We start from the raw sequence: 47,522 nt of genomic DNA, 5'->3' as shown, positions 1-47,522 counted from the left end.
GCTCCTGATGTCTTTGAAGCCGAGACTTCGGCTATACTGACCACAGCAGCATAGCTAGCCCCCGATGTGTCCACTTTTCGGGGGTCGGGCCCGGATGGTAAGCCCTGTCGATTTCGAGAACCACACCAGCCTAACCACCAGCAGAAAAGAAATCGCTGCCTAACCACTAGGTAGCTCTACTACGTGTCCACGATTTGCGGACAACCCCATGCGGGGCACGAGAGCGTGGCGCGATGGCGTTGGCGCCACCAGCATCAAAGACGTTGAGGATCTGATAGACGCGCTGGCGTGAGATACCAAAACGCTGAGCCACTCTAGAGGGGCGGCGACCTTGTTTGCGGACTGCGTTGACGATGGCCATGTTGCGGTTCGGGCTATTCATAGTGTCAAACATGTCGCGACTGATGAGTAAAACATCACTCAATACGGCCAGGTAGCCTAAGCGTCAACTATGTCGCGACTGACCTGTCAACCATCACGACCACTTACCCAGGAACAGACTGTCAAATAAGTTATGAATTCAGACAGCTGTTGCCTACGAGATTAAGCCGTAATAATATATATTTTTGAGCGTTCTGACAATGATTTTGGGAAAAGATATACGTTCGTTTACGTTTTCCCTCTTTCGCTTTCAAATTTGTCTACTGCATGCGATCTTAGAGGTGTCCGGATTTTCATCCATCTCCTCTCGAAAGGTTTAAGAGTATGTATCGTCCCAAGAAATCTGCGCTTTTAGCGATGCTGATTACCGCAGCAACAGTTTTTGTTCCGGCTAATGCTGGTGCCGAGACTGTGACTGGCCCCGATGCATCGTCTCAGAATAATGAGTCTCCGTCTTCTGTGTCCTCAGTATTGCTCGAAAATGCAGATTCCTATGTTTCCCTACGAGGAGATCAATTCTCGGTTGATAGCGAGGCGGAAAGCGCTTTCTCCCAAAAAGATCTGCAGGAAATTGAAAATGAGGTAAAGGCTCAGAACGAAAAAATCAATGAGGCCAAGGCTGATAGCAACCTCGAGATGAAGGTAGCGGGAGACTCGGTAACGTTCTGGGAAAAGGGACCGAAGATCTCGAGCTCTGATAACGATGACATTGATCCATACTTTCAAGAAGGCCGGAATGGAATTGAATTCCATGGCACTACTGTAAGGCTGCTGATGTCCAAAACGACGATCAACCGTATGGGTAACGGTATTGCAATCGGTGGAATTTGGGTTCCCGAACCAGTAGTTTCCAAAATCCTAGCTACTGCAGGGGTTCTTGGTGGCGTTGCACCTGGTGGTATCTATGCCGACTTTGGTATTGCTTCGATTGTGACTGGCGCTATTATGCAGACTGCAATTCCACAACGGGTTGGTTTCCAATAAATTATCCCTGAACTAAGCACTAAGGGATTGGCGGTAGCGTGATTGGAATGTTGCCATACGGATGTCGCTGTATTGTTTAGATAATACTCAAAGAGAATCTTCCGGCTAGGAAGATTCAAGATGGTTGGGAGAGGAAATTATGTGGAAAAAGCTGTTGGCCACTGTGGGTGTTCTTCTGATGGCGCTTTCCGTTTACGCTAAGTGGCCGTATGTCGTGACGATTGCTCTAGCAATTTTGGTCATTCTCCTCATATTTGTCCCCTATGGGAAGAAATAAAACCTGAGAAGAGGTAGGACTTTAGATGTACCTACCTCTTCTTTATTTTTATGAATTATTAATTATGAAAAACGAAATCACTCCAATAATGAGCCGTGTAGTCCTCTTCTCTTTGGCTAGTGTATTGACAGCAGCCCCGGCTTCATCAGCATCTATTGCGCAGCAGCAGAATTCTGATCCTCTTTCATACATAGAAAGTGGTGACGAGATACAGGTGGGCCCTCCTCAAGGGGCGGTGACATGTTCTGTAACTATCATTTCCCAACGACGGGCCTTAACTGCAGGTCACTGCGGCGAAAAAGCGGATGAGGTATATTCAAAAGGTAGGCGCATTGGAAGTGTTGGCGAAAATTACTTGTTGAGTAGCCAAGGATCGGATGTTTCAGAAATACTTCTTGATTCCCCTACCAATTACGCTCTCCGAGTCGATAAAGTCAGTGATAAAGAAGTCGAAATCCCTTCCACTATTTTTACCAAAACGTTTCTTGGAGGGAGAATTCAGGGGACTATCGACGACAAGAACCTATATTGTGAGGGTGTTTCCCTAGCGGGGAGGAATTTCCAGGCGCGCACTCTTAAAGCTCAAATAGCTTCAATACCTGGGGATTCGGGTGCTCCTGTCTATAATTCTGCGGGGGAATTGGTAGCCCTTATTGAAGGTGGTAATGGTAAAGGTGATACTACTATTACGCCAATTTCCTTTCTAGAGAAAAGCGTTGAAGACTATCCGACTAATGATTGTAAAACAAATAAATAAACTGTATCAATTTATTTTCTGGTCAAGTCCGATGGAGTGGTGTATCTGTCCTTTCTGAATCGGTGGTTCGGGGACAGTGTCAGGGTCGGTGTTGGGGTCCGGCTCGGGGTTGATGTTGGTTCAATTTGAAGCGTCCTGGGTTTGGTTCCGCTTCTTTTACGGCCCTGTGTTGATGGGCTGGGTGAGATAGTACTCGGTTTCTACTTCCAGTGGGGCGGCGTAGTCCAACGCCTCGTGAAGACGTTTGGTGTTCCACCAGTGTGTCCACCGCAGGGTTGCTAGCTCGACTTCTCCCACTGACGTCCACGGGCCTTGAAAATGGATAAGTTCAGCCTTGTAGAGACCGTTGACCGTCTCCGCGAGCGCGTTGTCATAGGAATCTCCGACTGTGCCAACACTCGGCCGGATCTCGGCTTCGGCCAAAGCAGTGGAGTACTTCAGTGACACTCACTGACTTCCCCGATCACTGTGGTGCACTAGCTGGTCTCCATGGATTCGACCGGCAGTCGTTAATGCATGTTCCAGTGCCTCCCATCGGCAGCGCATCGGTGCGCATCGTAGAGCGGGTGGCAACACCGACTATTTTGCTGCTGCAGACGTCAATGACAAATGCGGTGTACGCAAATCCTGAGAGGGTGCGAACATAGGTAATGTCGGCGACCCAAAGTCGCCCAGGTGCTGCTGCCCGGAAGTGTCGCTGCACAAGGTCCGGACGATGATCCGGAACTTTAGGGCTGATCGTGGTGACCGGGGTTTGTCCACGTCGTCGACCGGACACACCTGCAAGTTTCATCAGGCGTGCGGTCTTGTCGCGGCCGATATGAAAGCCTTCACGGTTCATGGCGTGCCACATCTTGCGAATACCGTAGTCCGAGAAGTTTTCCGCATGGACGCGCTGTATCTTTGGGATGATAAGGCTATCGCTTAAGGCCCTGGCGCTTGGGGCGCGGGTGGTGGCTTTACGGTAGCCGCGGGAGGTAATGAATCCACGATCTGCTTGTTTCAGAACACGGCAGATGGCCCCGGGCCCCAAATTGCTCCTTGTACTCGTCGATGTAGGAGATCATCTGGTCGTGGGTCGGTCGAGTTCCGCTGCGAAAAAGCCGAAGCAGTCTTAAGAATCCCGTTTGCTCGTTTCAACTCGCGGTTTTCCCGGCGCAGACGCTTGAGCTCTTCTTCCATGGTTTCGCCATCTGTTGGTGTCGTCTGCTCATGGGCGAGGCTGTCGCGGTACCAGGCGCGTAACGTGTAGTGGGACACGCCAAGGAGCTCAACGACTTCCTCGTACGCGCGTTGCCGTGAGCAGGACTCCAGACGGACCATCTCTAGGACTTGATGGACCGCCTTCTCCTTGAATTCGGCGGAATACTTTCTGGGCATAGTGCCAATCCTTCCTTAGCAGAGGTAGGAACTAAACCCAGGATGCTTCAAAGTGTCCCAGGTTTTGTTCCGTTTGAGTAGATGGGAAAATCTGGAACATGCCAAGAAAATTTGACCAAGATGCAAAGGACCGCGTGGTCCGTCTCGTGGAAGACCGCATCTTGGCGGAAAACATGTCGATGCAAGCCGCATGCCAGGCAGTAGCTCCAAAGTTGGGGGTTTCATGGCACACGGCTCGTCAATGGACTTAAGCCTGCCCGCCGCGTGGGAAACACCCCAGAACCTGTGCCTGAAGATTTGGCCGCCGAAAACGCGTGGCTACGCCGCGAAAATCAAGAGCTTCGAGATACCAACGAGTTGCTGAAGGCCGCGTCAGCTTTTTTCGCCTCACGACCAGGCCCCAAGCCCCGGTTATGATCCGGTTCATCGATAAATACCGGAATCATTTCTCTGTCGAGTTCATCTGCACTGGCGTTAAAAGAATAACCGGGCTGGTGGGTTCATCACCTCGCGTGGTTATCGCCAGTCCAAAGCCCGAGGGCTTAAGCGCTCGTCGCCTTCGTGACGGTTGTTCTAGTTGAACGCATTAGTGCTGTTCATCGGGATAATTACGGTGTCTACGGTGTGCAGACAATGTGGCATGTGCTTGACCGTGATGGAATAGATATCGGGCGTCAACACGCTACCCAGCTGATGCGCCTGGCTGGTGTTTCTGGCACAGGCAAAGGCAGATCACCAATCACAACGCGCACACCTCAACGTGTCGGATCTGCGCCCAGACTTGGTCGAGCGTGAATTTAAAGCCCAGGGCCTTAAACAAGCTGTGGGTGGCCGACATTACCTACGCGCGCACGAAGAAAGGCTTTGTGTACACCGCGTTTGTCACCGACGTTTACTCCCGACGGATCGCCGGATGGGCATTATCGGACTCGATGCGCACTTCAGGCATTACCGCTGCAAGCACTCAACCAAGCGATTGTAAGTGCGAGGGAAACAACAGGTCTTATTCACCATTCGGATCACGGCTTATAGTACGTCAGCGTTGTCTACAACCAGCGCCTTTCCCAACACGGGATCACTGCTTCTACTGGGACAGTTGGCGACTCCTATGACAATGCTCTAGCTGAAAACGTTAACGGCTCCTACAAGAGGCGAGCTGATCCATACTCGCAGGTGGAATGACGTTATCGAGGTAGAAATCGCCACATTTGAGTGGGTTTCATGGTGGAACGAGGTAAGGCTCCACCAAAGCCTGGGATACCGAACCCCAGCCGAGGTGGAAACCGAATTGTGGAAAAAGAACCCGCAACAGGGAATAATAGAAATCAAGGCAAATGCCTAGGAACAAAACTCGGGGCACTTCAGAACGCAGACAAACATAACCTGCCCCTGCACAGGGGCAGAGCTACGAATCCTGGGTGACCTCAAGCGGTACTGCTAACAACGTAATGGGCTCATTTAGCGCTGTGGCGAGCTAGAACTCCGGATCGATTGCTCCACCAGATCGAGGACACGCTCCAGGCCATCCGTATCCCCTAAGGCGAGCCTATTAATAAACCCATCCATGAAGGTTTCCAAATAGCACACCAGGGTATCTATATCCACGTCATCTCGAAGGCGGCCTTGCTCTGCGTTGGATGCGAGACGGGCGCGGATAGCCTCGTCACGAATGGACTGGTGTTCTTTCCACCGCGCGGCAAACGAGGGGTCAGTGCGCAGTAGAGAAGTGATCTCTAGACGCGTGGCAAGCCAATCGTGGCGTTCTGGGTGACGTAACATTTCACGCATGACCTCGACGAGGCCATTATTAGCCACTACTTCTGCCTGGCGTGCGGCATCTTCGCGGGCTAGGGAAAGAAATAGAGATTCCTTGTCCCCAAAGTGGTGAAAAATGGCGCCGCGTGATTTTCCGGTGGCTTGTTCTAAGAGGCGAACCGTCGCACCCTCATAGCCATGTTCGGCAAAGCAACGCCGCGCCCCAACGAGAATTTCGTGCCGCCGCCGATTTAACTCAGATTCACTCACGATTGGCATAGTGAGGTCGTCTCCTTTTAGGAATGATTAATACTTCAAGTTAAGTATGTTCTGAAACGAACATAGAACGACAATAAAGAAACGCGGGGCCGCAGAGCCCTCTACGGGAGAGAGCGGTGCGACCCCGCGTCTTCAAGCTCAGCGACGAGCACTAAGCCCAAAAAGCTTAGTACTTTTCCGTCGCATTAAGTGGCTTAGTTCTTCACCATCTGGCGCAGCACGTACTGCAGGATACCGCCGTGGCGGAAGTACTCTGCCTCACCCGGGGTGTCGATACGTACGTTAGCGTCGAACTCGACGGCGTCGTCAGAGTCCTGCTTGGTAGCGGTGACGTGAACGGTCTTCGGGATGGAACCGTCGTTGAACTCGGTGATGCCTTCGATGTCGAAGGTCTCCGTACCGTCCAGACCCAAGGACTCGTGAGACTCGCCATCAGGGAACTGCAGCGGGATAACGCCCATACCGATGAGGTTCGAGCGGTGGATGCGCTCGAAGGACTCGGTGATAACTGCCTTTACACCCAGAAGGTTGGTGCCCTTTGCAGCCCAGTCACGGGAAGAACCGGTGCCGTATTCCTTACCAGCGATAACGACCAGTGGGATGCCGGCTTCCTTGTAGTTCTCGCATGCATCGTAGATGTATGCCTGCGGTGCACCCTCTTGGGTGAAGTCGCGGGTGTATCCACCGGTCTCGTCCACCAGCTGGTTGGCCAGGCGGATGTTAGCGAAGGTACCGCGCATCATGACCTCGTGGTTACCGCGGCGGGAACCCAAGGAGTTGTAGTCAGAGCGGGAAACGCCGTTCTCGTCCAAGTACTGCGCGGCCGGGGTGCCCGGCTTGATGGCAGAAGCAGGGGAGATGTGGTCGGTGGTGACGGAATCGCCAAGCTTCGCAAGAACGCGAGCGCCCTTGATGTCCTCAACTGGGTCCGGCTCGGTCGGCATGCCCTCGAAGTATGGAGCCTTGCGGATGTAGGTGGAGTCCTCATCCCACTCGAAGGTCTCACCCTCTGGAACATCCAGGTTGCGCCATGCGTCGTCGCCCTTGAAGACGTCGGCGTAGTCAGCCTCGTACATCTCGCGAGAGATAGCGGACTGGATGGTGTCCTCAATCTCCTGCGGGGTAGGCCAGATGTCCTTCAAGAAGACATCGTTGCCGTCTTCGTCCTGGCCCAGCGGCTGGTTGTCGAAGTCGAAGTCCATGGTGCCGGCAATAGCGTAGGCGATGACCATGATTGGGGATGCCAAGTAGTTCATCTTGACGTCCGGGGAGATACGACCCTCGAAGTTGCGGTTACCGGACAGAACTGCGGTAGCTGCCAAGTCGTTCTCATTGATGGCTGCAGAGACTTCCTCTGGCAGTGGGCCGGAGTTACCAATACAGGTGGTGCAGCCGAAGCCGGACAGGTAGAAGCCCATAGCCTCGAGGTCCTTCCAGAGGTCTGCGCGCTGGAAGTAGCCATCGACAACCTGGGAACCAGGTGCACAAATGGTCTTAACCCATGGCTTGGAGCGCAGGCCCTTTTCGGCGGCCTTACGTGCAATCAAACCTGCACCCACCATGACGGATGGGTTGGAGGTGTTGGTGCAGGAGGTGATGGAGGCAATTGCCACCATGCCGTGGTCAAGGGTGTACTCGCCACCGTTATCAGGTTCAACGGTGATCGGGTTGGAGTGACGTCCCTTAGCACCAGCGGCGGCGGATTCGCCGTGGCCCTCGCGCGACTTGTTCAAACCACCGGTAACGTCCTCATCGCCAGGCGCGCCGCCCTCAGCGGACATGCGCTTTGCCTCTACGGAGGAGTCATCCACGCATACCTCGTCGGTGGTGTAGTTGGACAGGTCCTTACGGAACTGTTCCTTGGCCTCCGAAAGGAGGATACGGTCCTGCGGGCGCTTCGGACCAGCGATGGATGGCTCAACGGTGGACAGGTCGAGTTCGATGTACTCGGAGTACTCCGGCTCCGGAGTGTCCTCTGCCAGCCACATGCCCTGTGCCTTGGCGTACTGCTCGACGCGGTCGATCTGCTCCTGCGGGCGACCGGTGAGCTCGAGGTACTTGGTGGTCTCTTCGTCGATGGGGAAGATGGCCGCGGTGGAACCGAACTCTGGCGACATGTTGCCGATGGTGGCGCGGTTAGCCAGCGGGACGGACTTGACGCCATTGCCGTAGAACTCTACGAACTTCTGGACAACGCCGTGCTCACGCAGCATCTCCGTAATGGTCAAGACGACGTCAGTTGCGGTAACGCCGGTCGGGATTTCGCCGGTGAGCTTGAATCCGACGACCTTTGGGATGAGCATCGATACCGGCTGGCCAAGCATGGCAGCCTCTGCCTCGATGCCGCCAACGCCCCAGCCCAGGATGCCCAGGCCGTTTTCCATGGTGGTGTGGGAGTCGGTACCGATACAGGTATCCGGGTATGCAAGACCCTCGTTGTCAAAGACAACGCGAGACAGGTACTCGATGTTGACCTGGTGGACAATACCGGTTCCCGGAGGAACAACGCGGAAGTTGGAGAAGTTCTCAGCACCCCAACGCAGGAACTGGTAGCGCTCTTCATTGCGCTGGTACTCGATTTCAACGTTCTTCTCAAGAGCGTCGATGGAACCAAAGGCCTCAACGATGACGGAGTGGTCAATAACCATCTCGGCCGGGTTCAGCGGGTTAACCTGGTCTGGCGTACCGCCAAGAGCGGACACGGCTTCACGCATGGTTGCGAGGTCGACGACACAGGGAACACCGGTGAAGTCCTGCATGAGGACGCGGGCTGGGGTGAACTGGATTTCAGTATCCGGCTCGGACTTTGGATCCCAATTGGCGAGGGCCTTGATATGGTCCTCGTTTACATTCTTGCCGTCCTCATTGCGCAGCAGGTTTTCTGCCAGCACCTTGAGGGAGTACGGCAACTTCTCCATGCCAGGAACCGTGTTGATGTCAAAGTAGTCGTAAGACTTGCCGTTGACATCAAGGGTCTTCTTGGCATCGAAGGAGTTCAAGCTTTCAGTCACAGGGAGCTCCATTCCTTGTTGATAAACAGTCTGTTCTGTTTTGTACTCGCCGCCTGCTGGAGATGCGGGATAAGCAAAAGGTGCGCGACCACATAGTGGTCGAGACGAAGCCATGGGGCCCGCAGTGCCAAAGACGGCAAAGAACGCGATGGTTCACCTATTTATTGTAGAGGTAAAAACCTTCCGTTGCTCCAATTGTAACGGGACAAGCGTTCTGTTTAAAGCTTTTTGCCGTACTCGGCGCGTTTACTGTGTAGGCGGCGGCGGTAACCTTTATCTTTAATGAAGAAAGACCAAGGAATATGCGCAAGGCATAACCCCCGATCTCGGGTGCACGAGCCCCGGCTATAATTAAGAAGAGGGAAGAGGATTGAATGGTTCCGGGTGAAGTGGACGTCCCGCAGTTGGCTCAGCAGCTCAAGCAGGACGGCGTAGCTTATTCTGCACCCTCGCTGGAATCGGATGCTCAGCTAAATGCACACGTCGCCGAGCAACTGCGTGAGGGCGACGGGATTGCCGTGGTCGATGTTTCTGTTTTCAAGGCCGCCGACGCGCGCGACATTGCACAAGAGCTTTATGATGCTACCAATCTGCACACCGTCATCGTGCAGACCCCGCGCCATGTCTCCTCGGTTAGCGAGAACTATAGCCGCGCGGATATTGAATCTTCCCAAGCGCAATTAAGGCCAGGACTGAACCAAGTCGATCTTGTGCAGCAGTACTATGCAGGGCTTGAGCAAAGCAGCTTTCCGATGGTCGCCGTCGTCGCCGTCGTCGCCATACTCGCCCTCCTTTTCGGCGGCTTAAGTTATTGGCGTGCCTCCCATCATCGCGAAATTCGGGATAAGTAGCGGCCATTAAGGGGGCTCGATCTGGAGAGAGCGGACGCATCAAGGCGTCCAAGCGTATCCAACTTCTAACTATGTTTGTTCGAAAAAGTAGAAGAAAATTTTCCGTTTTCGGCGCTCGGCGCGCCCCAAAACCATCCGCCGAAGCGAGCTAAATTTTACGGCTGCAAGAGCGTCGTGGCGCACCGCACCGAAGGAACTCGCGGTGCCTACCCTGAGATTTATGGAAAATGATGTTCAGACATTGGCGTAATCCATCGGTTCTTTATGGGCGGCCCTCGGGCGACTCCGGGTCGTTGCGAATGAAGAAAACTCCCATTGCCTAAAAGTGTCAGGGGAGCGGGGGAGGGGCAAAAGTAAAGGCTTAGTGGTTGATTTTCACTGGGGGAGTGGTTCTACTGCGGTGAAATGGCCCCGATTTGGCTGCAGCTCATGACGCACGGCCCTCGGAATATAAAAACCAAAGTGGCGAACATCACAATAACGGGTTGGTAACAAAATTATTGCAGGTTAGGTACGAATGTTGCGTCATGTGGTTTAACTTGACTCCACGTAATTAAGTGGAATGTGTGCGAAAAGGGCGTGTCGTGACGTATGGTTCGAGTGTCGACTCAAGAGACGTGAATATCTTCTTGAGTTCATGGGCTTAGCCTTGACGGTCAATTGAAGATTCGCACGGGTATGTGGGGAAGCACGCCTCGCGGGAATCGAGGAATTGGCGGTTCTTGGAAGTCAATGAACCCCGAGGGAACTCTCGAACGGGAGAGTAGAAAAACTTTTCACTTGAGCGATGACAATGTTCGAAAAATAAACATCAACCCACCTTCCTTAAAAGTGGTGAGACGAGTTCGCTAGAGCTCCATCGTGTGGGTATGCGGGTGTGGTTCTTTGTCGAGCCCTTCGATAGTGGATTCTCGGTCAAGCGGAATCCAGATACGAGGTTCGCTGAGAAGCGCAGTCGGGTACGTGCAGAATGAGAGAATGAGGGAACCGGAATCACACTAGGGCCAGCATCGTGTGGCCTGTTCATGGTTTGTGGCCACTTGCCCTCGCACGAATGGGTACACGCATAAAGCTGTACCTCCACTGCGCCGCGGCGAGTCGTGCCAAGGATCATAGGGCAGTTCTCACTGTGCCAAGCGCAGCGTGCGAAAGGGTCTGGACTCTGCCAGCTACCTAAATTCACTGCACGTCACAAGTGGAGCTCGATGAAGATGCGCCAATCTGAGATTGGCACTGCGATGGGAGAGTTGTAAATGCTCCCAGTAGCGTTAGAGCGCTCACGTTCACAATGAACCGCGTAGGACACGTGGAGAAAATGCACCATCCTTGTCGCTGGTATGGGGAAATAGTAGCGATTGTTGGACAGCGTGACGTGAGGCTACTGAGCTCAAGCATCAGTTGCATAGAGCTTTAATTGACGTGCGCACTCCCTAGGTGAAGTCTCTACAATTTTCGGGCTCATGTGCCATGTACATCCTGGGGCCGCGGGCTGCCAGGGCGATAACGCATACCCATAAGCCCATACGCCTTTGGGTGTGAGCTATCGGATTCGGAATATCGCAAAGAAGACTCTGGGCTTGCTGCTGTGCGAAATGCGCAAGCTTCAGTGTCTCGGGCATTCCTATGCCCAAGTGCGGCACATTGCGTCCCATTCTTTAAAAGGGAGGTGGTCCAAACAAGGAGAATTCCAGTGGCCACCATTCGTCTACCGCGCATCCGACATGTTCGTGCAACTATCGCTGCAGTCATAGGTGTCGCAGCGCTATCGCCCCTGGCGTCCATCGCTCCTGCCGGAGCAGATGAGCTCCTCGATCCCGCCCAGGCCGGTGCGGTTGAAGAAGTTCCAAGCACCGATGCAGATGACTCCATTGCCCGCGCCGTATCCAACGTTGATGCTCAGCAGCGGGACGTAGATCAGCTGCGCCAGCTGCTCGACCAGGCGGAGGAGCAAGCGGCGGCCGCGACGGAGCGCATCGCCCAGCTTTCGGCTGATCCTGCGGTTGCGGACGACGCGGCAGAGCTTGACCAAGCTTATGCTGAAAAGCGTGCAGCCGAATCGGCAATGGTCGAGCACCGCCGCAACTTAGCCCAGCGGGAGGCTCAAATGAATGCCACCCGCAACTTCGCTGAGGCCTCTTTTGCCCACCAGCAGCAGGCGGTGGAAGTGACCCAGCAGGGCGACCTTCCAAAGGTACAAAATCAAGATAAAAACCTTGACTTTAGGGTAGGTGCGGATGCGCTTTCCGGCGATACCGTCAAGCCGCAAGGCTTGAATAAGGACAAGGCTCAAAACTTTACCGACGAGATTGTTCCGGATGAAACTGCGCTTCCTGAGGTGACGCACGATGACGCCGTCGTAGAGGGGCAGGCGGACGCGGCCACCCCGAAGGCGGAGTTCGGCACCGCACTTAATCAAGGAGCAACGCCGTCTTTTAACACGGTGGACTACGGTACCGGTTCCTCGGCATCGGATGTTATGGACATCGCAGGCGATCTCGCCGCAGCCGTTGATCAAGACGATATGCGGGCACTGATGGACGGATCTGCAGACCTGTTGGGCATTGGCAGCCCGAATACGGCGCCATCGGCAAGCACTGATCCTTCCGCCACCGGTCAAGGGCCTGGAGCGCCATCTAACCCTGCTCCGGGCAATAGCAGCCAGATTGAGGCGGTGATCGCTCGCGCAGAATCTGTCATCGGAACCCCATACGTGTGGGGCGGTGGCGACAACAATGGCCCAACTGGCGGCCTCCGGGACGGCGGCATCGCCGATAGCTTTGGTGACTACGGACGGAGCGGTTTTGATTGTTCTGGATTGACTAAGTACGCGTTCGCCGCGGCCGGCTTGGACCTTCCGCACTACTCCGGTGCGCAGTACCAAATGGGCAATAAGGTTTCGCGTGACAACTTGCAGCGCGGCGACCTCATCTTCTACGGCGCCGGCGGCAGCCAGCACGTTGCGATCTACTTGGGCAATGACCAAATGATTGAGGCCCCGCAGTCTGGCCAGAATGTACAGGTCTCCCCAGTGCGCTGGGCTGGTGCGACCCCGGAGGTCGTGCGCCTTCTCTAATTCTCAGCCTTGTGGTTGCTACTATTTAGGGCATGACTGACGCACAGCATCCTGCCCAAAATTTCGACGCCCTCCTCGTTCTTTCTTTCGGTGGCCCGGAAGGAAATGAGGAGGTCGTTCCGTTTTTAGAGAACGTGACGCGGGGCCGCGGAATTCCGCGCGAGCGCTTAGAAGTAGTGGGCGAGCATTATTACCACTTTGACGGGGTAAGCCCGATCAACGGCCTGAACCGGGAGATTATCAGTAACGTCGAAGGCGAGCTGAAAAAACGCGGACATAATCTGCCGGTTTATTTTGGCAATCGGAACTGGCACCCCTTTGCCACAGCTACCGCAGAGAAGATGGCGGAAGAAGGGATTCGCAGGGTGGCCGTCTTCGCCACCTCCGCTTGGGGTGGCTACTCGGCGTGCCGGCAATACGATGAAGACATTGCTGCGATGCGGCAACACCTTGCAGATAATGGTCTGCCAGAAATCGAGTTCACCAAGATTCGACAATTTTATGATCATCCCAAGTTCATCGCGGAGATGGCCGATGCCGTCGCCGAGGCCTGGCGGCGTATACCCGTCGAGAAAACGGGCAGCGCGCGCATGCTGTTTACGGCCCACTCGGTGCCGAATGCACACGATAATGTCGGTGGTGCAGACGGGGACAAGAACCTTTATTCCCGGCAAGTAGCCGAAGCCTCCCGCTTAGTGGCCGAGCGCGTCGGAATTTCGGATTACGACTTGGTGTGGCAATCGCGCTCCGGTAACCCGAAGACGCCGTGGCTGGAGCCGGACATCGTTGACCACACCACCGCACTTCATGAAAAAGACGGGGTAGGCGCCGTAGTGGTGTGCCCCATCGGTTTTATCTCCGATCACATGGAGGTCATCTGGGACTTGGACTCTGAACTGCAAGCTGCCGCCGATGAGATGGGAGTACAGGTCGAGCGCGCCCGTACCGCTGGCCCCTCCCAGCGGTTTGCGGACATGGTCGTGGATCTGGTGGAAGAACTCGAACAGGGGAAACCGTGGGAGACCAGCGGGAATGTCACCGTACAAGGGTGTACCACCAACGGCGCGCCCTGCGCTGCAGGCTGCTGCGATATTCGCGCCCACTAAAAGTACTCTGGGCGGGCCTGTTCTAGCGAGCGAATTCCGCTGCTGAATAAGCCACTGCCGTCATCCGCGCTTGCCGGATATGGCGCCATAAGCGGAGGAGCTGCGGATCGAGGCTGTGATCGTTGATCCTATCCGTGACGGTTTCGATGATCGCGGCAACGCGGTCCGCGCGAGCAAAGAGTTTCGCAGCCCGGGGCGGGGTGGCCGGTGGCAGGCCGGGCGTGTCATAAAAATCGCTCAGGGTCCCCACCGTGAGCCGGGGATTAGTCAGCGCGGTGGACTGGTAGCCGGTGACCGTAATGAGATCGGCGGATTCATCCGTCGCCTTAGTTAACAAGGCATCCGCTTCGCCGGGGCTCAGCCATGCCGGTGAAGGTAGCGGCTGATCCTCACGAATCACCTGCCATGCCGTGTGAGCTCGATGGGGATGGGGGACAAGGACGAGCGAAACTTCCGGATCGTTGGTGCGCACAACGATGGCGCCCGCTGAACTTTGCGCGGCCGCACGGGCAGATTCTGATCCTGCGGGAAGCGCCGGCGCTTCACCCGGGCCAGATAAAACAAGCCGGAGAAGAGGCTCCCCGCCCGCGCCTGGCTGAGAAGTGAGCTCCTTCGTTTCGGCGCGCAGCAAGGCGAGCAAATCGATGAAGGGAGATTCATCCAAGCATTCGGGGCGCCCGCCCAGCTCTGTCAGGGCATCGAGCAGCTCATCTGTTGTCTCATGTCCCCACAACCACGCAGCTAGCCAGATGGCAGAGTTTTGGAGAGGGGACCAGACTTCGGCGCGCATATCCATGGCGAGCAAGTGTAGTAGATAGACTATCGGGCCATGAGTTTAGATCCTTATGGCGGAGATATTTTTGCTGGGCACCGACGCAGCAAGCCCACCCAGTACCCAGAAGTGCCCGCAGAACCGGGCATGGTGGTAGAAGTGCGCGGTGATGACTTTGTGGGCGCCGTTTTAGGCGTGGATAAGACCGTCTTTGGTGAGGTCGTACGGCTAGAAGACCGCCACGGCGTCGAGCGAGTATTTAACCTCATTAAAGGCGGATTCTTGGTAGAAGGTCAGCCGGTAACGCTGACGAGGTATGTGCCCAAGCAAGCACCCCGCAAATCAAACTCGGGCTCTAGGCGTGTAGAAAACGTAGAGGCCAAGGTGGCAGCGCCATCACGCATTTGGGTCGAAGGCGTCCACGATGCCGCCATTGTGGAAAAGGTATGGGGGCACGATCTACGCGTAGAAGGCGTGGTCGTGGAATACCTGGAGGGCTTAGACAACCTCGAAGAAAGGCTCGCCGAATTTCAGCCTGGCCCCGGCCGCCGGGTCGGCGTGCTCGCGGACCACCTGGTCAAAGGGTCGAAAGAAACGCGAATGACCGAGTCTGTGGGGGAGCACGTTCTAGTCACCGGCCATCCCTTCGTGGATATTTGGGCTGCAGTAAAACCGCAACGGGTAGGCCTGCAAGCATGGCCGGAGGTACCGCGGGGTGAAGATTGGAAAACCGGAATCTGCCGCCGCGTGGGGTGGTCCGATCCCTCCGATGGGTGGCGCCACGTTTATAACGCGGTCCATTCCTTCAGGGACTTAGACTCGAGCCTTATCGGGGCGGTCGAGCGCCTGGTGGATTTTGTGACCACGCCTGAACTGCGCAAATCAGACCTTGTCTAAGCCCCAGTAAGCGACGCTTTCTCGGCTTAGGCTAGATTGGCGCGTTCAATGAGGTTGACCGCCAATTGCCACCCGGCCATCTCGGCGCTCCAGCCCGCGGCTTGCAGCCTTTGGGACATCGCCTGTTTGGAAATTCCCAATTCTTCTGCGGCCTCATTTTGATTGAGCCCCGCCCTTACAAGGGAGGTTGCCTCGCGGCCCTCGATGGTGCGCTTATTGAGCACGTATCCAATGAGCGCGAAGGCGGCGGCGATATCGCTCGCCTCCGCAGAACGGCCGCGCTTATTGAGCTTGGTGTAGACCTGCCCCATGCGCGCGGAATTTTTGAGCGCCGCGGTAGCCACGTGGCGCGCGCTTTCTTCGTCCGCCTGGTTGCCAGGGCTGATGCCGATGCCGATGGCCCAGTCGCCATCGGCAAGCAAGGCCATGACGACCTCACACACTGCGGTGGCGGAGTCGACCACGGCGCAAATATCCTCGACGCCAAGGACGTGAAACTCGCCGACGCCCTCGAGGGTGGATAGCGCGGCGGCCGAGCGCTGTACGAGCTCAGCGCGGCGCACGGAACGCCCACGGTAGCGGGCATGGACAGCGAGCACGAGGATCCTCCTTTATTGCGAGCAGTTCGTTACAGTCTACCGCTTAACCTTGACTGGACGGGAGTTGGCAGGCGCGAATCGAGCACAAGCCCGCCGATACCGGCGAGGGTAAAGACGATAAAGGCAACGATGATCCCGGGGCTGGCCGTGCCAGTAAGCGCATCGCCGAAAAAGACACCGATGACCGTGGTGGGAATCGAGCCGACCAACGTAGCGACCGTAAAGTGCGAAACGCTGATGGGGGTAAGCGCGGCGACATAGTTGAGAAGGCTGAAGGGCACTCCCGCCACCATGCGCAGGGAAGCGATGGCCAGCCAACCGCGCCGCTCCAGGTGGTTATTGATGGTATAAACCGCGGGATGGGCAAGATGCGGCCTCATCCATTCTCCGAGCAGGCGGCGCACAATCAGCAACGATAATACGGCCGAGATGGTGAGCGCGAGCAGCGAGATAGCAAGGCCCTGCCAAGGGCCGAAAAGGATGCCCGCTGCAACCGTCCAGATGGTTCGAGGCAGGGGAAATTGCGTAAATGTGACATAACCTAGCGTGAAGGCGACCGGAAACCACGCGCCAAGGCGAGCGGCGGCGACTCGCATTTGGGAGAGGTCGGGAATGTCGAGCCAGATAAAAAGCGCAGCTCCAGCAAGTGCGAGCGCGATGATGAGTATCCAGCGTCGCGGTGACCACGCACGGATTGAGCCCCAAGCTGAGTGGGTGAGTTGAACGCAGAAGCTACCAAAGCTGCGTATCCAATCCCGGAAAGTGGTCATGCGTTTGTATCGTAGTCGGCTCGGCCGGGCTGATAGAAAAGAGCTGTACTTATAGAAAAATCTCGAGACACCATAGGAACGATGTCTCGAGACTTCACAGCGTGCCCGGAGGGGGACTTGAACCCCCACGTCCGTTAATAGGACACTAGCACCTCAAGCTAGCGCGTCTGCCATTCCGCCACCCGGGCAGGGTGTTTACAACCTCTCGGTTGGGCACCCCGAAACTTTATCGTGTTCCGCTACCGGAATACAAATCGCCAGGTAAATCCTCATAAACCGCACGATTTCAAGGCGGGGAAATACATCCTTGTAACTTGGTAGGCCGCAGCGCCTAGATAGGAGCACGGCCTGACACCAGCCGCACGGTTGTGGGGTGAGTGGGAGGGGCATCGACAAGCGCGTGTGATCTGCGGTACAAAGGGGTATATGACTTCTTATGCAGATGACACTCGATTCCCCGGACCTGACCCCTACGCTCCGCTGCGCGATCTCCCCAGCTTCGGACTGTCTTCTACCGACTTGGTAGAAGGCGATGAGATCCCAGAAAAGCACCGTGCGCCGGAAAGCGTGTCCCCACAGCTGGCATGGTCCGGACTGCCGGAGGGAACCAAGTCTTTGGCGGTGACCTGCTTTGACCCAGATGCACCGACTGCCTCCGGTTTCTGGCACTGGGCCGCTTTTAATATCCCCACCGATGTCTCCGAGCTGCCCACCAATGCCGGCGCGGCAGAGGACCTTGGCATCGACGGTGTTGTTAGCCTGCGCAATGATTCCGGCAACCGTACCCATTTTGGTGCCAACCCACCGGCCGGCCACGCGCCGCACCGCTACCTCTACGCGGTCCACGCCGTAGACGTAGAAACCCTTGATATCGATCCGGATTCTTCCCCGACCGTCCTCGGCTTCAACCTGCACTTCCACGCATTGGGCCGGGCAATCCTTTGGGGCTGGTACGAGGCCAAGTAATGGCGAGTTCCGCTCCTAAAAATCCAGTGATCCCACCCGCAGCGCTGCGGGTGGGCGGCGCTTTTTTGGTCGTCGCTTTTGTGCTGGTCCTATTCGCCCTCATCTCCGTTTTTAGCGATGGATGGGGCGCACCCTTTGTCTGGACCTACAGCAACCTCGCGATCATTATCGCTGCGGTGATGGTGGGTGCATTCAGCACGATGAGCAAGGAGCATGCCGGTAGTCGCGCGCAGATTATCGCCCTGGCAGTGGCGGTGGCCTTGATCATTGCTAGCCGCTTTCTGCCGCAGCACGAACTTCTGATTCAGCAGCAGTATTGGCTGCTCTTTTATGCCGGCATGTCCGCCATCTGTGCCTTAATTTTGCGGCGCAGCGTCATGGCGACCTCTTAAGCAGACATTCAAACAAGCAATGCCACGTGTTTATACATGTGGCATTGTGCTATCTGGTGGGCTGCTAGTTTATCGCCTTCCACGGCAGATTGGAGCCTACGGCCTCAGAAATATTGTTCAGGCCATGGGCGCGAATTTGCTTGGCGATGCCCCTGTGAATATCCCGAATCCAGTCCGGACCACCGTAGATAAGGCCGGTATAGCCCTGGAGGAGGCTGGCACCGGCGGCAATCCGCTCCCACGCTTGCTCCGGGGTGGTAATCCCGCCAACGGAAATCAGAACAAGCTGCGAGCCCACGCGCGCGTTAAGTCGGCGGAGTACCTCTAAGGAGCGCTCGGCCACGGGTGGGCCGGAAATTCCACCGGCGCCAAGGGCTTCTACCTCCGCGCGGGGAGTATTCAGTCCCTCGCGGGAGATGGTGGTATTGGTGGCGACGATGCCGGCAAGGCCCAGTTCCACGGCGAGATCGGCGACGGCATCGACATCGGCATCCGAAAGATCCGGTGCGATCTTGACCATGACGGGAACATCGGTGGATTCTTGCACGGCGCGCAGGATGGGGCGAAGCGATTCGACCGCCTGCAGGTCCCGCAGCCCGGGAGTATTGGGGGAGGAGACATTGACCACCAGGTAGTCCGCCAGACCGCCTAAAACGGAAGCGGAGCGGCGGTAATCATCCACGGCGCGTTCTGCCGGGGTGATCTTGGTTTTGCCGATATTAATACCGATGACGTCGTTGTACCGGCGCTTGCGCAGGTTTTCTGCCACGGCGGCAGCGCCCTCATTATTAAAGCCCATCCGGTTTAAGATGGCGGCATCTTTTTTGAGGCGGAAAAGGCGGGGAGTCGGGTTGCCCGGCTGCGCCTGTGCCGTGACGGTGCCCAGTTCGGCGTAGCCGAAACCAAGCGGCGACCAGGCATCGGCAGCCGCGGCGTTCTTATCAAAACCGGCCGCGAGGCCAAGCGGGCGCGGGAAGGTGATCCCGCAAACTTCTTGTTTCAAGACTGGATCATTGACAGGCAGGATGCGGCCAAGCGCGCGATTGGCGGGCCCTGCCGCGTGCAGGATGTGCAGGCCAGAGTTGATTATGCCGTGGATGCGCTCGGGGCTTAAGCGAAACATCCCGCGCAACGCCAGCTGATAGGCGCTTTTGCGCAGCGAATCAAAGGTCGAAACCATGGATTAAGACTCCTTTTTCAGGTGCGGATCCGCCACGAACTGCAGCCCCTGGCCGGATGCGGAGGCAACCACGATGGTGCCATTGGAAAGAGCGGAAATATTTTGGGCATCGGCAAGCGTGGCAAAGTCGCCGCGGGATTCGGGAACGCCCTTGTCAATGGAATAGGCGTGCGCGGTGTTGTTATCGGTGGTGGTGACCCATGCGAGCTCGCGCGAGTCATCCCAGGTTACCGCCCAGGGAGTGCCGTCCACCACGCCGTATTGGTGCAGGCGGACGACGTCATCGGAAGTATAGACTGCGATCCGGCCGCCCTCGGTATCGGAGGCGAGCACGACGCCGTTATTACCCACCGCGATTTGGCCGACACCCTGGCCAGCGCGCAACCGGCCGCCGGCGCGGTCATTGGGCCAATCGATATTCTGGATCGTGGAATCCGAACGCTGAATGCGCACAATCCCGTCATCGCCATCTGCATTGGGAACGGCGAGCATCTGGTCCGATCCGGCCTCTACGGAGATTTCGCCGTCCCGCGTGCCATCCTTGTACCGGCCCACCACAGCGGAATCGTCTGCGGTGACAAAGACCTCGCCGGTCGAAATCTGGGTAGCGGCGGTGACCTGGAAGTCCTCATCCATGTTGATTTCTTCCGGTGATTCCGGCGCAGAAGGATCGATGAGCAAGACCTTGTCCTGGCAAGCCAAGACGAATCCAGATTCAGAAGAGCTTAAATCGCCGCAGGTGGAATCGATATCGATGCTCTTAGCCTTGTTGGCCCCAAAGTCATCCTGGCTGCCAATGTGCACCTGGTCTGCGGTGCGAACGGCAATCGTATCTTTTACCGCAGCCAGATCCGTAATGTCTTCATCGAAATCGATGACCGTGCCGGCAGGATCGGTGTCACTGGGAGATGCGGCCGGGGTGGCGTTGCCCTTTACCGCGGTTTCGGGATCACCGCCTACGCTCACGCTGGAATCGCAGGCGGCCAGCGCAGCAGTGGAGAGTGCTAGCAAGCTGGATAGTACGAGTGTGGAGCGGGATCGTGATTTCACGGATACTTATCCTAACAGCGCGCGTTGTGATTTCCCGAAGCCGTGCGCGACGGTAGTGTATGGCGGGTGATTTCTGATACCGCGACCGAAGCAGTTTCTTGGGCACAAGTTATCGTCTTATCCATTGTGCAGGGCCTTACGGAGTTTCTTCCAGTAAGCTCCTCGGGACACCTGCGCATTGTTTCTGAGCTCTTTTGGGGCAACGACGCCGGCGCTTCTTTTACCGCCGTTATCCAGCTCGGCACCGAGCTTGCCGTGCTGGTCTATTTCGCCCCGATGATCTGGCAAATCTTATCCGGGTGGTTCCGCGGGTGGACCAATCCCGCCTCGCGCGGGCAGGACTGGCGCATGGGCTGGATGGTCATCGTCGGATCCATTCCCATCGGCGTCATCGGTTTGGTCTTTGAAGACGCCATTCGTGGGGCGCTGCGCAACCTGTGGATCACCGCCGCGATGCTGATCGTCTTTTCCTTCGTCTTCATTGCCGCAGAGCGCGTCGGCTCCAAAAAGCGCGGTTTTGAGGAGCTGACGATGAAAGATGCCATCATCATGGGTCTGTGCCAGTGCTTGGCGTTGATTCCTGGCGTGTCGCGTTCGGGCGGCACCATTTCCGGTGGTCTTTTCTTGGGTCTCGATCGCGAGGTGGCCACGCGTTTTAGCTTCCTCTTGGCCATTCCGGCAGTACTGGCTTCTGGGCTTTTTTCGCTTCCCGATGCCTTCGCACCCGAGGCCGGCCAAGCCGCTTCCGGTATGCAGCTGCTCGTCGGTACCGGCATCGCCTTTGCCTTGGGCTATGCCTCGATCGCGTGGTTGCTGAACTTCGTGGGCAACCACTCCTTTGCATGGTTTGCGGCCTACCGCATTCCCGTGGGCATTATCGTGATGATTCTGCTGGCCTTGGGAGTCCTACAGCCCATTTAAATCCACCCATAAAGAAGCGTTAGGATAGGTGCCATGCATTCTTGGCCAACACCTTCTTTTAGCCCCGTCCCAGGCGATGCGGCACAGCTCTATCTCTACGATTCCGCGAATCAAACCAAGGCCCCCGTGCAGGTAAAGGGGGATACCGCCACCATGTACGTGTGCGGCATTACCCCGTATGATTCGACCCACTTGGGTCACGCAGCCACCTATCTCACCTTTGACCTGATTTACCGGCAGTTCTTGGATGCAGGCAAGAAGGTCAATTACGCGCAAAATATCACCGATGTCGATGACCCACTCTTTGAGCGCGCGGAGCGCGACGGCGTTGATTGGCGCGAACTCGGCACCTCCCAGATTGACCTTTTCCGCTCCGATATGGAGCTTTTATCGGTCATTCCGCCGCAGCACTTCATTGGTGCCATGGAAGCAGTCGATGAGATCGTGGACATGGTGCAAAAACTATTGGATAACGGCGCCGCTTACGTGGTGGATGACCCTGAGTACCCGGATGTATATGCCTCCATCGAAGCCACCGAGGAATTTGGTTATGAATCCAATTACTCGATGGAACAAATGCAGGAATTTTTTGCTGAGCGCGGCGGAGACCCCGACCGCCCAGGCAAGAAGCACCCCATGGACGCCCTGATTTGGCGTGCCCACCGCGAAGGCGAACCGGCGTGGGAGTCTCCCTTCGGTCCCGGCCGCCCCGGCTGGCACATCGAGTGCTCTGCCATCGCCACCAACTACTTGGGTAGCACCTTTAATATCCAGGGCGGCGGCAGCGATCTGAAATTCCCGCACCATGAATTCTCCGCCGCACATGCAGAGGCCGCATTGGGCGTTGACCGCATGGCGCAGTTTTATGTCCACACCGGAATGATCGGCCTGGACGGCGTAAAAATGTCCAAGTCCCTGGGCAACCTGGTCTTCGTACACAAGCTTGTGGAGCAGGGCGAGGATCCCTCCGCCATTCGCCTCGGCGTATTTTCCGGTCATTACCGCGCCGAGCGGGACTGGTCCGATGAGGTGCTCGACCAGGCCAAGAACCGCCTGGCCACTTGGCACTCTGCCCTGGAAACCCCTGGGTCCCTGTCGGCTGCGGAAGGTGCGGTAGCGGGGCTTCGCCAAGCACTTGCCGATGACCTCGATACCCCCACCGCGCTGCGCGCCATCGACGATTGGGCAGGCAGCGACCGTGGCGAAGACGAGGAAGGCGCTGCAGAGTTGGTGCGTACAGCACTTAATTCGCTGCTCGGCGTGCAGGCCTAGCCAACTTAAGGCAATATCGACAGCATGAGCATTCGCGCAGATTTCCAACCCACCGTTGATGAGTTCATTGCTGATCTTAAGTCCTTTGCCACCGGCGATTACCTCAAGGACGAGGAGAAAGAGTTCTGGGAGGCGCCGTTTGACGCGGCGGTGCTCCCAGAACTTAAAGGCCATCTCGAGCAGATGTTGGATGGGCTGGACGGTTTGCCGGACGATCCTGATGGCGGCCAGCTCGCCGCGGTATTGAATAAGACCGTGCAAAAACTCGCTACCTTTAATCGCAAACAGCACGATGCCGTGGTGGAGCCGGAGGAAAAGGAAGAAATCGCCGTGCTTATGTACAACGCTTCTGCGGCTACCGGTGCCGACGATGAGGCACTCTCACAGATCCCCGAATTGGACTTCTAAAAACCTTTACGGCTGCAGCCTACTGTGGGTAAATTTCTACGGTGACGTTGATTGATCACCGCGCAGCGCGAATATTTCCTCCCCGTTGGGCCGTAGTTCTATGCCGGAAAAGCCGGTGGAGTGTGTATGACCACAGAAAGTGATTCCCAGCCTTTGTCCCGTCCCGCGGCGATTTTCTGGGATATGGATGGCACCTTGACCAACTCAGAGCCCTTGTGGGGTGAGGCGACGTACTATCTTTCGGAAGTGCTGGGCAAGCGCCTGACACCCAGGCAACGCATGGATACGGTCGGGGCTACCTTTCCTACGACGCTGCGCATTTGCGCTGATAATGCGGGAGTTTCCTTGGGCGAAGGCGACGTCGAAGCCTACCGGCGCAAGATGTTTGATTATGTGAAGACTCTTTTTGCTGGCCGCCTAGAAATCTTTCCCGGAATCCCGGAGCTTTTAACCGCGCTGCACCAAGACGGCATGCCGATGATGGTCACGACGAATACGGATCGCGACGTCGCGGACGCAGCCATCGCGGTAATAGGCCGGGAGTATTTCGTGGACACTATTTGCGGTGATGAAGTCCCCACCGGCAAGCCCGCTCCAGACATGTACTTGGAAGCGGCTCGGCGCCTTCAACTTGATCCAGCTCAGTGCCTCGTATTCGAAGACTCTCCGGCCGGTATGCGCGCGGCCGTTGCCGCGGGGTGCACCGTTATCGGTTTGCCCGAGGATGAAGGCGTGGAAGTACCGGAGGGGGTAGTGGAGATCTCCCGGCTGCGCGATTCTCGCCACCTTGCAGGCGCATGCCATGTAGATGTCTATGAATGGTTCCGGGCTATCCAGGAAATGAAATAAAACCCTTCGCATTGACCGCTTACCTGTGGAACAATAGGTAGCTGTGAAGGATTTTGAGACACTTTTTGCTGAGCTACTGAACAAAGCAGACCAGAAGCCCGAGGGCTCTGGGACCGTCCAGGCGTTGGAAGAAGGCGCCCATCATATTGGCAAAAAGATCATCGAAGAGGCAGGCGAAGTATGGATCGCCGCCGAATACCAGTCCGACGAGGAACTGGCGGAAGAAATGTCGCAGCTTATCTATTGGACGCAGGTCATGATGATCAAGCGCGGCCTGCGGCCTGAAGATATTTATAAATACCTATAACTTGTTGCCCACCTGCGGTGGAGCAGACTTCCTGGAGAACAGCATGATCAAAATTGCAGTACCAAATAAAGGTTCCCTATCAGAAGCGGCTTTAGAAATCCTTGGTGAGGCCGGATACAAGGGACGCGGTCACTCCAAAACCCTAAATGTGGTGGATCTAGACAATGGGGTGGAATTTTTCTTCCTCCGCCCGAAGGATATCGCAATCTATGTCGCCCGCGGCGTGCTCGACCTCGGGATCACAGGGCGCGATTTGGCGCTCGATTCCAACGCCCAATTTAAAGAAGTCCTCTCACTTGGCTTCGGTGACTCAACATTCCGCTACGCCGCACCCCAAGGAGAAGGGTGGGATATCTCTCACCTTGAAGGCAAGCGCGTAGCAACGTCGTACCCGAATTTGGTCCGACAGGACTTGGCGGAGAATGGGATTTCCGCCGATGTGATCCGTCTCGACGGCGCGGTGGAAATATCCATCCACTTAGGTGTGGCCGATGCCATTGCCGATGTCGTGTCAACTGGTACTACGCTGCGACAGCAGGGTTTGGCGCCCTTTGGTGAGCCCATCGTCAGCTCGGAAGCTGTCGTCATTAAACGCCACGGTGCAGAGGTGACGCCGGAAGAGCAGGTTGTCTTGGGCCGCATCCAAGGTATTTTGCACGCTCGCACCTACCTCATGATCGATTACAACATCGCGGAAGAAAATCTGGACAAAGCAGCTGGTGTTACTCCGGGCCTGACTGGGCCGACGGTTTCACCGTTGGCGCGACAGGACTGGGTGGCGGTGCGTGCGATGGTTCCGCAAAAGGAAGCCAACCAGATTATGGATCGACTTTCCCAACTCGGTGCGGAGGCAATTTTGGCTTCCGATCTCCGCATTGCCCGCTTTTAGGGGGAGTATTAAATTCTTGGTCGTCCCAATTGGGGCGAAACGTGGCTACCATTGGCGCTTGAGATTATTCACTCGGACATCATTCTCGACAGGCAAAGGAGCCGCGCCATCATGGCAAAGTCGTCTAAGAAAGAAGAAAAAGACACTAAGTCTGCCGCAAAGCAAGCGGAGGATAAGCAGGAGGATAAGACCACCCATTCTGCACAGCAAAAGGTAGCTGAGCAGAAGAAACCAAAGACGTCGAGCAAAAACACTCGTACGGAAACCGACCTGATCGGTGATTTGGAAATTCCTGCTGACGCCTACTTTGGTGTCCACACCGTCCGCGCGATGGATAACTTCCAGATTTCCTACGTGACCATTAATACCATTCCGCACTTCATCCGCGGCATGGTGAAGGTCAAGAAGGCCGCCGCGATGGCCAATCGTCGCCTGCACGTGCTGCCAAAGAAGAAGGCAGAGGCCATCATCTGGGCATGTGACCAAATCTTGGACGAGGGTCGCTGCATGGACCAGTTCCCGCTCGATGTATTCCAGGGCGGTGCCGGCACCTCGTTGAACATGAACACCAATGAGGTCGTTGCCAACCTGGCCCTTGAGCACTTGGGGGAGGAGAGGGGCTCCTACGACATCATCAACCCCAATGACGATGTCAACATGTCCCAGTCCACCAACGACGCTTACCCAACTGGCTTCCGTCTGGGCCTGTACGCTGCCATCGATGACCTCATCGTGCGCATTGACAGCCTGCGTTCCGCATTCCAGGACAAAGGCAATGAGTTCCAAGACATCCTGAAGATGGGCCGTACCCAGCTGCAGGATGCCGTCCCCATGACTTTGGGCGATGAATTCAAGGGCTTTGCTAATAACCTGAACGAGGAGCAGGCCGTTCTGCGCGACGCACAGAGCCGTTTGCTGCAGATCAACCTCGGTGCAACCGCCATCGGCACCGGCGTTAACACTCCAGCCGGCTACCGTCACCAGGTCACCGCCGCCCTGTCTGAAGTCACCGGCTTGGAGATGAAGACTGCAAGCGACCTTATCGAGGCCACCTCTGACTGCGGTGCCTACGTCTTCTTGCACTCTGCCATCAAGCGCGCTGCCATGAAGCTCTCCAAGATCTGTAATGACTTGCGCCTGCTTTCCTCTGGCCCGCGCGCTGGCCTTGGCGAGATCAACCTGCCGGCCCGCCAGGCAGGTTCCTCCATCATGCCGGGTAAGGTCAACCCGGTTATCCCAGAGGTTGTCAACCAGACCTGCTTCAAGATCTTTGGCAATGACCACGTTGTGACCATGGCCGCAGAGGCTGGCCAGCTGCAGCTCAACGTGATGGAGCCGGTCATTGGTGAGGCACTGTTCCAGTCCATCCGCATCATGGGCAACGCGGTCGATGCGCTGCGTGAGAAGTGCGTCACCGGTATTACTGCCAACGCTGATGTGTGCCGCCAGTACGTGGAGAACTCCATCGGTATCGTTACCTACTTGAACCCATTTATTGGCCACCACAACGGTGATGAGGTTGCAAAGGAATCCCTCAAGACCGGCAAGGGCGTCAAGGAACTCGTGCTGGAGAAGGGGTTACTTGATGAGGCAACGCTGAACAGGGTCCTGTCGGTAGAAAACCTGATGCACCCAGAATTTCGCGGTCAGCTTTTCCTCGATGACAACTAAGTAAAGTTCGCGAGCCGTAGTGCCGCATGAGGTGGGCGATGCCCATCCTCATGGAGGCGCCCACCATTCCGCACACACCGTGTTTTTCTTTTCCGTGGAAAGCGGAAAAGTATTCCATGGTGTGTGCGGTCTCTTGCGTGAATGCCTGACTGGTGTCTCACGGTTCCATAGTGCAGCGGCATGGAAATATACCGAACGGTTTATAACGCGAGGTAGAACACATGTGGGAAGCAGCACAAACGGGCGGAATATGTAAATAAAGCAACATATTCAGGGCAAAATAGAAGTGTAAGGGTGGTCCACGACCGGCAGGCTAAGGCGGGTCCACCACGTGTAGTTGAGAACGTGTGGAGCGTATCCATGGTTATTATTCATATTGTCATCGTTCTCGCGGCCATTATCCTGGGTGCGAGAATTGGGTCCATAGGCATCGGTATGGCCGGCGGCCTAGGCGTTCTCCTTTTGGGCGTTACGGGAGTTCCCGTAACCAGGGAAGACATTCCGTTCGACGTCATCGCCATTATTATGACGGTGATTGCGGCCATCGCCGCCATGCAAAAGGCCGGCGGCATGGACTATTTGGTTCACGTGGCCGAGAAGTTCCTGCGCAAAAACCCCAAAAAGATTACGTTTTACGCACCCATTGTGACCTGGTTGATGACGGTCTTGGCCGGTACCGGGCACACGTCCTTTTCCACGTTGCCGGTCATCGTAGAGGTGGCCAAGGAGGGCAAGGTTCGCCCGTCGCGCCCGCTATCTATCGCGGTTGTCGCTGCGCAGATGGGTATTTGTGCCTCGCCGATTTCTGCTGCAGTTGTCATCCTGGCTGGTCTGCTTGAGCCCATGGGGGTGGGGTACCTCCAGGTGCTCGGTGTGTTGATTCCAGCTACCTTCCTGTCCATCTTCCCGGCAGCTTGGCTTGCCAATAAGTTTGGCAAGGAACTAGAAGATGATCCTGTATACCAAGAGCGCAAGGCCCAAGGCCTGGTCAAAGAACCGATTGGTGCTAGTAAATATGAGCCAAAGGAAGGAGCTAAGTCTTCCGTAGTCATCTTCCTCATCGCCATCGTCGTCGTCATGGCGTGGGCTACCATTTCTTCCGAACAAGTTGGCCTGATTACGGATCCCACGTTGCCGCGCAATGAGGCAATCATGACCGTCATGCTCTCGGCCGCGACGATCATCGTCTTGAAAACCAAGATTCCGACCGGCGACGTGCTCAATACTCCGGTATTTAAATCGGGTATGTCCGCCTGCATCTGTGTGCTGGGTGTTGCGTGGTTGGGAACCACCTTGATCAACCACTACTTGGACGATATTCAAGCGCTGGCCGGCGACGTCATCGAAGCTTCGCCATGGTTGCTGGCAGTGGTGCTCTTCTTCGCCGCAGCCCTGCTGTACTCGCAGGCTGCTACCACTAAGGCGCTCATGCCCGCCGCATTGGCGCTAGGTGTTAACCCGGTTACCGCCGTGGCCGCATTCCCAGCAGTATCTGCTCTGTTCATCCTGCCGACGTACCCAACGTTGCTGGCAGCTGTCGAAATGGATGATACGGGCACGACCAAGATCGGCAAGGCCGTATTCAACCACCCATTCCTTATCCCCGGCGTGGTCAGCATCGTCGGTTCCGTGCTCCTTGGCTACGCACTCGGTGCGGTAATCATTTAGCGAGTCTTCGAACTCGAGGTCCTTGTGGCGTCTTCTCCGCGGAGAGGGCGCCACTTTTATGTGGAATCTTCACCAAAAGAAATGTTCTGCCTCACAGTGTATACCCCCATGCGACTTGGCTAATGTCAGAAATCGGTAGGGTAGGTGCCATGACTACGCAGCCATCCGATGTTGAAATCGCTCAAGCCCATAACCTGCAGCCGATTGCGGAAATCGCAGACAAAGCAGGAATCCCAGAAGATGCAGTAATTCCTTTTGGTTCCACAAAAGCCAAGGTGGATATCACTAAGGTGGACTACGCCAAGGATAAGCGCGGCAAGCTCGTGTTGGTGACAGGAGTGTCCCCAACACCTGCCGGGGAAGGAAAATCTACGGTCCTCATCGGCTTGACCGATGCGCTGGATCAGATCGGGAAGAAGGCCATCGTGGCCCTCCGTGAGCCATCCCAAGGCCCGGTAATGGGTATCAAGGGTGGTGCCGCGGGTGGCGGCTACGCCCAGATTGTGCCGATGGAGGACATCAACCTGCACTTCACCGGTGACTTCCACGCCATTGCCGCGGCTACGAATACGCTTGCGGCCATCATCGACAATCACATTCACCAGGGCAACCAGCTGGGCATCGACCCGCGCCGCGTGACGTGGCAGCGCTGCGTCGACGTGAACGACCGCGCATTGCGCAATGTGGTGACCGGCCTTGGTGGATCGGCACACGGCGTGCCGGCAGAAACGGGCTTTACCATTACGGCGGCCTCCGAGATCATGGCGATTTTGTGCTTGGCGACGAGCCTCGATGACCTCAAGCAGCGGCTCGGCGATATTACCGTCGGGTTTACCTATGACCAGCGGCCGGTGACCGCGCGCGAGCTCGATGCGGAAGGCGCGCTGACCGCGCTGATGCGCGATGCCTTGAACCCGAACCTCGTGCAAACCCTCGGCGGGGTGCCCGCACTCGTGCACGGTGGCCCCTTCGCCAATATCGCGCACGGCTGCAACTCCTTGCTGGCGACGCAGACTGCCCTGCAGTTCGGCGATATCGTGCTGTCTGAGGCCGGCTTCGGCGCGGATCTCGGCGGCGAGAAGTTTATGGATATCAAGTCCCGGTTTGGTGACCTGGACGTGGCCGGCGCGGTGGTCGTGGCGACAATCCGCTCGCAGAAGTACAACGGGGGCGTTGCCGAGGATAAGCTCACCGAGGAAAATGTTGAGGCTCTGCAGAAGGGTATCGTCAACCTTGAGCGCCACGTAGAAAACCTGCGCAAGTTTGGTATCAAGCCCGTTGTCGCGCTGAACCTCTTCTGGTCCGATACGGAGGCGGAGCGCCAGTTTATGCGCGATTGGGCCAAGGACTTCGGCGTGGCCTTGGAAGAGGCCAACGTCTGGGCCGAAGGCGGCGCGGGAGCGACGAAGCTGGCCGAGACCTTGCTGGAGAGCCTCGAGGGCGGCGCGCAGCAGCTCTATGATCCTGAAGTAGGCATCGAGGCCTCCATCGAGACCATCGCCCGCGAGATCTACCGCGCGGACAGCGTGGAATACGGCTCAAAGGCTGTGAAGGACTTGCAATACATCAAGGACAATGGCTGGGATAAATTACCCGTGGTCATTTCCAAGACGCAGTATTCCTTCTCGGATGAAGCAACCGCATTGGGCGCTCCGGAAGGCCACACGCTGCACGTGCGCGAGCTACTGCCGCGCACCGGTTCGGGGTTTATCGTAGTGCTTACCGGCAACGTGATGACCATGCCGGGCCTGCCCAAGAAGCCGGCGGCCAATAATATCGACGTCGCCGCCGATGGCACGGTATCCGGACTGTTCTAAAAGGAGTTAATCCGCCGCGGAGCCCGGCCAACCCGGGTACTCCGGCGGCGTGCCGCCAAATTCGGGGCAGATCGCCTGATGCGCGCACCAATTACAGAGCTTGGAGCGTTTCGGGCGAAAATCCCCGGCGCGCCCATCGGCCTCAATCTTGGCCCACAGCTGGCCTAGATCGCGCTCGAAGTATTCGAGTTCCTCCTGGGTAGGGGCTAAAAACATCGAATCCAGCACCTTTAGATACATCAGTCGTAGCTGGTGGGGGATTGTTCCCAACAAGCGCCAATACACTAGGGCATAAAACCGCATCTGGAATTGGGCGCTGTGGGAAAAGCGCGGTGCTGGTTTCTTGCCCGTTTTATAATCCACGACGCGCACCTCGCCGGTGGGGGCGCGGTCCACGCGGTCAATAAACCCGCGCACGGGCACGCCGTTGGGCAGAACCGTGTTGACATACATCTCGGTTTCTTGGCAGTCGAAGCCCTGCGGGTTTTCCATCTGGAAATAGCCTTTGAGCAGCTCGCGGGCGGCGACGAAGAAATCATACGTCTCGTCTTCGGGCACGAGCTCGAGCAATTCAGCGTCCTGTTCCGTCATCGCTGCCCAGCTTGGCTTAATCATCTTTACTGCGGCTGGGTAAGTGCGCTCTTCGCGCGGGAGTTTATGCGTTTCTTCTAGGACCGCGTGGACCAGGGTTCCCTTAACTTGGGCGATGGTCTTGGGCTCGGGAATCTTGTCGATGGCCCGGAAACGGTAGAGCAGAGGGCACTGCTGGTAGTCGGAGGCGCGCGAGGGCGACAGGGCAAGAGGGCGGGGAGTAGATGAAGTAGCCATGGTGTATCTAGCCTATCGCTGATAGTTTCGTGGCAAGCTAGAAGGTATGAGTTATACCGATAAGTTCCTTGATTTCTTGGCGGCTTCGCCGTCGTCGTACCACGCCGCGCATGAGGTAGCGCGCCAGCTGCAAGAATTCGGTTTCCAGGTCCAGGATGAGCGCGAGGATTGGTCGGCGGCACTGGGCGGGCACGTGATGGTCCGCGGCGGCGCGGTTGCCGCGTGGTACGTGCCGGAAGGCGCCGATAAGAATTCCGGTTTCCGCGTTATCGGTTCGCATACTGATTCGCCGGGGCTGGCGCTTAAGCCCACGCCCGATTTTTCTGCTGCAGGCTGGCAGCAGGTCGCGGTAGAAATCTACGGCGGCGCCTTGCTGCACACGTGGTTTGACCGCGAACTTACCGTCGCCGGCCAAGTTGTGACCACGGATGGGCGCCAGCACTTGGTGAATACGGGCCCGATCCTGCGCCTTCCTTCGCTGGCTATCCACTTGTACCGCAAGGATGAGTTCAAGCCGGACCGGCAAAAGCACATGCAGCCGGTGCTGACGGTGGGCGATGAAGATGCGTCGATCCTACAGGTGGTGGGGGAGCAGGCGGGCATTGCCAAGCAGGATATCGCGTCCTTCAACCTGATTACGGCCGATGCCGCCCGAGGCGCGGTCTTTGGCGCGGGCGAAAAGTTTATCGCGGCTGGCCGCATGGATAACTTGTCTTCGGTGCATGCCTCGCTGGAGGCTATGCAGAGCGCTGCGCAGGACTATGACGGCTCCGATATTTTGGTTATGATGGCCTTTGACCACGAGGAAGTGGGATCGAGCTCCCGCTATGGTGCCGCCGGGCCCATCCTGCAGGACGTGTTGACCCGCACTGCCCGCGCGCTGGGGGCCAATGAGGAAGAGCGATTCCAGATGTTCGCCCGCTCAAGCTGCGTGTCTGCCGATGCCGCGCACTCGGTGCACCCCAATTACACGGATAAGCACGATCCCACCCATCAGCCGATCATTGGGCAGGGTCCAGTGACCAAGATCAATGGCAACCAGCGCTATGCCTCCGATGCGCAGACGATCGCGTTGTGGGAGACCGCGTGTGCCACGGCTGGGGTTCCGGTGCAGCGTTTCGTGGGCAATAACGATGTGCTGTGCGGATCGACCATCGGCCCCATTACCGCAACGCGATTGGGCATCGATACCGTCGATGTGGGCGTGCCGATGCTATCGATGCACTCCGCGCGCGAGATGGTGGGCGAGCAGGACCAAATATGGCTCTCGCGGGCACTTGAGGCATACTTGAAGGGTTAGTTTCCCACAACCTCGAGGAGTTTTGCGGCATGGCTTATTCTGGCCCCTTTTCCTATGGCGACCGCGTGCAGCTGACGGACGCCAAGCGGCGCCACTACACGGTCATTTTGAAAGAAGGAGGCCAGTTCCATTCCCATAAAGGCATAATCAACCACGATGACATCGTGGGAATGGATGAAGGTTCCGTCATCGAGTCCACCTTGGGCTCGTCCTTCCTGCTCTTCCGCCACCTCATGGTGGATCACGTCCTCTCGATGCCGCGCGGCGCCGCCGTCATCTACCCCAAGGACGCCGCACAAATCTTGGTCGAGGGCGATATTTTCATGGGCGCCCGCGTGCTTGAGGCTGGTGCGGGCTCCGGTGCCTTGTCGATGTCCCTCCTGCGCGCCGTGGGCCCCGAAGGCCACGTCTATTCCTACGAAATCCGTGAGGATCACTTGGAGTATGCGGTCGATAATGTCGAGGAATACTTTGGCAGCCGCCCCGAGTGGTGGTCGCCGCGCCTGGGGGATCTTGGCGATGTCACCGCTGACGATCTCGGTGGCCCCGTTGACCGCATCATCTTGGACATGCTTGAGCCCTGGGAGAACTTGGAGACCGTACGCGATCTGCTGATCCCCGGCGGCGTGTTCATGACCTATGTGGCAACGGTTCCGCAGCTGATGAAGGTCATGGAGGGCATTCGCGAGCTGCAGTGCTTTACCGAGCCGAAGGCATGGGAGTCTCTGGTGCGCGAGTGGAAGGTAGAAGGCCTGGCCACCCGCCCAGAGCACCGCATGAATGCGCATACCGCATTCCTCATTTGGACCAGGCGGCTTGCCGATGGCGTCACCCCGCCGCGCCCCCAGCGCCGCGCCCGCAAATAGAATGCGCACTATTTAAGTACACGGATGTAATTAATTGCTAAAGTGGCCTCGCTCATACCTTTTCGCGCGTTAAAGTGGTGTGCATGGATGAAGCCACGGATAATAAGCGGCAACTCAGCCAGCTTGCTGCGCGCAATCAAAAGCTGGTGGAGCTTTTACAGAAATCGCGCGCCGAGCTTGAGCAGTTATTTGCTGAGGTCAATGCACTTGCAGAGCCTGCCTCTACCTACGGTGTCTTTTTGGCCTACTCGCCGCACCAAAGCGAGGTAGGAACCACGGCGGAGGTTTATACCAACGGCCGCGTCATGCAGCTCAAGGTCTCTCCCAACGTGGAGCCGGGAAGCCTGCAGGTGGGCCAACAGGTGCGGTTGGGAGATGGCTTCGTGGTCGTCGAAGGCTGCGCCCCCACGAGCACCGGCGAGCTTGCCACCGTGGTCGAGCGCTTGGACCAGCGCCGGGCCGTCGTGGCTAAGTCTGCGGGGGATAACCGCGTCGTTCTCCTCGCACAGGCGCTGCAAGAAAGCGTGCGCGCGGGCGAGGTCGTGCTGTTAGATACCAAGGCCTCCGTGGCCGTGGAAAAGGTGGATAAAGCAGAGGTATCCCAGCTCTCGCTGGAGGAAGTGCCAGATGTGCGCTACGAGGATATCGGCGGCCTAGACGAGCAAATTTCGCAGATCCGTGATTCCGTCGAGCTGCCCTTTATCCACCCAGAGCTCTACAGGGAATATGGACTGCAACCACCCAAGGGTGTATTGCTTTATGGCCCACCGGGCTGCGGAAAGACGCTCATTGCTAAAGCAGTGGCGAACTCTTTGTCTACCCAAATGGGGGGAGATGGATCCAGCTACTTCCTCAATGTTAAGGGCCCAGAGCTGCTGAATAAGTACGTCGGTGAAACAGAACGCCGCATCCGGCTGATCTTTGAGCGCGCACGCGAGCTCGCCCAGGCCAGCGCGGATCGCCCGGTGGTCATCTTCTTTGATGAGATGGAATCCATTTTCCGCACCCGCGGATCCGGGGTCTCGTCCGATATGGAAACCACCGTCGTTCCACAGCTGCTAACGGAGCTCGACGGCGTGGAGGGCCTCAGCAATGTGGTCATCATCGGCGCCACCAATAGGGAAGAGCTCATTGACCCCGCCATCATGCGCCCGGGTCGGCTGGATATGAAGGTGCGCATCAATCGCCCCACCAAGCGCGGCGCGCGCGAGATCTTCGCCCGCCACTTCGATCCGTCCATTCCGCATGTGGGTGATATTGACGAGCTCATTGGCGATGCCGTGGATGAGCTGTATAGCGATAGGCCGTTTGCGCAGCTGCACTTTAGCAATGGGCAACGCCAAGTCCTGCACTACCGGGATTTCGTCTCTGGCGCGATGATTGCCAATATTTTGGCCCGGGCTAAAAAGCTGGCCATCAAGGAAGCTTTATCGCACCACGGTGCGGAGCGCGCCGTGGAGGAAGGCACTGGGGGCGTTGAAGGGGGCATCGGCAAGCAGCACCTGCGGGCAGCCATCGCCGCCGAGCAGGAGGAATCGGAATACATGCCCACCTCAACCAACCCCGAGGAATGGAGCAAGATTGTCTCCACGGATCACAGCGGTTCGCGCGTGACCAGTGTGGAACTTTTAAGCGGAAGGAGCTGTACGTGGCCCGCGTGCTAGGAACGGAAACGGAATACGGTATTTCTACGCCTGATTCGCCGGAGGAATCCCCAATCATTACCTCGACCCATGCGGTTGTGGCCTATGCCGCGCTGTATACGGGGGCGCGTTCGCGCTGGGATTTTGCGGAGGAACACCCCTTGCGGGACTCGCGCGGTTTCGATCTCAAGCGCTACGATACGGTTCCCGTGGTAGACCCCAATGCGGTGGGGGTAGCCAATGTTGTCACCCCGAGCGGGGCGCGGTTTTATGTGGACCACGCCCACCCCGAGTATTCGGCTCCGGAGTGCACGAATGCTTGGGACGCAACGCTCTATGATGCCGCCGGCGATTTCACACTGCTGCAGGCCCGGGATGCCGTCGCGGAGCTAGCAGCACAGGGAAAGTCCGTCTTGGCGGACCGGCAGCCGTGCCCGCCGCTGCGGTTGTATAAAAACAACGTCGATGGCAAGGGTGCCAGCTACGGTTCGCATGAAAATTATCAGTATGCCCGCAGCACCGATTTTTCGGTCATGGCCCAAGCGCTGATCCCCTTCTTCGTGGCCCGGCAGGTCGTCATTGGTGCTGGGCGCATGGGGCGCGGCGAGTTTGGGGAGGAACCGGGGTTCCAGATTTCCCAGCGTGCGGATTATATGGAGCAAGAAATTTCTCTGGAAACCACCCTCAATCGCGGCATTATCAATACCCGCGATGAGCCCCATGCCATCCACGATGATTTTGGCCGCCTGCACGTCATCATTGGCGATGCGAATATGTCGCAGACCTCGACGCTGCTGAAATTGGGCATGACCTCGCTGGTGCTCGATGCCATTGAGGCGGGCACAGACTTTAGCGATCTGCGTTTGGCCGATGCCGTCGCGGAGGTTCCCCTGGTAAGCCGCGATCTTGAATTGCGCCACCGGCTCACGCTTGCCGATGGCCGCACGCTCACCGCCCTCGAGCTGCTCAACGAATACCGCCGCCGCCTGCAGCCGGAGACCGACGCCGATCGCAAGGTGCTGGCGGCCTGGGACGAGGCAGTAGAGCTGCTTGCCGATGACCCCCTCAAGGCCTCCCACCTCCTAGATTGGGTGGCCAAGTACCGGTTGATCAAAAGCTACCTGGACCGCGGCATTGCCCCAGATGATCCCAAGCTGCGCCTCATCGACTTGCAATACGCGGAAATCGATCCGGAGAAGTCGCTGCACCATGCGCTGGTGCGCAAGGGCCAGATGCGCCAGCTCTTTAGCGCCGAAGATTTGCACCGCGCTGCGGCCGAGCCGCCCGCTGATACGCGGGCATATTTCCGCGGGCGCATAACGCAGAAATTCGGCGAAGATATCATCGCTGCCAGCTGGCAAAGCCTCACCCTGCGCCGTGGTGATAAGGACGGACACGCCCGAAACGGAGTCTGGGCCACCGTGGCCATGGATGATGCCCGCGGGCTCACCCGCGCGGACTGCGAAGACATCATCGATGGCGCAAGCAGCGTAGAAGAGTTGCTCGAAGGCCTTGCTGCCATCGGTATCCAGCCCGAGTATCGTAAGTAATGATCACCTAATACGACGAAAGGATGACACCGTGTCCACTTCGAATCGCCAGGTCAATAGTAATAATGGGGGAAATGACCCCGAGTCAGAGGAAGAATTTACCGCAACCCAGCTCAATATCAACACCTCCGGCACCGATGATCTCCTGGATGAGATCGATGGCCTGCTGGAAAATAACGCGGAGGAATTCGTCCGCTCCTACGTCCAAAAGGGCGGACAGTAGGCGTGGAATCCACCCGTCCCGTTTTTGCCCGGCGGATTATGGGCATCGAAACCGAGTATGGCCTGTCCACGGCGACGCCGAAGAGCCAGCGGGCATTAAGCCCGGATGAGGTTGCGCGCGTGCTCTTCCGGCCGATCGTAGAAAAATACGCCTCGTCCAATATCTTCGCCACCAATGCCAGCCGCCTATACCTCGACGTCGGCTCGCACCCTGAGGTAGCTACCGCCGAGTGCGATAGCCTTAGCCAGCTGATCGCCTATGAATGCGCCGGTGACCGCGTGATGAACCGCCTCGCGCTACAGGCCGAAGCTGCTTTGGTCGCAGAAGGAAACGAGCGGCCGGTCTACCTTTTTAAGAACAACGTAGATTCCGCCGGGCACTCCTTTGGCTGCCACGAGAATTACCTCATTAGCCGGCATATGGTGCTCAAAGATCTGGGCGTAGCGCTCTTGCCCTTCCTGATTACCCGCCAACTTATCTGCGGGGCGGGAATGGTGCAGCCAGCCAAGGGCGATCACCCCGCGCAATTCCTCTTATCGCAGCGCGCCGACCAGGTATGGGAAGGCGTCTCGTCTGCGACCACCCGTTCCCGGCCCATCATCAATACCCGCGATGAGCCGCACGGGGATTCCAAGCGCTTCCGCCGCATGCACATCATCGTTGGTGATTCCAATATGGCAGAGCCCACCATCGCATTGAAGGTCGGCTCCACCCTGCTCATGTTAGAGATGCTGGAGGCAGGCTTCGAGCTGCCCGAACTCGAGATCGCGGATCCCATCCACCACATTCGCACCATCGCGCGAGATATGACCGGATCTACGCCGCTGCCGCTTGTTAGCGGGGGAACCATTACGGCCCTAGAAGTCCAGCAGCAGCTTTGCGCGCGGGCGCGCGATTGGCTCGCTCACCGCGAAGATACCGGCACGCCCACGGCGGAATTGGAGCGCGTCGTTGACCTGTGGGAGCGCATCCTGCGCGCCATCGAGACCGGAGATTTCTCCGGCGTAAACCGCGAGATTGATTGGGTCATCAAGTTCGAGCTGCTCGAGCGCTACCGTTCCCGCCTAGGCGGTGACTGGGCGCATCCGAAACTTACGCAGGTTGATATGACCTATCACGATATCCGGCCCGGGCGAGGTTTGTATGACGTGCTGCTGCGCCGCGGGATGATCGAGCGCTGGATTGAAGATGAAGACATCGAGCGTGCAGTATCGACCGCGCCGCCGACCACGCGCGCGGCCTTGCGCGGCGCGTTCCTGACTGCCGCCGAAGACTGCGGCGCGCACGTGACCGTGGATTGGACGCGGCTGAAGGTCAACCGCCCCGAACCGCGCACCGAGGAGCTGCTGGACCCTTTCGCGTCCACCGATCCGCGCATTGAAGCATTGCTAGACTATATGCACGATAATCACGCCTAAGGCGTGCACATTGAGCACAGGGGAGAGTAGACAACGTGGTGGCATCACGATCCACGCCGAGCCGGCAGGATGCGGCGGTAGAAAGGCTCACCAACCTATCCTTTGCGCTGCAAGGAGCGGCGAATTCGGGTGGTTCACCGGACCGCTCCGCGGCGTGGATTCGCAGCCACGTCGCAGGCTATAGCGATAAATCCGACGAGGCTTTTACCAAGGCCCTGGCGCGCGATATCGCCACTTTGCAACGCGCCGGAGTCCCCATCGTGCACACCGGTGGGGAAGACGGCGCCTCATACCGCCTCGACCAAAGCAATTACCAGCTCCCACCGGTGGAATTTTCGCCGGAAGAAGCGATGGTGCTTGGTATCGCAGGGGGAGTGGGAACCCCGGGTGGATTGAGCGATTTCTCCCTGTCAGGGTGGACCAAGATCGCCGCCTCGGGTGCCTCCCGGAACTTGGAGGGCGCGCCCGTCTATACCGCGGTCAATGACATCACCCGCCTTGCCCCCGAGGTGATCACTTTTGTTTTGGCCGCTGTGCGTAATAAAATCCGCATTACCTTTGCCTATCGCCCCCACCCAGCGGCAGAAACCGTGCGACGCACCATGGATCCCTGGGGAGTGGTCAACCATCAAAGTCGCATCTATATCGTTGGCTTCGATGTTGACCGCGCCGCCCCGCGCGTCTTCCGCGCCCTGCGGCTTTCCGAGATCAAAAGGTCACACCAGCCAGCTGAGCATTCCGAGCCGACGGTGGACATCGACAAGCTCGTCAAAGAGGCGCTACAACGCGGCGAAAAGGTGGATGCGACCTTGTATATTCCTGAAGGTCAAGCCCAAGAGCTAGAAAGCGCGGGGGAGCGCACTGCCGAAGGCACCGTAGTGCTGACCGGGGTCCAAAAGGATTGGTTGGTGCGCACCGCCGCAGGCTATGCCCCAGAAGTAAAAGTGCTCGATCCCCCCGAGGTGCGCACTGACATCATTAACCTTTTGCGCGCAGCCGCCAACCACAACGGAGCTGAGTAAACCAATGGCCGATGGATCTCATAAACTGCAAGCGCTCGTCCGGTCGCTGAACCTCATCCCGTACTTCCAAAACCATCCGGATAAAACTCCGATGGAGGCAGCCGCGGATTTGGGGATGGACCCAGGGGAACTGAAAGATGCCGTGGACCGCCTATTTTGCTCTGGGACCGGCCGCAATACCGAAGAGCTCATCGATCTCTCTTTCAGCTACCGCGATGGGGTCACCATCTACAATGACCAAGGCTTGGGGCAAGCATTGCGGCTTACGCCGACTGAGGCGGGCGCGCTCTTACTTACCCTTGAATCCCTCGAGGCTATGCCCGGGCTATTAGATACGCGGGCGATTAAGTCTGCCGCCGCGAAATTGCGTTCCATTATGGATGAACGCACGCTGAGCATCTATGACACGTTATCCACGGTGGACCCGCAAGAATCCGACATCCAGGCAACCTTGAACCGCGGGCTTAATGAAAAACGGCGCATCCGGATGCGCTATTGGAGCGCTTCATCTAATAAGGAAACCGAGCGCCTGGTAGATCCGGCCCGGATTTTTATCGTGGATGCCGAGCCCTATCTCGCGGCGTGGGAAGAAGAAAAGCAGGGGCACAGGACCTTTCGTATTGACCGCATCAAGCATGCCGAGTTGACCGAGGAGACTGCTCATCCGCGCCTTAAAGAGCTGGATTTCGACGCTGCAGCACCCTTTAATTTAGGTACGGCGGATTCCGTGGAATTAATCATTCATGAAGAATTCACCTGGCTTGCAGAATACTACGATATGCAACTAGGCAAACGCCTGGAAAACGGCGCTATAGCTGCAACGATGCAGGTGGGGTCCGTTGATTGGCTGGTTCGTTTCACCCTCGGGCAGGCCGATAGGTTTCGCGTTATAGCCCCTCAATCTATTGTGAATCTCATTGCGGAACGCGGAAATGCCGCGTTGAAGGGCTATACTTATAATTCAGTTACTGCACGCACATGCGTCTTAAAATTGCCTCGCGAATTTTCCCGCGAAGTCAGGGAGCGCGGCGGCCATCTGGCGCAGGCAAAGAAGAACCGAAAGAGGATCTTATGACCTTAGGACCATTGGAAATCGGCCTGATTGTTCTCGTCATCATCTTGCTATTTGGCGCGAAGAAATTGCCGGATCTTGCTCGTTCCATGGGCCGCTCGATGCGCATTTTCAAATCTGAGGTCAATGAAATGCAATCGGAGGATACCAAGCGCTCTGAGACCCAAGCTCAACTGAGCCAGAAGCGCCAGCAGTCCGATGAGGAGTTCTGGAACCGCCCAGATATGCAGCCTGGCCACCAGCAGGGAAACTCTTCCTCCCAGAATTAACGCCTGCCAGCTAAAAAGGCGAACACGCTCTGCCTATGTACTCGTCGGCCGTGCCGGAGACCGGCCCTCAGAAATCGAGTGGGCAGGGTAGTGTTCGCTCTTGTGCGTTGAAAGAGCCAAATTGATGTTCTCACAGTCCCACCCTGCCGGTGAACACGGATCCCGCGTGCGCCGCAAGCGGCGAGGTTTTTCACGCAAGCCCAAGAACCCAACGGGCGAGATGACCTTAGTGCAGCACCTGCAAGAGCTGCGGCGAAGGATCATTATTTCCTTGCTGGCCTTGGTTATCGGCGCGATCATCGGTTTTATTTGGTACCAGCAGGCGCCCTTCCGGATTCCACCGCTGGGAGAAATCCTGCGCGAGCCTTATTGCTCATTGCCGGAAGATAAACGAGCCAACTTCAATAACGATGGCGAATGCCGCTTGCTTGCCACCAGCCCCTTCGAGATGCTCATTTTGCGCCTGAAGGTCGGTGCGTTGGCAGGTACGGTTATTTCGTCCCCAGTCTGGCTCTACCAGGTGTGGGCATTCATCGTGCCAGGCCTGCATAAGAATGAGCGCCGCTACACCTTGAGCTTCGTCGTTGTGGCCGTCTCCCTCTTCCTGGCGGGCGCCATCTTGGCCTACTTCATCTTGTCCGTGGGCTTGGAATTCCTCGTCGGCATTGGGGCTGAGTATCAAACCGCAGCATTAACTGGTGAGCGATACTTCTACTTCCTCTTGGCGCTCTTGCTCATCTTTGGCATCAGCTTCGAGATTCCGCTGTTAATCGTCTCGCTCAATCTCATCGGCGTCTTGGAATATAACCACGTTAAGGATAAGCGCCGCATCGTCATCGTCGTGGTGATGATCTTTGCCGCCTTCGTGACCCCAGGCCAAGATCCCTTCACGATGGTGGTATTGTCCGCCAGCCTGATGCTGCTTATTGAGATTGCCTTCCAGTTCTGCCGCATTCACGACAAGCGCCAGAACCGGCAGCGTCCTGACTGGATGGATCTTGATGATGAATCCGCGTCTGCGCTAGACGAAAGCCCCACTGGTGTGGGCGGGCCCGCGCCTGTCGATGCCCCGTCGGGCGTATATGCCTCGCCTAAGCCTGCGGCAGCTGGGGCGTCATCGCAGACCGTCCGCACGGAAGATCGGGCTTCGGATAGCACTTCCCAACGGGCTGAGGATCGCAAGGGTCCGCAGCGACCTACCGATGAAGGTGGCTTTTTCGACGATGTGCTTTAAGCACGGGTAGCCTTGTGAGATATGACTGAAACTCACCTGGATACCTTCGCCGCCGGCCTCCCATACCCCTTGGATGAGTTCCAGGTGCAGGGGTGTGAGGCGGTAGAAAATGGCCAAGGGGTGCTCGTTTGCGCCCCTACTGGTGCAGGTAAAACCGTCGTTGGCGAGTTCGCCGTGTCTTTGGCACTAAGCCGCGGCACGAAGTGCTTTTATACCACCCCGATTAAGGCGCTGAGCAACCAGAAATACCACGACCTCGTCGCTGAGCACGGTGAGGATGCCGTCGGTCTGCTTACTGGCGATGTCTCCATTAACGCCGATGCCGAAATCGTGGTGATGACCACCGAGGTGCTGCGCAATATGATCTACGCGGATTCTCCCGCGCTGGATAGACTTACTCACGTGGTCATGGATGAAATCCACTTCCTTGCGGATGCCTCCCGCGGCGCGGTCTGGGAAGAAGTCATCTTGAACTTGGCGGACCACGTATCCATCATTGGGCTGTCTGCCACCGTGTCCAATTCCGAGGAATTCGGTGAATGGCTCGCCACGGTCCGCGGCGATACCTCTGTCATTGTGACCGAACACCGGCCGGTCCCACTTGATCAATGGATGATGCTGGGCCGCAAGATTTACCCGCTTTTCGAGCCGGAATCCGGCGGCCAGGTCAATTCCGAATTAGAGCGTCGCATTCAGCGCTTGGAGGCAGGCGATAGCGATGATGGGCGCGCGGACTATAAATCCGGCAAGGGTTTTCGCGCGAGGGCGCGCCACAAGGGCGGCGGGCGCAGCGAATTTCATGGTAAAGCGGGCGGGCGTTCCGGTTCCTCCCGGCCGCAAGATCGCTACCGCCCCTTAGGACGCCCTGAGGTGCTGAAGGTGCTGCAATCGCAAGATATGCTGCCCGCGATTACCTTCATCTTTTCCCGCGCCGGTTGCGATGGCGCGCTCTATCAGTGCCTGCGCAGCAGGATGGTGCTGACGACGCAAGAGGAAGCAGAAGAGATCAAGGCCATCGTCGATGCCGGCGTTGAGGGCATTCCGGAAGAAGACTTGCAGGTCTTGGATTTCCGGCGGTGGCGCGAAGCGCTCTCCCGTGGTTTTGCCGCCCACCACGCAGGGATGCTCCCGGCGTTTCGCCACATCGTAGAAGATCTCTTCGTCCGCGGTTTAGTACGCGCGGTATTTGCTACCGAGACTCTTGCCTTGGGCATTAATATGCCAGCCCGCACGGTGGTGCTCGAGAAGTTGATCAAGTTCAATGGCGAAGCACACGTGGATCTCACGCCAGGCCAATACACGCAGCTGACCGGGCGCGCCGGCCGGCGCGGAATCGATACCCTGGGCAACGCGGTCGTGCAGTGGGCACCGGCTATGGATCCGCGTTTTGTCGCCGGTTTAGCTTCAACGCGCACGTATCCGCTCATTTCTACGTTTGCGCCGGGCTATAACATGGCCATCAACCTGCTGGGCATGCTCGGCTTTGAGGACTCGCTGCGGCTACTGGAAAAGTCTTTCGCGCAGTTCCAGGCCGATGGTTCCGTGGTGGAAGAAACCCGCGAATTAGAGCGCGCGGAGCATCGCGTGCGCGAATTGCGTGAGCAGCTTGACGATGCCGTGGATGCCCTCGCACCACCAGCCAAGGACGGCGAGGATCCCGCCGAGGTGCTCATGGATTATATCCGGCTGCGCCGCGAGCTGACGGCGGAAGAAAAGCAATCCAAGGTCGATAAGGAACACCAGCGCACCCAGGAAGTGGTTGCGGTGCTAGCCCGCCTGCAATTGGGCGATGTCATCGCGCTTGCCGGAAAGAAGCGCCCCACTCTTGCCGCGGTGGTCACCCCGGCCAACCAGACTGAAGATCCTCGCCCGTGGGTGACCACGGAATCTGGGTGGTCAGGGCGCATCGATGCCACTGGTATTAGCAATCCGCCGATTCAACTGGGCCGTATTAAGATCCCGAAGCCGGTGCGGAAGAATCCGCGGCGCAATACCAAGTACATCCAGGATGTCTTCCACCGCGAAAAGTTTGACCGCCCAAAGCGAATGAAGTCGAAGCCACGTCTGCGACCAAATAAGCGGATAGGCGAGTTGCGCGATGCCATTCGCGAGCACCCTGCACACGACTGGCCCGCCACCGACAGGGAGCAACTGGCCGGCGTGGCGCAGAAGTTGGCGCGCCGCGAGCGCGACCTCGAAAAGCTGCAGGCCAAGGTGAATAAGGCGACCGATACATTGGGCCGAACCTTTGAACGCATCGTGGATCTGCTCGCGGAGATGGACTATGTCGAGTTCTCTGGTGCCGGCAATGATCGCACGCCGGTCATCACTGAGGAAGGCGAGCGCCTGGCAAAGATTCATAGCGAATCCGATCTGCTCGTTGCCCAATGCCTGAAGCGAGGCATTTGGGATGAGCTGGATCCGGCGGAATTGGCCGGCGTTGCATCTCTGTGCTGCTTTGAAAATAGGAAGGCCACTGGGGGCCAGCCGGAGGCGGCAACGGATCGCATGGCCGATGCCATGAATGCGACCTGGCGCATCTATACCGAGCTCGGCGCCGATGAACGCCGCCACCGCCTGCCCCCAACGCGCGAGCCTGAAGCCGGATTTGCGCTGGCCATTCACCAGTGGGCGGCGGGTGCGCCCTTGGGCTATTGCATGGCGGCGGCCAATGAAGCGGGCGCGGAGCTTACTCCCGGTGATTTCGTGCGGTGGTGCCGCCAAGTTGTGGACCTCCTGCAGCAAATCGCCAAGACTGGCTACGATGGCCAGATTCAGCGCAATGCGCGCCGCGCAATCGACGCCATTCAGCGCGGGGTTGTCGCGATCGGGGCTTAAGCTAGCCCGTCCTACTGACTAGTAGACTGTGGGGCATGACTACTCAGGCTTTTTCTCCCGAAGTATATTCGCGCCGGCTCTCGGCAGCGCAGGAAGCGGCCGCCCAGCAAGGCATTGACCTTTTGCTGATTGGCACCGGCCCTGATTTTGCCTACCTGACCGGTTCGTGGGTCTCGTCCCACGAACGCCTGACGGTGTTAGCCGTTCCCCAAAGCGGTACGCCGTGGATAGTCTCGCCGAATACGGATATTACGGATATTAAATCGGCGCCCGTCGGCAAGCTCGATGTGGAACTGCGCGGGTGGAATGACGGCGATAATCCCTACGAGCTCGCCCTCAAGGGTGCTGCGTCGATCAAGAAGGTCGCGCTGGGACAATCCCTGACGGCAGACCATATTCTGCAGTTCCAGGCGCGCGTGCCCGAGGCGGATTATGTCCTTGCCACCTATGCGCTCGCGGAGCTTTTCACCCGCAAGGACGAAGCGGAAATCGCGGAGCTGCGCAAGGCCGGCCAGGCTATCGACGCCGTGCACGCCCAGGTTCCTGAGCTCCTGCAGCCCGGCCGCACCGAGGCCGAGGTAGCGCATGAACTGGAAAAGCTCATCCTCAAAGAGCATTCCATCATTGACTTTGTCATCGTAGGTTCTGGCCCGAATGGCGCCAATCCGCACCACAGCTTCTCTGACCGGAAGCTGACAGCGGGCGATCCCGTTGTCGTGGATCTCGGGGGTACCTTGCCCTCCGGCTATCACTCCGATTGCACCCGCACCTACGTCGTAGGCGGCGATCTCAGCCAGGCGCCGCAGGACTTCCAGGACGCTTATGCGGTGCTTTACGATGCCCAAGCGGCCGCCCGCGCCGCTGCCAAGCCCGGCAGCACGGCCGAAGAAATCGACGGTGTTGCGAGGAAGGCTATTGCCGATGCCGGCTGGGGCGATAAATTCGTCCACCGCACCGGCCACGGAATTGGCCTTTCGACCCACGAAGAGCCCTTCATCATGGAGGGAAATGACCTGCCACTGGAAGAGGGCATGGCCTTTTCCATTGAGCCAGGCATTTACCTAGAAGGCCAGTGGGGCATGCGCCTAGAAGACATCGTGGTATTGACCAAGGATGGCTACAAGTCCCTCAACGTCGTTGAACGCGAAGTGCGTTAAGTGGCTGGCGTACTGATCCTGGGCGGGCGCAGCGATATCGGCGGCGAAATCGCCCGACGCGTGGCCCGCGGTAACGACATCGTCCTCGCCGCCCGCGGGACCCACGGGCTGGAGGAGATTACCGCCCAGCTTAAGGCCGCAGGTGCACGCAGCGTCCACCAGCTGTCCTTTAACGCGGAGGATTTCTCCCAACACCGCCAGATCTTTACCGAGGCCAAGGAACGCGTCGGCGCCATCGAGCTGACTGTGGTCGCCTTCGGAATCCTAGGGGATCAAGATAAGGCGGAAACCGACCCGTCCCACGCGGCACAGATCGCCACCATCGACTACACCGCCCAGGTCTCCGTGCTCACGGTAGCGGCGCAGTCGATGCCGCGCGGCCATATCGTGGCCTTTTCCTCCATCGCTGGGTGGCGGGCTCGGCGTGCCAATTATGTCTACGGTTCCACCAAGGCTGGGCTGGATGCTTTTTGCCAGGGCCTTGCGGACAGACTGCACGGCAGTGGGCTCGGGCTGATTACCGCGCGCCCCGGGTTCGTCATTGGGTCCATGACCCAGGGGATGAAACCGGCCCCGCTATCGGTGCGGCCAGGCGATGTCGCCGATGCCGTCGTTGCCTGCATAGACAACGACGACCGCCGCGGTCAGGCGCGCAGCCACACCCTGTGGATCCCGAAGGCCCTGCAAGCCTTGGCCTGGGTCATGCGGTTAGTGCCCCGGCCCGTGTGGCGGCATATGCCGCGTTAGTCGGCCTCGCCGTCCCGCAGCAGGGGCGAATTGATATCGAAGATGAAACCGCGCGGGGCGAGCACGCGGAGGACGACCTCGGCATCGCCCTCTGCGATGTCGTGAAAGACTAGGCCTCCCCACGGGGTGACCGTGATGTCCACCTCGAGCTGGCCGATAAGCCGCGCGAACTGCGCCGGGATGGCGCCTTGGTGGACACCCGCGCCTAAGTCGACCACGCCTTCTACCTGGTGCTCATCCAACCAGCCAATGGGCCCTGGCTCCGCAGCGAGTTCCGCACCAGCCGCCCCAGTACACTTCGCCTCAGTGCCTTTTGCTTCGGTACCCTTCGCCTCGGTGCGCAAGGCACCGAGGCGCTGGAGGTGGGCTGCGGCATCGGCAAGCGAGAGGCCCGCGGTCGGGCTGTCGGTGGCGGGGGAATGGGTGATGTTTAAGGTGGCATCGTCAAGCAGCTGCATACTAATCTGCGCCGCAGAAACCGGCAGGTCGTCGGCGTCAGTGGTAATCGCGAGCGACTCCAAGCCCGGCTGTTCGGTATTCAGGTGCGCGGTCAGCTGGCGCTCTGCCTGCTGCGCCGCGGGAGCAAGGGGAGAGGCCAGCACGGGAATGTGGAAGCTTAGCAGCTCTAATTTATCCAGCTCCGCCGCAAGCTGGGCCTTGTCTGTAACTCCCCGCAACTCGATGGCGGAATTGGGGCGAATATAAACGCTGCCATCGGCCCAGTGCGCCGCGCAATAACCCAAATGGATCCAATCATTAGGGCTAGTAAAACCGCCCACAACGTGCAGGCGAAGGCAAGTGCCGGACTCAGGGTGCTGGAAAAATTTGGGGTAATGCATAGCTTGCCAGTGTAGCCGGTGAGAAGCCCTGCGCCGGGATCGAGTGTTGCCAGCATATCGTCAGCTTTGCTCGTTAAACTGGAAGCTATGCCGTTTTTATATCTCGTCCTCTATATGCTGGCGGAAACCCTAGCGTTTTGGGCCGTCGCCGAGTGGATTGGCGTCTTTTGGGCGCTCATTGCCCTGTTTATCACCATGTTCTTTGGAATGTCCATCGCTGGCATCGAGGTGCGC

At 57.7% G+C, this 47,522-nt stretch carries 43 protein-coding genes, 1 tRNA gene and 3 pseudogenes (1 of these 47 running past the window's edge); 35 read left to right on the top strand and 12 right to left on the bottom strand.

What is annotated here, in order from left to right:
• Window positions 1-208: 208 nt before the first annotated feature.
• Window positions 209-382 (bottom strand): annotated as a pseudogene (locus tag ABRP64_RS04470) (helix-turn-helix domain-containing protein); the annotation flags it as partial.
• Window positions 383-705: 323 nt separating this feature from the next.
• Between ABRP64_RS04470 and ABRP64_RS04465 the strand changes: the two are divergent.
• Entirely contained in the window at window positions 706-1,365 is a 660-nt protein-coding gene (locus ABRP64_RS04465) for a hypothetical protein (protein WP_284769791.1), read from the top strand.
• 302 nt (window positions 1,366-1,667) lie between these two features.
• Window positions 1,668-2,399, top strand: coding sequence for a trypsin-like serine protease (locus tag ABRP64_RS04460; RefSeq protein WP_284850127.1), 732 nt, complete (start codon window positions 1,668-1,670; stop codon window positions 2,397-2,399).
• A gap of 156 nt (window positions 2,400-2,555) precedes the next feature.
• Here the strand turns inward: ABRP64_RS04460 and ABRP64_RS04455 are convergent.
• A pseudogene (locus ABRP64_RS04455) lies at window positions 2,556-3,779 on the bottom strand (IS3 family transposase).
• A 52-nt stretch (window positions 3,780-3,831) separates the two neighbouring features.
• On the opposite strand from ABRP64_RS04455, the pseudogene ABRP64_RS04450 reads away from it, so the two are divergent.
• The 4 genes and pseudogenes from ABRP64_RS04450 to ABRP64_RS04435 all read left to right on the top strand — a co-directional run bounded on the left by ABRP64_RS04450 (window position 3,832) and on the right by ABRP64_RS04435 (window position 5,121).
• Window positions 3,832-4,030, top strand: a pseudogene (locus ABRP64_RS04450) (hypothetical protein).
• Window positions 4,031-4,412: 382 nt separating this feature from the next.
• Complete coding sequence (locus ABRP64_RS04445) at window positions 4,413-4,574, top strand: hypothetical protein (RefSeq protein WP_349865593.1); 162 nt, start codon at window positions 4,413-4,415, stop codon at window positions 4,572-4,574.
• The gene (locus tag ABRP64_RS04440) at window positions 4,571-4,891 is read left to right on the top strand and encodes a DDE-type integrase/transposase/recombinase (protein ID WP_349865584.1); all 321 of its coding nucleotides are present in this window, start codon (window positions 4,571-4,573) and stop codon (window positions 4,889-4,891) included. The genes ABRP64_RS04445 and ABRP64_RS04440 overlap by 4 nt, the downstream gene beginning before the upstream one ends.
• Window positions 4,892-4,902: 11 nt before the next feature.
• On the top strand, window positions 4,903-5,121 hold the full coding sequence (locus ABRP64_RS04435) for an integrase core domain-containing protein (RefSeq protein ID WP_349865592.1): 219 nt from the start codon (window positions 4,903-4,905) through the stop codon (window positions 5,119-5,121).
• A 116-nt stretch (window positions 5,122-5,237) separates the two neighbouring features.
• Here the strand turns inward: ABRP64_RS04435 and ABRP64_RS04430 are convergent, their stop codons facing one another.
• Complete coding sequence (locus tag ABRP64_RS04430) at window positions 5,238-5,813, bottom strand: TetR/AcrR family transcriptional regulator (protein WP_284796119.1); 576 nt, start codon at window positions 5,811-5,813, stop codon at window positions 5,238-5,240.
• A 194-nt stretch (window positions 5,814-6,007) separates the two neighbouring features.
• Complete coding sequence (can, locus tag ABRP64_RS04425; protein WP_349865582.1) at window positions 6,008-8,824, bottom strand: aconitate hydratase; 2,817 nt, start codon at window positions 8,822-8,824, stop codon at window positions 6,008-6,010.
• Between the two features lie 374 nt (window positions 8,825-9,198).
• On the opposite strand from can, the gene ABRP64_RS04420 reads away from it, so the two are divergent.
• The 3 genes from ABRP64_RS04420 (at window position 9,199) to ABRP64_RS04410 (ending at window position 13,854) form a co-directional block, all read left to right on the top strand.
• A complete protein-coding gene (locus ABRP64_RS04420; protein ID WP_284785140.1) occupies window positions 9,199-9,675 on the top strand; it encodes an Rv1476 family membrane protein in 477 nt (158 codons plus the stop codon).
• A gap of 1,690 nt (window positions 9,676-11,365) precedes the next feature.
• The gene (locus ABRP64_RS04415; protein ID WP_349865581.1) at window positions 11,366-12,748 is read left to right on the top strand and encodes an NlpC/P60 family protein; all 1,383 of its coding nucleotides are present in this window, start codon (window positions 11,366-11,368) and stop codon (window positions 12,746-12,748) included.
• 32 nt (window positions 12,749-12,780) lie between these two features.
• Window positions 12,781-13,854, top strand: coding sequence for a ferrochelatase (locus tag ABRP64_RS04410; protein ID WP_284770646.1), 1,074 nt, complete (start codon window positions 12,781-12,783; stop codon window positions 13,852-13,854).
• 22 nt (window positions 13,855-13,876) lie between these two features.
• On the opposite strand, the gene ABRP64_RS04405 is transcribed toward ABRP64_RS04410, so the two are convergent.
• Window positions 13,877-14,650 carry an Rv1486c family protein gene (locus ABRP64_RS04405; RefSeq protein ID WP_349865579.1) on the bottom strand — a complete coding sequence of 258 codons (774 nt, stop codon included), beginning with the start codon at window positions 14,648-14,650 and terminating at the stop codon, window positions 13,877-13,879.
• A 33-nt stretch (window positions 14,651-14,683) separates the two neighbouring features.
• Between ABRP64_RS04405 and ABRP64_RS04400 the strand changes: the two genes are divergently transcribed.
• Window positions 14,684-15,523: a DUF3097 domain-containing protein gene (locus tag ABRP64_RS04400; protein WP_284770648.1), complete on the top strand. Its 840-nt coding sequence runs from the start codon at window positions 14,684-14,686 to the stop codon at window positions 15,521-15,523.
• 26 nt (window positions 15,524-15,549) lie between these two features.
• Here the strand turns inward: ABRP64_RS04400 and ABRP64_RS04395 are convergent, their stop codons facing one another.
• The 3 genes from ABRP64_RS04395 to ABRP64_RS04385 form a co-directional block, all read right to left on the bottom strand.
• Window positions 15,550-16,122 carry a hypothetical protein gene (locus ABRP64_RS04395; protein WP_023022380.1) on the bottom strand — a complete coding sequence of 191 codons (573 nt, stop codon included), beginning with the start codon at window positions 16,120-16,122 and terminating at the stop codon, window positions 15,550-15,552.
• A 29-nt stretch (window positions 16,123-16,151) separates the two neighbouring features.
• Window positions 16,152-16,892 carry a TVP38/TMEM64 family protein gene (locus ABRP64_RS04390; RefSeq protein WP_284850130.1) on the bottom strand — a complete coding sequence of 247 codons (741 nt, stop codon included), beginning with the start codon at window positions 16,890-16,892 and terminating at the stop codon, window positions 16,152-16,154.
• A 102-nt stretch (window positions 16,893-16,994) separates the two neighbouring features.
• Window positions 16,995-17,080: transfer RNA gene (locus tag ABRP64_RS04385), tRNA-Leu, on the bottom strand.
• 238 nt (window positions 17,081-17,318) lie between these two features.
• Between ABRP64_RS04385 and ABRP64_RS04380 the strand changes: the two genes are divergently transcribed.
• Together ABRP64_RS04380 and ABRP64_RS04375 are read left to right on the top strand one after the other, a co-directional pair.
• A complete protein-coding gene (locus ABRP64_RS04380; RefSeq protein ID WP_284770650.1) occupies window positions 17,319-17,858 on the top strand; it encodes a YbhB/YbcL family Raf kinase inhibitor-like protein in 540 nt (179 codons plus the stop codon).
• Window positions 17,858-18,250: a hypothetical protein gene (locus tag ABRP64_RS04375; protein WP_284850131.1), complete on the top strand. Its 393-nt coding sequence runs from the start codon at window positions 17,858-17,860 to the stop codon at window positions 18,248-18,250. The genes ABRP64_RS04380 and ABRP64_RS04375 overlap by 1 nt, the downstream gene beginning before the upstream one ends.
• A gap of 64 nt (window positions 18,251-18,314) precedes the next feature.
• Here ABRP64_RS04375 and ABRP64_RS04370 read toward each other — a convergent pair whose 3' ends face one another.
• A complete protein-coding gene (locus ABRP64_RS04370) occupies window positions 18,315-19,430 on the bottom strand; it encodes a quinone-dependent dihydroorotate dehydrogenase (RefSeq protein WP_349865577.1) in 1,116 nt (371 codons plus the stop codon).
• A gap of 3 nt (window positions 19,431-19,433) precedes the next feature.
• A complete protein-coding gene (locus ABRP64_RS04365; protein ID WP_349865575.1) occupies window positions 19,434-20,480 on the bottom strand; it encodes an NHL repeat-containing protein in 1,047 nt (348 codons plus the stop codon).
• 66 nt (window positions 20,481-20,546) lie between these two features.
• On the opposite strand from ABRP64_RS04365, the gene ABRP64_RS04360 reads away from it, so the two are divergent.
• From ABRP64_RS04360 to ABRP64_RS04320, 9 genes are all read left to right on the top strand, one after another.
• Window positions 20,547-21,401: an undecaprenyl-diphosphate phosphatase gene (locus tag ABRP64_RS04360; RefSeq protein ID WP_284864697.1), complete on the top strand. Its 855-nt coding sequence runs from the start codon at window positions 20,547-20,549 to the stop codon at window positions 21,399-21,401.
• A gap of 33 nt (window positions 21,402-21,434) precedes the next feature.
• Window positions 21,435-22,673, top strand: a complete 1,239-nt coding sequence (gene mshC, locus ABRP64_RS04355; RefSeq protein WP_349865573.1) for a cysteine--1-D-myo-inosityl 2-amino-2-deoxy-alpha-D-glucopyranoside ligase — start codon at window positions 21,435-21,437, stop codon at window positions 22,671-22,673.
• A gap of 24 nt (window positions 22,674-22,697) precedes the next feature.
• Window positions 22,698-23,081 (top strand): hypothetical protein, encoded by a 384-nt coding sequence (locus ABRP64_RS04350; RefSeq protein ID WP_349865571.1) that lies wholly within the window; start codon window positions 22,698-22,700, stop codon window positions 23,079-23,081.
• Between the two features lie 126 nt (window positions 23,082-23,207).
• Window positions 23,208-23,930, top strand: a complete 723-nt coding sequence (locus tag ABRP64_RS04345; RefSeq protein ID WP_349865569.1) for an HAD family hydrolase — start codon at window positions 23,208-23,210, stop codon at window positions 23,928-23,930.
• Between the two features lie 43 nt (window positions 23,931-23,973).
• A complete protein-coding gene (locus tag ABRP64_RS04340; protein WP_005279188.1) occupies window positions 23,974-24,237 on the top strand; it encodes a phosphoribosyl-ATP diphosphatase in 264 nt (87 codons plus the stop codon).
• Window positions 24,238-24,280: 43 nt separating this feature from the next.
• On the top strand, window positions 24,281-25,126 hold the full coding sequence (hisG, locus tag ABRP64_RS04335; RefSeq protein WP_349865567.1) for an ATP phosphoribosyltransferase: 846 nt from the start codon (window positions 24,281-24,283) through the stop codon (window positions 25,124-25,126).
• A gap of 111 nt (window positions 25,127-25,237) precedes the next feature.
• Window positions 25,238-26,797: an aspartate ammonia-lyase gene (gene aspA / locus ABRP64_RS04330; protein WP_349865566.1), complete on the top strand. Its 1,560-nt coding sequence runs from the start codon at window positions 25,238-25,240 to the stop codon at window positions 26,795-26,797.
• Between the two features lie 360 nt (window positions 26,798-27,157).
• Complete coding sequence (locus ABRP64_RS04325) at window positions 27,158-28,465, top strand: anaerobic C4-dicarboxylate transporter (RefSeq protein WP_284770660.1); 1,308 nt, start codon at window positions 27,158-27,160, stop codon at window positions 28,463-28,465.
• 149 nt (window positions 28,466-28,614) lie between these two features.
• Window positions 28,615-30,282 carry a formate--tetrahydrofolate ligase gene (locus tag ABRP64_RS04320; protein WP_349865564.1) on the top strand — a complete coding sequence of 556 codons (1,668 nt, stop codon included), beginning with the start codon at window positions 28,615-28,617 and terminating at the stop codon, window positions 30,280-30,282.
• Window positions 30,283-30,288: 6 nt separating this feature from the next.
• Here ABRP64_RS04320 and ABRP64_RS04315 read toward each other — a convergent pair whose 3' ends face one another.
• Window positions 30,289-31,110 (bottom strand): RecB family exonuclease, encoded by an 822-nt coding sequence (locus tag ABRP64_RS04315; protein WP_284771884.1) that lies wholly within the window; start codon window positions 31,108-31,110, stop codon window positions 30,289-30,291.
• Window positions 31,111-31,156: 46 nt separating this feature from the next.
• Between ABRP64_RS04315 and ABRP64_RS04310 the strand changes: the two genes are divergently transcribed.
• The 13 genes from ABRP64_RS04310 to ABRP64_RS04250 all read left to right on the top strand — a co-directional run bounded on the left by ABRP64_RS04310 (window position 31,157) and on the right by ABRP64_RS04250 (window position 46,449).
• Complete coding sequence (locus tag ABRP64_RS04310; RefSeq protein ID WP_349865563.1) at window positions 31,157-32,410, top strand: M18 family aminopeptidase; 1,254 nt, start codon at window positions 31,157-31,159, stop codon at window positions 32,408-32,410.
• Window positions 32,411-32,439: 29 nt separating this feature from the next.
• Window positions 32,440-33,276: a tRNA (adenine-N1)-methyltransferase gene (locus tag ABRP64_RS04305; protein WP_349865561.1), complete on the top strand. Its 837-nt coding sequence runs from the start codon at window positions 32,440-32,442 to the stop codon at window positions 33,274-33,276.
• A gap of 83 nt (window positions 33,277-33,359) precedes the next feature.
• Window positions 33,360-34,940: a proteasome ATPase gene (gene arc, locus ABRP64_RS04300; protein ID WP_349865560.1), complete on the top strand. Its 1,581-nt coding sequence runs from the start codon at window positions 33,360-33,362 to the stop codon at window positions 34,938-34,940.
• Window positions 34,925-36,469 (top strand): depupylase/deamidase Dop, encoded by a 1,545-nt coding sequence (gene dop, locus ABRP64_RS04295; protein WP_349865558.1) that lies wholly within the window; start codon window positions 34,925-34,927, stop codon window positions 36,467-36,469. Before arc ends, dop begins: the two co-directional genes overlap by 16 nt.
• A 31-nt stretch (window positions 36,470-36,500) precedes the next feature.
• Window positions 36,501-36,692 (top strand): ubiquitin-like protein Pup, encoded by a 192-nt coding sequence (locus ABRP64_RS04290; protein ID WP_349865556.1) that lies wholly within the window; start codon window positions 36,501-36,503, stop codon window positions 36,690-36,692.
• A 38-nt stretch (window positions 36,693-36,730) separates the two neighbouring features.
• A complete protein-coding gene (pafA, locus tag ABRP64_RS04285; RefSeq protein WP_349865590.1) occupies window positions 36,731-38,110 on the top strand; it encodes a Pup--protein ligase in 1,380 nt (459 codons plus the stop codon).
• 35 nt (window positions 38,111-38,145) lie between these two features.
• Window positions 38,146-39,132, top strand: coding sequence for a helix-turn-helix transcriptional regulator (locus ABRP64_RS04280; protein ID WP_349865554.1), 987 nt, complete (start codon window positions 38,146-38,148; stop codon window positions 39,130-39,132).
• 4 nt (window positions 39,133-39,136) lie between these two features.
• Window positions 39,137-40,207, top strand: coding sequence for a helix-turn-helix transcriptional regulator (locus ABRP64_RS04275; protein ID WP_349865552.1), 1,071 nt, complete (start codon window positions 39,137-39,139; stop codon window positions 40,205-40,207).
• Window positions 40,204-40,473: a Sec-independent protein translocase subunit TatA gene (gene tatA / locus ABRP64_RS04270; protein ID WP_284770669.1), complete on the top strand. Its 270-nt coding sequence runs from the start codon at window positions 40,204-40,206 to the stop codon at window positions 40,471-40,473. The genes ABRP64_RS04275 and tatA overlap by 4 nt, the downstream gene beginning before the upstream one ends.
• Before the next feature lie 124 nt (window positions 40,474-40,597).
• Window positions 40,598-41,707, top strand: a complete 1,110-nt coding sequence (tatC, locus tag ABRP64_RS04265) for a twin-arginine translocase subunit TatC (protein ID WP_349865550.1) — start codon at window positions 40,598-40,600, stop codon at window positions 41,705-41,707.
• 21 nt (window positions 41,708-41,728) lie between these two features.
• Entirely contained in the window at window positions 41,729-44,545 is a 2,817-nt protein-coding gene (locus tag ABRP64_RS04260; RefSeq protein ID WP_349865549.1) for a DEAD/DEAH box helicase, read from the top strand.
• Window positions 44,546-44,580: 35 nt separating this feature from the next.
• Window positions 44,581-45,702, top strand: coding sequence for a M24 family metallopeptidase (locus ABRP64_RS04255; protein ID WP_296089315.1), 1,122 nt, complete (start codon window positions 44,581-44,583; stop codon window positions 45,700-45,702).
• Window positions 45,703-46,449, top strand: coding sequence for an SDR family oxidoreductase (locus ABRP64_RS04250; protein ID WP_349865548.1), 747 nt, complete (start codon window positions 45,703-45,705; stop codon window positions 46,447-46,449). It begins immediately after the preceding gene.
• Here the strand turns inward: ABRP64_RS04250 and ABRP64_RS04245 are convergent.
• Window positions 46,446-47,288, bottom strand: a complete 843-nt coding sequence (locus ABRP64_RS04245) for a precorrin-3B synthase (protein WP_349865546.1) — start codon at window positions 47,286-47,288, stop codon at window positions 46,446-46,448. The two genes, ABRP64_RS04250 and ABRP64_RS04245, sit on opposite strands and share 4 nt — an antisense overlap.
• Before the next feature lie 87 nt (window positions 47,289-47,375).
• On the opposite strand from ABRP64_RS04245, the gene ABRP64_RS04240 reads away from it, so the two are divergent.
• On the top strand, window positions 47,376-47,522 hold the start of the coding sequence (locus tag ABRP64_RS04240; RefSeq protein ID WP_349865544.1) for an FxsA family protein. 465 nt of this gene lie beyond the right edge of the window; only the first 147 of its 612 coding nucleotides appear in the window; its start codon is at window positions 47,376-47,378; its stop codon lies off the right edge, out of view.

Origin of the sequence: Corynebacterium sp. KPL4015, assembly GCF_040225725.1 — a bacterium.
Classification (GTDB): domain Bacteria; phylum Actinomycetota; class Actinomycetes; order Mycobacteriales; family Mycobacteriaceae; genus Corynebacterium; species Corynebacterium rhinophilum.
Note: the sequence above shows the minus strand (reverse complement) of the source record. Positions and strands in the feature narration are given on the sequence as shown.

Excerpts from the sequence above, each read along its gene's own strand:
- pafA (WP_349865590.1), top strand. The coding sequence starts at position 36,731 with ATGGGCATCGAAACCGAGTATGGCCTGTCCACGGCGACGCCGAAGAGC.
- hisG (WP_349865567.1), top strand. The coding sequence starts at position 24,281 with ATGATCAAAATTGCAGTACCAAATAAAGGTTCCCTATCAGAAGCGGCT.
- ABRP64_RS04345 (WP_349865569.1), top strand. The coding sequence starts at position 23,208 with ATGACCACAGAAAGTGATTCCCAGCCTTTGTCCCGTCCCGCGGCGATT.
- ABRP64_RS04400 (WP_284770648.1), top strand. The coding sequence starts at position 14,684 with ATGAGTTTAGATCCTTATGGCGGAGATATTTTTGCTGGGCACCGACGC.
- ABRP64_RS04410 (WP_284770646.1), top strand. The coding sequence starts at position 12,781 with ATGACTGACGCACAGCATCCTGCCCAAAATTTCGACGCCCTCCTCGTT.
- ABRP64_RS04430 (WP_284796119.1), bottom strand. The coding sequence starts at position 5,813 with ATGCCAATCGTGAGTGAATCTGAGTTAAATCGGCGGCGGCACGAAATT.
- ABRP64_RS04315 (WP_284771884.1), bottom strand. The coding sequence starts at position 31,110 with ATGGCTACTTCATCTACTCCCCGCCCTCTTGCCCTGTCGCCCTCGCGC.
- ABRP64_RS04420 (WP_284785140.1), top strand. The coding sequence starts at position 9,199 with ATGGTTCCGGGTGAAGTGGACGTCCCGCAGTTGGCTCAGCAGCTCAAG.
- ABRP64_RS04445 (WP_349865593.1), top strand. The coding sequence starts at position 4,413 with ATGTGGCATGTGCTTGACCGTGATGGAATAGATATCGGGCGTCAACAC.
- ABRP64_RS04380 (WP_284770650.1), top strand. The coding sequence starts at position 17,319 with ATGACTTCTTATGCAGATGACACTCGATTCCCCGGACCTGACCCCTAC.
- ABRP64_RS04305 (WP_349865561.1), top strand. The coding sequence starts at position 32,440 with ATGGCTTATTCTGGCCCCTTTTCCTATGGCGACCGCGTGCAGCTGACG.
- ABRP64_RS04310 (WP_349865563.1), top strand. The coding sequence starts at position 31,157 with ATGAGTTATACCGATAAGTTCCTTGATTTCTTGGCGGCTTCGCCGTCG.
- tatA (WP_284770669.1), top strand. The coding sequence starts at position 40,204 with ATGACCTTAGGACCATTGGAAATCGGCCTGATTGTTCTCGTCATCATC.
- ABRP64_RS04320 (WP_349865564.1), top strand. The coding sequence starts at position 28,615 with ATGACTACGCAGCCATCCGATGTTGAAATCGCTCAAGCCCATAACCTG.
- ABRP64_RS04460 (WP_284850127.1), top strand. The coding sequence starts at position 1,668 with ATGTACCTACCTCTTCTTTATTTTTATGAATTATTAATTATGAAAAAC.
- ABRP64_RS04245 (WP_349865546.1), bottom strand. The coding sequence starts at position 47,288 with ATGCATTACCCCAAATTTTTCCAGCACCCTGAGTCCGGCACTTGCCTT.
- ABRP64_RS04370 (WP_349865577.1), bottom strand. The coding sequence starts at position 19,430 with ATGGTTTCGACCTTTGATTCGCTGCGCAAAAGCGCCTATCAGCTGGCG.
- mshC (WP_349865573.1), top strand. The coding sequence starts at position 21,435 with ATGCATTCTTGGCCAACACCTTCTTTTAGCCCCGTCCCAGGCGATGCG.
- aspA (WP_349865566.1), top strand. The coding sequence starts at position 25,238 with ATGGCAAAGTCGTCTAAGAAAGAAGAAAAAGACACTAAGTCTGCCGCA.
- ABRP64_RS04255 (WP_296089315.1), top strand. The coding sequence starts at position 44,581 with ATGACTACTCAGGCTTTTTCTCCCGAAGTATATTCGCGCCGGCTCTCG.
- ABRP64_RS04275 (WP_349865552.1), top strand. The coding sequence starts at position 39,137 with ATGGCCGATGGATCTCATAAACTGCAAGCGCTCGTCCGGTCGCTGAAC.
- ABRP64_RS04350 (WP_349865571.1), top strand. The coding sequence starts at position 22,698 with ATGAGCATTCGCGCAGATTTCCAACCCACCGTTGATGAGTTCATTGCT.
- ABRP64_RS04390 (WP_284850130.1), bottom strand. The coding sequence starts at position 16,892 with ATGACCACTTTCCGGGATTGGATACGCAGCTTTGGTAGCTTCTGCGTT.
- ABRP64_RS04375 (WP_284850131.1), top strand. The coding sequence starts at position 17,858 with ATGGCGAGTTCCGCTCCTAAAAATCCAGTGATCCCACCCGCAGCGCTG.
- ABRP64_RS04465 (WP_284769791.1), top strand. The coding sequence starts at position 706 with ATGTATCGTCCCAAGAAATCTGCGCTTTTAGCGATGCTGATTACCGCA.
- ABRP64_RS04260 (WP_349865549.1), top strand. The coding sequence starts at position 41,729 with ATGACTGAAACTCACCTGGATACCTTCGCCGCCGGCCTCCCATACCCC.
- ABRP64_RS04405 (WP_349865579.1), bottom strand. The coding sequence starts at position 14,650 with ATGGATATGCGCGCCGAAGTCTGGTCCCCTCTCCAAAACTCTGCCATC.
- arc (WP_349865560.1), top strand. The coding sequence starts at position 33,360 with ATGGATGAAGCCACGGATAATAAGCGGCAACTCAGCCAGCTTGCTGCG.
- tatC (WP_349865550.1), top strand. The coding sequence starts at position 40,598 with ATGTTCTCACAGTCCCACCCTGCCGGTGAACACGGATCCCGCGTGCGC.
- ABRP64_RS04325 (WP_284770660.1), top strand. The coding sequence starts at position 27,158 with ATGGTTATTATTCATATTGTCATCGTTCTCGCGGCCATTATCCTGGGT.